General features: G+C 67.9%; 60 protein-coding genes, 1 tRNA gene and 1 riboswitch (2 of these 62 running past the window's edge). Of the genes, 21 read left to right on the forward strand and 40 right to left on the reverse strand.

All coding sequences use genetic code 11. From position 1 onward, the window contains the following. The 3 genes in view from G6032_RS04595 to G6032_RS04605 are tightly spaced (each overlapping or abutting the next) and all read left to right on the forward strand, a layout consistent with a single transcriptional unit that may run on beyond the window. Positions 1 to 175 carry the 3' portion of a PilW family protein gene (locus G6032_RS04595; protein WP_165280967.1) on the forward strand. It extends 671 nt beyond the left edge of the window, so only the last 175 of its 846 coding nucleotides appear in the window; its start codon lies beyond the left edge, outside the window; its stop codon occupies positions 173 to 175. Beyond that, complete coding sequence (locus G6032_RS04600) at positions 172 to 636, forward strand: hypothetical protein (protein WP_165280968.1); 465 nt, start codon at positions 172 to 174, stop codon at positions 634 to 636. The genes G6032_RS04595 and G6032_RS04600 overlap by 4 nt, the downstream gene beginning before the upstream one ends. Continuing rightward, positions 633 to 1,043 carry a type IV pilin protein gene (locus G6032_RS04605; protein WP_165281224.1) on the forward strand — a complete coding sequence of 137 codons (411 nt, stop codon included), beginning with the start codon at positions 633 to 635 and terminating at the stop codon, positions 1,041 to 1,043. Before G6032_RS04600 ends, G6032_RS04605 begins: the two co-directional genes overlap by 4 nt. 22 nt (positions 1,044 to 1,065) lie before the next feature. Here G6032_RS04605 and ispH read toward each other — a convergent pair whose 3' ends face one another. The 16 genes from ispH to G6032_RS04685 all read right to left on the reverse strand — a co-directional run bounded on the left by ispH (position 1,066) and on the right by G6032_RS04685 (position 19,436). After that, a complete protein-coding gene (ispH, locus tag G6032_RS04610; RefSeq protein WP_165280969.1) occupies positions 1,066 to 2,004 on the reverse strand; it encodes a 4-hydroxy-3-methylbut-2-enyl diphosphate reductase in 939 nt (312 codons plus the stop codon). Between the two features lie 10 nt (positions 2,005 to 2,014). Continuing rightward, complete coding sequence (gene rrtA / locus G6032_RS04615; protein ID WP_165280970.1) at positions 2,015 to 2,626, reverse strand: rhombosortase; 612 nt, start codon at positions 2,624 to 2,626, stop codon at positions 2,015 to 2,017. Positions 2,627 to 2,705: 79 nt separating this feature from the next. Beyond that, positions 2,706 to 5,954: a S41 family peptidase gene (locus G6032_RS04620; RefSeq protein ID WP_165280971.1), complete on the reverse strand. Its 3,249-nt coding sequence runs from the start codon at positions 5,952 to 5,954 to the stop codon at positions 2,706 to 2,708. A gap of 54 nt (positions 5,955 to 6,008) precedes the next feature. Then, positions 6,009 to 6,527, reverse strand: a complete 519-nt coding sequence (gene lspA, locus G6032_RS04625) for a signal peptidase II (protein WP_165280972.1) — start codon at positions 6,525 to 6,527, stop codon at positions 6,009 to 6,011. After that, the gene (ileS, locus tag G6032_RS04630) at positions 6,524 to 9,349 is read right to left on the reverse strand and encodes an isoleucine--tRNA ligase (RefSeq protein WP_165280973.1); all 2,826 of its coding nucleotides are present in this window, start codon (positions 9,347 to 9,349) and stop codon (positions 6,524 to 6,526) included. Before ileS ends, lspA begins: the two co-directional genes overlap by 4 nt. A 13-nt stretch (positions 9,350 to 9,362) precedes the next feature. Continuing rightward, a complete protein-coding gene (locus G6032_RS04635) occupies positions 9,363 to 10,298 on the reverse strand; it encodes a bifunctional riboflavin kinase/FAD synthetase (protein WP_165280974.1) in 936 nt (311 codons plus the stop codon). Between the two features lie 48 nt (positions 10,299 to 10,346). Beyond that, entirely contained in the window at positions 10,347 to 11,927 is a 1,581-nt protein-coding gene (gene murJ / locus G6032_RS04640) for a murein biosynthesis integral membrane protein MurJ (RefSeq protein ID WP_165280975.1), read from the reverse strand. An 86-nt stretch (positions 11,928 to 12,013) separates the two neighbouring features. Continuing rightward, a complete protein-coding gene (hisIE, locus tag G6032_RS04645; protein WP_165280976.1) occupies positions 12,014 to 12,619 on the reverse strand; it encodes a bifunctional phosphoribosyl-AMP cyclohydrolase/phosphoribosyl-ATP diphosphatase HisIE in 606 nt (201 codons plus the stop codon). Then, positions 12,616 to 13,350, reverse strand: a complete 735-nt coding sequence (gene hisF / locus G6032_RS04650; protein ID WP_346763759.1) for an imidazole glycerol phosphate synthase subunit HisF — start codon at positions 13,348 to 13,350, stop codon at positions 12,616 to 12,618. Before hisF ends, hisIE begins: the two co-directional genes overlap by 4 nt. A gap of 14 nt (positions 13,351 to 13,364) precedes the next feature. Beyond that, on the reverse strand, positions 13,365 to 14,111 hold the full coding sequence (gene hisA / locus G6032_RS04655; RefSeq protein ID WP_165280977.1) for a 1-(5-phosphoribosyl)-5-[(5-phosphoribosylamino)methylideneamino]imidazole-4-carboxamide isomerase: 747 nt from the start codon (positions 14,109 to 14,111) through the stop codon (positions 13,365 to 13,367). A gap of 22 nt (positions 14,112 to 14,133) precedes the next feature. Continuing rightward, positions 14,134 to 14,736 carry an imidazole glycerol phosphate synthase subunit HisH gene (hisH, locus tag G6032_RS04660; RefSeq protein ID WP_165280978.1) on the reverse strand — a complete coding sequence of 201 codons (603 nt, stop codon included), beginning with the start codon at positions 14,734 to 14,736 and terminating at the stop codon, positions 14,134 to 14,136. Next, on the reverse strand, positions 14,733 to 15,815 hold the full coding sequence (hisB, locus tag G6032_RS04665) for a bifunctional histidinol-phosphatase/imidazoleglycerol-phosphate dehydratase HisB (RefSeq protein WP_165280979.1): 1,083 nt from the start codon (positions 15,813 to 15,815) through the stop codon (positions 14,733 to 14,735). The genes hisH and hisB overlap by 4 nt, the downstream gene beginning before the upstream one ends. Beyond that, the gene (gene hisC, locus G6032_RS04670) at positions 15,808 to 16,899 is read right to left on the reverse strand and encodes a histidinol-phosphate transaminase (RefSeq protein WP_165280980.1); all 1,092 of its coding nucleotides are present in this window, start codon (positions 16,897 to 16,899) and stop codon (positions 15,808 to 15,810) included. Before hisC ends, hisB begins: the two co-directional genes overlap by 8 nt. Then, on the reverse strand, positions 16,896 to 18,254 hold the full coding sequence (gene hisD / locus G6032_RS04675; RefSeq protein WP_206211813.1) for a histidinol dehydrogenase: 1,359 nt from the start codon (positions 18,252 to 18,254) through the stop codon (positions 16,896 to 16,898). The genes hisC and hisD overlap by 4 nt, the downstream gene beginning before the upstream one ends. Beyond that, positions 18,247 to 19,125 carry an ATP phosphoribosyltransferase gene (gene hisG, locus G6032_RS04680; RefSeq protein ID WP_165280981.1) on the reverse strand — a complete coding sequence of 293 codons (879 nt, stop codon included), beginning with the start codon at positions 19,123 to 19,125 and terminating at the stop codon, positions 18,247 to 18,249. The genes hisD and hisG overlap by 8 nt, the downstream gene beginning before the upstream one ends. After that, positions 19,122 to 19,436, reverse strand: coding sequence for a YerC/YecD family TrpR-related protein (locus G6032_RS04685; protein ID WP_165280982.1), 315 nt, complete (start codon positions 19,434 to 19,436; stop codon positions 19,122 to 19,124). The genes hisG and G6032_RS04685 overlap by 4 nt, the downstream gene beginning before the upstream one ends. Positions 19,437 to 19,607: 171 nt before the next feature. On the opposite strand from G6032_RS04685, the gene G6032_RS04690 reads away from it, so the two are divergent. Beyond that, entirely contained in the window at positions 19,608 to 19,955 is a 348-nt protein-coding gene (locus tag G6032_RS04690) for a cytochrome c (RefSeq protein WP_165280983.1), read from the forward strand. 138 nt (positions 19,956 to 20,093) lie between these two features. Further along, positions 20,094 to 20,360 (forward strand): 30S ribosomal protein S20, encoded by a 267-nt coding sequence (gene rpsT, locus G6032_RS04695; RefSeq protein WP_165280984.1) that lies wholly within the window; start codon positions 20,094 to 20,096, stop codon positions 20,358 to 20,360. Between the two features lie 87 nt (positions 20,361 to 20,447). Here rpsT and cgtA read toward each other — a convergent pair whose 3' ends face one another. From cgtA to rplU, 3 genes are all read right to left on the reverse strand, one after another. After that, positions 20,448 to 21,521, reverse strand: a complete 1,074-nt coding sequence (gene cgtA / locus G6032_RS04700) for an Obg family GTPase CgtA (protein ID WP_165280985.1) — start codon at positions 21,519 to 21,521, stop codon at positions 20,448 to 20,450. A 118-nt stretch (positions 21,522 to 21,639) separates the two neighbouring features. Continuing rightward, positions 21,640 to 21,897, reverse strand: a complete 258-nt coding sequence (gene rpmA, locus G6032_RS04705; protein WP_165280986.1) for a 50S ribosomal protein L27 — start codon at positions 21,895 to 21,897, stop codon at positions 21,640 to 21,642. A 31-nt stretch (positions 21,898 to 21,928) separates the two neighbouring features. Then, positions 21,929 to 22,243, reverse strand: a complete 315-nt coding sequence (gene rplU, locus G6032_RS04710) for a 50S ribosomal protein L21 (protein ID WP_165280987.1) — start codon at positions 22,241 to 22,243, stop codon at positions 21,929 to 21,931. Positions 22,244 to 22,487: 244 nt separating this feature from the next. Between rplU and ispB the strand changes: the two genes are divergently transcribed. Both ispB and G6032_RS04720 read left to right on the forward strand, forming a co-directional pair. Continuing rightward, positions 22,488 to 23,456 carry an octaprenyl diphosphate synthase gene (gene ispB / locus G6032_RS04715; protein ID WP_165281227.1) on the forward strand — a complete coding sequence of 323 codons (969 nt, stop codon included), beginning with the start codon at positions 22,488 to 22,490 and terminating at the stop codon, positions 23,454 to 23,456. Positions 23,457 to 23,479: 23 nt separating this feature from the next. Then, positions 23,480 to 23,556, forward strand: a tRNA-Pro gene (locus G6032_RS04720). A 53-nt stretch (positions 23,557 to 23,609) separates the two neighbouring features. Here the strand turns inward: G6032_RS04720 and G6032_RS04725 are convergent. The 18 genes from G6032_RS04725 to G6032_RS04810 form a co-directional block, all read right to left on the reverse strand. After that, positions 23,610 to 24,446 carry a mechanosensitive ion channel domain-containing protein gene (locus G6032_RS04725; RefSeq protein ID WP_165280988.1) on the reverse strand — a complete coding sequence of 279 codons (837 nt, stop codon included), beginning with the start codon at positions 24,444 to 24,446 and terminating at the stop codon, positions 23,610 to 23,612. Positions 24,447 to 24,547: 101 nt separating this feature from the next. Continuing rightward, positions 24,548 to 25,207 carry a PDZ domain-containing protein gene (locus G6032_RS04730; RefSeq protein WP_165280989.1) on the reverse strand — a complete coding sequence of 220 codons (660 nt, stop codon included), beginning with the start codon at positions 25,205 to 25,207 and terminating at the stop codon, positions 24,548 to 24,550. Then, positions 25,207 to 26,154: an AgmX/PglI C-terminal domain-containing protein gene (locus G6032_RS04735; RefSeq protein ID WP_165280990.1), complete on the reverse strand. Its 948-nt coding sequence runs from the start codon at positions 26,152 to 26,154 to the stop codon at positions 25,207 to 25,209. The genes G6032_RS04730 and G6032_RS04735 overlap by 1 nt, the downstream gene beginning before the upstream one ends. Before the next feature lie 10 nt (positions 26,155 to 26,164). Then, on the reverse strand, positions 26,165 to 26,659 hold the full coding sequence (locus G6032_RS04740; protein WP_165280991.1) for a biopolymer transporter ExbD: 495 nt from the start codon (positions 26,657 to 26,659) through the stop codon (positions 26,165 to 26,167). Then, a complete protein-coding gene (locus G6032_RS04745; RefSeq protein WP_165280992.1) occupies positions 26,656 to 27,150 on the reverse strand; it encodes a biopolymer transporter ExbD in 495 nt (164 codons plus the stop codon). The genes G6032_RS04740 and G6032_RS04745 overlap by 4 nt, the downstream gene beginning before the upstream one ends. 7 nt (positions 27,151 to 27,157) lie before the next feature. Then, positions 27,158 to 27,817, reverse strand: a complete 660-nt coding sequence (locus G6032_RS04750) for a MotA/TolQ/ExbB proton channel family protein (RefSeq protein ID WP_165280993.1) — start codon at positions 27,815 to 27,817, stop codon at positions 27,158 to 27,160. A 3-nt stretch (positions 27,818 to 27,820) separates the two neighbouring features. Beyond that, positions 27,821 to 28,168, reverse strand: coding sequence for a hypothetical protein (locus G6032_RS04755; RefSeq protein ID WP_165280994.1), 348 nt, complete (start codon positions 28,166 to 28,168; stop codon positions 27,821 to 27,823). Continuing rightward, positions 28,165 to 28,791: a tetratricopeptide repeat protein gene (locus G6032_RS04760; protein WP_165280995.1), complete on the reverse strand. Its 627-nt coding sequence runs from the start codon at positions 28,789 to 28,791 to the stop codon at positions 28,165 to 28,167. The genes G6032_RS04755 and G6032_RS04760 overlap by 4 nt, the downstream gene beginning before the upstream one ends. Then, positions 28,769 to 31,618: an outer membrane protein assembly factor BamD gene (gene bamD, locus G6032_RS15895; protein ID WP_165280996.1), complete on the reverse strand. Its 2,850-nt coding sequence runs from the start codon at positions 31,616 to 31,618 to the stop codon at positions 28,769 to 28,771. The genes G6032_RS04760 and bamD overlap by 23 nt, the downstream gene beginning before the upstream one ends. Next, on the reverse strand, positions 31,615 to 33,480 hold the full coding sequence (locus tag G6032_RS04770) for a hypothetical protein (RefSeq protein WP_165280997.1): 1,866 nt from the start codon (positions 33,478 to 33,480) through the stop codon (positions 31,615 to 31,617). The genes bamD and G6032_RS04770 overlap by 4 nt, the downstream gene beginning before the upstream one ends. A 12-nt stretch (positions 33,481 to 33,492) precedes the next feature. Continuing rightward, entirely contained in the window at positions 33,493 to 34,053 is a 561-nt protein-coding gene (locus G6032_RS04775) for an AraC family transcriptional regulator (protein ID WP_206211814.1), read from the reverse strand. Beyond that, positions 34,019 to 35,134, reverse strand: coding sequence for a DUF3570 domain-containing protein (locus G6032_RS04780; protein WP_165280998.1), 1,116 nt, complete (start codon positions 35,132 to 35,134; stop codon positions 34,019 to 34,021). The genes G6032_RS04775 and G6032_RS04780 overlap by 35 nt, the downstream gene beginning before the upstream one ends. Then, positions 35,121 to 35,351 (reverse strand): DUF4266 domain-containing protein, encoded by a 231-nt coding sequence (locus G6032_RS04785; protein ID WP_165280999.1) that lies wholly within the window; start codon positions 35,349 to 35,351, stop codon positions 35,121 to 35,123. Before G6032_RS04785 ends, G6032_RS04780 begins: the two co-directional genes overlap by 14 nt. A 2-nt stretch (positions 35,352 to 35,353) precedes the next feature. Then, positions 35,354 to 35,824 carry a TlpA disulfide reductase family protein gene (locus G6032_RS04790; RefSeq protein WP_165281000.1) on the reverse strand — a complete coding sequence of 157 codons (471 nt, stop codon included), beginning with the start codon at positions 35,822 to 35,824 and terminating at the stop codon, positions 35,354 to 35,356. 17 nt (positions 35,825 to 35,841) lie between these two features. Then, a complete protein-coding gene (locus G6032_RS04795) occupies positions 35,842 to 36,501 on the reverse strand; it encodes an outer membrane beta-barrel domain-containing protein (RefSeq protein ID WP_165281001.1) in 660 nt (219 codons plus the stop codon). 9 nt (positions 36,502 to 36,510) lie between these two features. Continuing rightward, positions 36,511 to 37,293: an outer membrane beta-barrel protein gene (locus G6032_RS04800; protein WP_165281002.1), complete on the reverse strand. Its 783-nt coding sequence runs from the start codon at positions 37,291 to 37,293 to the stop codon at positions 36,511 to 36,513. Between the two features lie 3 nt (positions 37,294 to 37,296). After that, positions 37,297 to 37,818, reverse strand: a complete 522-nt coding sequence (locus G6032_RS04805) for a hypothetical protein (RefSeq protein WP_165281003.1) — start codon at positions 37,816 to 37,818, stop codon at positions 37,297 to 37,299. Between the two features lie 9 nt (positions 37,819 to 37,827). Beyond that, entirely contained in the window at positions 37,828 to 40,713 is a 2,886-nt protein-coding gene (locus G6032_RS04810) for a PD40 domain-containing protein (protein ID WP_165281004.1), read from the reverse strand. Positions 40,714 to 40,862: 149 nt separating this feature from the next. Then, positions 40,863 to 40,949, reverse strand: a riboswitch (cyclic di-GMP riboswitch). Between the two features lie 325 nt (positions 40,950 to 41,274). Here G6032_RS04810 and G6032_RS04815 point away from each other — a divergent pair. Together G6032_RS04815 and G6032_RS04820 are read left to right on the forward strand one after the other, a co-directional pair. Then, positions 41,275 to 41,859: a LemA family protein gene (locus tag G6032_RS04815; RefSeq protein WP_165281005.1), complete on the forward strand. Its 585-nt coding sequence runs from the start codon at positions 41,275 to 41,277 to the stop codon at positions 41,857 to 41,859. Positions 41,860 to 41,896: 37 nt separating this feature from the next. Then, positions 41,897 to 43,789 (forward strand): M48 family metallopeptidase, encoded by a 1,893-nt coding sequence (locus tag G6032_RS04820; RefSeq protein ID WP_165281006.1) that lies wholly within the window; start codon positions 41,897 to 41,899, stop codon positions 43,787 to 43,789. Here G6032_RS04820 and G6032_RS04825 read toward each other — a convergent pair. Together G6032_RS04825 and G6032_RS04830 are read right to left on the reverse strand one after the other, a co-directional pair. After that, complete coding sequence (locus G6032_RS04825; RefSeq protein WP_165281007.1) at positions 43,765 to 44,907, reverse strand: PQQ-dependent sugar dehydrogenase; 1,143 nt, start codon at positions 44,905 to 44,907, stop codon at positions 43,765 to 43,767. The two genes, G6032_RS04820 and G6032_RS04825, sit on opposite strands and share 25 nt — an antisense overlap. A gap of 38 nt (positions 44,908 to 44,945) precedes the next feature. Then, positions 44,946 to 45,926: a LysR substrate-binding domain-containing protein gene (locus tag G6032_RS04830; RefSeq protein ID WP_165281008.1), complete on the reverse strand. Its 981-nt coding sequence runs from the start codon at positions 45,924 to 45,926 to the stop codon at positions 44,946 to 44,948. 154 nt (positions 45,927 to 46,080) lie between these two features. Here G6032_RS04830 and cysK point away from each other — a divergent pair, with 154 nt between their 5' ends. The 5 genes from cysK to G6032_RS04855 all read left to right on the forward strand — a co-directional run bounded on the left by cysK (position 46,081) and on the right by G6032_RS04855 (position 49,149). Continuing rightward, complete coding sequence (gene cysK / locus G6032_RS04835; RefSeq protein ID WP_165281009.1) at positions 46,081 to 47,043, forward strand: cysteine synthase A; 963 nt, start codon at positions 46,081 to 46,083, stop codon at positions 47,041 to 47,043. 33 nt (positions 47,044 to 47,076) lie between these two features. Continuing rightward, entirely contained in the window at positions 47,077 to 47,667 is a 591-nt protein-coding gene (locus G6032_RS04840) for an NAD(P)H-dependent oxidoreductase (protein ID WP_165281010.1), read from the forward strand. Positions 47,668 to 47,762: 95 nt separating this feature from the next. After that, positions 47,763 to 48,290, forward strand: a complete 528-nt coding sequence (locus G6032_RS04845; RefSeq protein ID WP_165281011.1) for a protease inhibitor I42 family protein — start codon at positions 47,763 to 47,765, stop codon at positions 48,288 to 48,290. 42 nt (positions 48,291 to 48,332) lie between these two features. Then, positions 48,333 to 48,680 carry a hypothetical protein gene (locus G6032_RS04850; protein WP_165281012.1) on the forward strand — a complete coding sequence of 116 codons (348 nt, stop codon included), beginning with the start codon at positions 48,333 to 48,335 and terminating at the stop codon, positions 48,678 to 48,680. A gap of 40 nt (positions 48,681 to 48,720) precedes the next feature. After that, positions 48,721 to 49,149, forward strand: coding sequence for a YbaN family protein (locus G6032_RS04855; protein WP_165281013.1), 429 nt, complete (start codon positions 48,721 to 48,723; stop codon positions 49,147 to 49,149). Here G6032_RS04855 and G6032_RS04860 read toward each other — a convergent pair whose 3' ends face one another. Beyond that, positions 49,150 to 50,016 (reverse strand): MBL fold metallo-hydrolase, encoded by an 867-nt coding sequence (locus tag G6032_RS04860; protein WP_165281014.1) that lies wholly within the window; start codon positions 50,014 to 50,016, stop codon positions 49,150 to 49,152. A gap of 124 nt (positions 50,017 to 50,140) precedes the next feature. On the opposite strand from G6032_RS04860, the gene G6032_RS04865 reads away from it, so the two are divergent. The 7 genes from G6032_RS04865 to G6032_RS04895 all read left to right on the forward strand — a co-directional run. Next, complete coding sequence (locus G6032_RS04865; protein ID WP_240901994.1) at positions 50,141 to 50,497, forward strand: metalloregulator ArsR/SmtB family transcription factor; 357 nt, start codon at positions 50,141 to 50,143, stop codon at positions 50,495 to 50,497. Between the two features lie 268 nt (positions 50,498 to 50,765). Then, positions 50,766 to 51,335 (forward strand): chalcone isomerase family protein, encoded by a 570-nt coding sequence (locus tag G6032_RS04870; protein ID WP_165281015.1) that lies wholly within the window; start codon positions 50,766 to 50,768, stop codon positions 51,333 to 51,335. Next, the gene (locus G6032_RS04875; RefSeq protein ID WP_346763760.1) at positions 51,332 to 51,874 is read left to right on the forward strand and encodes a DUF3833 domain-containing protein; all 543 of its coding nucleotides are present in this window, start codon (positions 51,332 to 51,334) and stop codon (positions 51,872 to 51,874) included. Before G6032_RS04870 ends, G6032_RS04875 begins: the two co-directional genes overlap by 4 nt. Positions 51,875 to 51,881: 7 nt before the next feature. Next, a complete protein-coding gene (locus G6032_RS15465) occupies positions 51,882 to 52,826 on the forward strand; it encodes a MerR family transcriptional regulator (RefSeq protein ID WP_206211815.1) in 945 nt (314 codons plus the stop codon). Beyond that, positions 52,823 to 53,269, forward strand: a complete 447-nt coding sequence (locus G6032_RS04885; protein WP_206211816.1) for a nuclear transport factor 2 family protein — start codon at positions 52,823 to 52,825, stop codon at positions 53,267 to 53,269. Before G6032_RS15465 ends, G6032_RS04885 begins: the two co-directional genes overlap by 4 nt. A gap of 23 nt (positions 53,270 to 53,292) precedes the next feature. Then, positions 53,293 to 54,570 carry an FAD-dependent oxidoreductase gene (locus tag G6032_RS04890; protein WP_165281016.1) on the forward strand — a complete coding sequence of 426 codons (1,278 nt, stop codon included), beginning with the start codon at positions 53,293 to 53,295 and terminating at the stop codon, positions 54,568 to 54,570. After that, positions 54,539 to 54,723, forward strand: the 5' end (the start) of a protein-coding gene (locus tag G6032_RS04895; RefSeq protein ID WP_165281017.1) for a DUF1365 domain-containing protein. 604 nt of this gene lie beyond the right edge of the window; the window shows 185 of its 789 coding nt (coding positions 1-185); it begins with the start codon at positions 54,539 to 54,541; the stop codon falls past the right edge of the window. The genes G6032_RS04890 and G6032_RS04895 overlap by 32 nt, the downstream gene beginning before the upstream one ends.

Below are 54,723 nucleotides of genomic sequence, written 5' to 3' on the forward strand. Positions count from 1 at the left end.
CGGCGAGGACCTGGACCCGCCCGGGACGCCCGGGCACGGCCTGCCGAACCGTTTCGTCGCGCCGGAAGCCGCCAGCGGCGCGGTGGTCGCCGTGCGCATCCGCCTGGTGGCGGACGACGCCGCGCAGCTGGCGCTGACCCGCACGGTGCCGTTGCGCAACGGGCCGGCCCCGTGAGCGGCGTGCGGGCATCCGCCAGGTGCCCCGGACGGGCGCAGGGTGCGGCACTGGTCGTCGTGCTCGTGCTGACCGCCGCCGGCATGGCGCTGTCCTCGGCCGTCGCCAACACCGCGGCGCTGGAGTTCGTGATGGTCGATGGCAGCCTGGCCCGACTGCGTGCGATGGAGGCGGCGGAAGCCGGGCTCGCCGCCGCCTTGCGCGCACGCGCCTGGTCCGCCGGAACGGCCTGGAACGCGGACGGGACCCTGGCGAGCGGGAGCCGCTGGACCGTCCGGGTGCAACTCGTCGCCGCGCGCGTGGACCCGCCTCCGGCGCCCGTCACCTGGCGCTTCGACATCGAGAGCGCGGGGCATCATGGCGCGGCGCGCGTGGTCCTGATGCAGTCCTTCGACGTGGAGGGCGCCCTGCCCGGTCATCCGCTACCGATCGGCTGGCGCCAGGTGGATGACGCGCTATGAAGCGGGGGTTCACGCTCATCGAAGTACTGGTCTGCGTGGTCATCGTCGCCCTGCTCGCGACCATCGCGCTGCCCTCCTGGCGCGGGGTGGTGACCCGCAGCCAGCGGGGAGATGCGATCGCAGCGCTGTATGCCGTGGCCACCGCCCAGGAGCGTTACCGCATGGTGCATGGCGTTTACGCCGCCGCGGCCGCCCCGGCGCCGCCCGTCGGGCTGGGATTCGCGAGCAGTGAAAGAGGATGGTACGAACTGCGCATCGAGCACGCCGACGCCACCCGCTTCACCGCCACCGCCCGGCCACGCGACGGCGCGCCCACGACATCGGATACCGAATGCCGGCTGTTCACCATCGACCAGGCGGGGGCGCGGAACTCGGTGCCGGCAGGACCGGACACCTGCTGGCGCTAGTCGCCATGCGAGAGAAGATGGTTCAGGCCGAGCGCAGGACCTTGGGAAGGGAGAACACGACGTGTTCCTCGCGCCCGAGGACTTCCTCGGGCACCTCGCCGCCCCAGTCCTTGAGGCGCGACACGACCTGCTGGACGAGCACCTCCGGCGCGGAAGCGCCGGCGGTGACGCCGACCGTGCCGCACGCGTCGAACCACTCGCGACGCAGGTCGTCGGCGCCGTCCACCATGTAGCCCGGAATGCCGGCCTTGAGCGCGATCTCCGTCAGGCGGCTGGAGTTCGAACTCGTCGTGGAGCCGACCACCACGATGGCGTCGCACTCGGCGACCAGCGCCTTCACCGCGTCCTGGCGGTTCTGCGTCGCATAACAGATGTCTTCCTTGCGCGGGCTGGTCAACGCCGGGAAACGCGCCTTGAGGGCGTCGATGACTCGTGCCGTGTCATCCACCGACAGCGTCGTCTGCGTGACGAAAGCCAGCCGCTCGGGGTCGCGCACTTCGAGGCGCGCGACGTCCTCCGGATTTTCCACCAGGTAGATCTCCCCGCCCCGGCTGCGATCGTACTGGCCCATCGTGCCCTCGACCTCGGGATGGCCGGCGTGACCGATGAGAATCACCTCGCGTCCCTCCTGGCCGTACCGCGACACCTCCATGTGCACCTTGGTGACCAGCGGGCAGGTCGCATCGAACACCTCGAGCCCGCGGCGTTTCGCCTCGGACTGGACGGCTTTCGATACGCCATGCGCACTGAAAATCACGGTCGCCTCGTCGGGCACTTCATCGAGCTCATCGACGAACACCGCGCCGAGATTGCGCAGCCGCTCCACGACGTAGCGATTGTGGACGACCTCGTGGCGCACGTAGATTGGCGCACCGAAGAGTTGCAACGCCCGTTCGACGATCTCGATCGCGCGATCCACGCCGGCACAAAAACCGCGCGGGTTGGCAAGAAGAATTTTCATGCCCCGGATTCTAACCGAAACCCGTGGTTCCGGCGCCGTCGCTGCGCCGACGTTCGCGTACCAGCATCACCAGTCCGGCCAGCGCGCCGCCCAGCGCGCCGTATAAATGGGCATCGGTCACGACCGCACCGCCGATCAACAGCGAGACCGGGCTGCCGTCCATGGCGAACCGTTCGAACGCCAGCTTGCCCGCCAGGACCAGCAGCAGGAACCCCGACACCCAGGGAGTCGAGCGAAGGCCCGCGATCGCCCCGGCGGCGAGCAAACCGTGCAACACGCCGGAGAATCCCATGTACCACTGCACCCCGGACGACCACGTCGCGAGCCCGCCGCTGACGGCGACGACGCTGACGGCCGCTGACCAGAGCCATCCGCCCGGCGGCATCGCCCTGCCGATGGCGACGCCCAGCATGGCCGCGGCGAGCACGTTGAGCCCCAGGTGGGTCCAGCCGAGGTGGACCAGGTGCGAGGTCACGATCCGCCACGGCTCGGTGAGCAGCAGCCCGCGCTCCCACCGCAGGGCCCCGCCCGCATCCAGCGCCTGGAACAGCACGGCAACGGCGAGCAGCAGCAGCGACACGATCCATGCCGCCCTGCCGGCCGTGCGGCCTGAACTGGACATCTTTCGCAGCTCCTTGCGTCGATTTCACCAGGTGCGAGACGCTTCCTCCGGCCTCCTGCGGGACCCACCGCGCCGCCGATCAGTCGAAGCGGAAATCCTTCGGCGGCGGCGGCATGACGATATCGGTCGGGGGGTCCTTCTCGAGCGTTTCGAGCAGGACCTCCACCGCTTTTTCGATACTCGGATCGCGTCCGGCGGCGATCGCCTCCGGTCGGTCGATCACCTCGATGTCGGGCGCGACGCCTTCGTCCTCGACCGCCCAGTTGCCGTCCGTATCGAGGAAGCGGAACGTCGCCGGAATGATGCTCGAGCCGTCTGCGAGCGCGGGATTGCCGCTGATTCCGATAAGTCCACCCCAGGTGCGCGTCCCGATCAAGGGGCCGAGCCCGAGCTTGCGAAAATAATAAGGCAGCGCATCGCCGCCGGAACTCGCCAGCCCGTTGATCAGCATCGCCTTGGGGCCGTCGTGCGACAGCAACGGGCGCCGCTGTGGTTCGAAACCGCGCCAGACCCAGTAGTTGAGCGGCGTGCGAGCCAGCAGCTCGATCATGCGGTCGGGGATGAAGCCGCCGCCGTTGTAGCGGTCGTCGATGATCAGCGCGTCGCGCCGTGCCTCGGCGAGCATGCCCTTGAGCAGCTCGCGATTGCCTTCCACGGCGGTGTTGGGCACATGGATGTAGCCGATGCGGCCTCCCGACAACTCGTGGACCATGCGCCGGTTGCTGGTCACCCAGTCCAGGTAACGCAGGTTCACCTCGCTGGTGACCGTGCGGACGCGTTCCACCCGCGCGCCGCGCTCGCTCGCCCGGTCATTGAGCGTCAGCTCCACGACGCGGTCGCCCTTGTTCTCCAGCAGGCGGTAGAAGTTGTCCACGCCGCGCGTGCTCACTCCGTCGACTGCAAGGATGAAATCGCCTTCGGCGGCGGTCACGCCGGCCTCGGTGAGCGGCGAACGGTAATAATCGTGCCAGTTTTCCCCGGGGTAGATCCGCGCAATGCGGAAGTAGCCCGACTCGTGCGCCTCGACCAGGGCGCCGAGCATCCCTGCGGGGACGCGCTCGACCTTGGGCATGTCCGGACTGCTGTTGACGTAGATATGGCCCGCGTTCAATTCACCCGCGAGCTCGCCGAAAATGTAATCGAGGTCCGCACGATGGGCGACATGCTCGACCAGCGGGGCGTAACGTGCGCGAATCGCGTCCCAGTCCTGCCCGTGGTGACCCGGGTCCCAGAACCAGTCGCGCAGGATGCGCCAGCCGTCGACGTAGACCTGCTGCCATTCCACGCGCGGATCGACGCGCATCTCGAGCTTGTCGAGATCGAGCGCCGTCTTGTCCTTTTCGATGCCGGGCTTGGCGTCGGCGATACCGAACTTGTCCTGGTGCCGCCACAGCAGTTTCTTGCCGTCCGCCGACAGCACATAACCGGAGATGCCCTCCAGCACGGTCTCGGCCTCACGTTTCTCGAGGTCGTAATGCCTCAGCTGGGCGCCGTTGCTTCCGGTCGAGACGAAGAACACGCCGCCCTCGTTCGCCGCCAGGCCGACATGGTTGCCCGACGGAACGTCGAGCGCCACGACCCGGTCGTTGAACCCCTCGACGTCGAACTTGAGCGGCTTGCTGCGTTCCTTCTCGGCGTCGTCGTCTTTTTTCTCCTCGGCCGCCGCCCCCACTTCGTCGCTGCGCGGGCGGTTGAGCGCCGGACCGTCGGCCGCGAGGGTCGCGGCGAAGATGCGTGAGGCGTTGTTATAGAGATAGTTGAACTCGTAGGACGAGAACACGAGGTTCCAGTCGCGCGTGGAGGTGAAGTACAGGTAGCGTCCCTCTGGATCGAAAGCCGGGCTCTGCTCGTTGGTGGCGTCGGACGTCAGCTGTATCACCTCGCCGTCGCGCACGGAGTAGACCCATATCGAACTGTTGTAGCTCTCGTTCACTTTCGTGTACGCGATCCATAGGCTGTCCGGCGACCAGGCGTACTGGGTGAGGTCACGAAACGACGCGTTGGTGTGCCGCGTGGTATCGATCTGCCGGACACGACCCGAATCGACGTCGACCATGTTCAGGCGATTGGCGCTGTCCGCGAAGGCCAGCATCTTGCCGTCCGGCGACCACACCGGAGGGAAACGCCAGGTGTTGCCGTCCCGGGTGATGCGCTTTGCTTCACCGCTGCCATCCTGCGGCCGCAGGTAGATTTCGTATTCTCCAGTGGCGTCGGACAGGTAGGCGATGTGCTTGCCGTCCGGCGACCAGCTGACGCTGATCTCGCGTGCGGCCGGAGACCGGGAGATGTTGCGTATCTCACCGTGTTCCGCCGGCACCGTGAAGATCTCCCCGCGCGCGCCGAACACGGCCCGCTCGCCATGCGGTGCGATGTCGAAACTCTCGATCTGCGCGGTCACGTTCTTGAAGCCCGGCAAGGCATGCGGCCGGTCGCCGCGCACCTCGATGGGGACGCGCCGCGTCTCTCCGGTCGCCGGGTCGTGCAGCCAGACGTAACCGCCCTGCTCGAACACGATGCGCTGCCGGTCCGAGCTCGGCCACAACACGTCGAAATCCTCGAAGCTCGTCACCTTGCTCAAGTTGGAGCCGTCCAGGTCCATGACGAAGAGGTTGAGCGTGAAGTCGCGATCCGAGACGAAATAGATCCGGCCGTCCACCCACATGGGCTGGTGGTCCGTGCCGACGAAATCGGTCAGCTGGCGCGAGGTGTTATTCGCCAGGTCATAGGTCCAGACATCCTGGGCGCGCCCGCCGCGATGACGCTTCCAGGTACGGAATTCGCGGTCGATCGGCGTGTAGACGTAGAGCTGGCCGTCGGCCGAGAGCATGCCGCCCCCGGTTTCCGGCGGACCCAGTCGCTTCTCCATGCCCCCCTCGAAGGGGACGAGAAAGGGCACGCCGTCCCGCTCGCCGTAGGGCGTGCGATTGGCGCGCACGAGAATATGCTCACCGTCCGGCGTCCAGTCCAGGATCCGGTAATCGGTGCCGCCGCGCGGCGGCATCGGACCCACGTCGCCATAGAAGGTCAGCTGGCGCGGCGTGCCGCCCGCCGCCGGCATCACCCACACCTGGCGGGTCCCGGAGTACTCCGCCGAGAACGCGATCCAGCGGCCGTCCGGGGAGAACCGCGGGTAGAGCTCCAGGCCCTCATGGGAAGTCAGCCGCTGGGCGACGCCGCCCTGGGCCGGCACCGTGTAGATATCGCCGCCGTAGACGAAGGCGATCTGCTCGCCGTGAATGGCCGGGAGGCGCAGCAGGCGCGTATCGGCCTGGGCGACGACAGGACCGATTCCGATGAGGGTGATGAAAAGGACAAGCAAGGATCGCATGGCGAACTCCGTGACTTTTATAAAGACAATGTCGAGCGCATCGGCGCGCTCGTCTCAGATGATTTTTTCCTTCCGCCTGCCGTCGAAGAAACTTTCGACGAGAAGGATGACGGCGCCGACCGTGATGGCCATATCGGCCACGTTGAACGCCGGGAAGAACCAGCGCTCCCAGTGGAAACTGAGGAAATCGACCACGTGGCCGCGAAACAGCCGATCGAGCACGTTGCCGATGGCACCGCCGACGATGAGCGAGAGCGATGCCGCCAGCCAGCTCTCGCCGGTCCGCGGCATGCGTTTCAGCCAGACGCAGACGAGCACCGTCACGGCGATCGCGATGGCGACGAAGAACCACCGCTGCCAGCCGCCGGCCGAGGCCAGGAAACTGAACGCCGCACCCGTGTTGTGCAGCCGCGTGATGCCGAATATCGGCAGGACCTGCACCCGGTCGTAGAGTTCGAAGGTCGTGACGATGAGCGCCTTGGTCGCCTGGTCCGCGACCACGATGAACGCCGAGAGCCACAACCATGCGAGTGCGCCCCGCGGATCACGATCCGCCCCTGCCTGTTCGTTCATGCCCAGCGCCTCTGTTCGCCGTCGCCCGTGATGTTCCCGACACAGCGTCCGCAGATTTCCGGATGGGCGGGGTCGCTGCCCACATCGGGGCTGCGATGCCAGCAGCGCGCGCATTTCGGCGCATCCGTCGGCAACACCTGCGCATAGAGCTCGCCCTCGAAGCCTTCCAGGGCGATCGAATCGGGCGGGCGCTCGTCCAGGGCCGCGACACGCGCAGCGGAAGTCAGCATCAGGAAACGGAGTTCGTCACCGGTGCCCCGTAACTTGTCGCCGAGCTCGGCGCTCGCAAACAGGACCAGCGCGGCATCCAGCGAAGATCCGATCCGCCCGGCAGTCCGCAGGGCCTCGAGCTCGCGCAGCACGGCGTCTCGGACCGCGTGCACCAGCGTCCAGTCCGGATCGAACGCGTGCATGGTGACCTCGGGCAGCGGATGCCACGTGGAGAGCAGCACGGACTCGGCCCGTTCGCCCGGCAGTCGCGCCCAGATCTCCTCGGCGGTGAACGCCAGGATGGGCGCCAGCCAGCGCACCATCGCTTCAGCGATATGCGCCATGGCGCTCTGCGCCGAGCGCCGCGGGTGGCCGTCGGCCGGCGTGGTGTACAGCCGGTCCTTGATCACGTCCAGGTAGAACCCCCCCATGTCCAGCACACAGAAGTTGTGCACCTTCTGGTAGATCAGGTGGAACTCGTAATCGCGGTAGGCGCGGATGATTTCTTCCTGGAGCGCGGCGGTGCGCGCGACGGCCCAGCGATCCAGCGCAACCATCTCTTCCGGCGCCATCGCGTCGCGGTCCGGGTCGAAGCCGTCGAGATTGCCGAGCAGGAAACGCACGGTGTTGCGCATGCGCCGATAGGAATCCGACATGCGCTTCAGGATCTCGTCGGACACGTTCATCTCGCCGCGATAGTCGGTGGCCGCCACCCAGAGGCGGAGAATATCCGCGCCGAGCGAATTCAGGACCTTCTGCGGCGCGACCACGTTGCCGAGACTCTTCGACATCTTGCGCCCCTTCTCGTCCACGGTGAACCCGTGGGTGAGCACGGCGCGATACGGCGCGGTGCCATGCATGCCCACCGAGGTCAGCAGCGAACTCTGGAACCAGCCGCGGTGCTGGTCGGAGCCCTCGAGATAAAGGTCGGCCGGGAAACCCACCTCCTCCCGCGTCGCGCTCAGGCAATGATGCAGCAATCCGGAGTCCACCCACACGTCCATGATGTCGCGCACCTTCTCGTACCGACCGGCCTCCTCCCCCAGGAGTTCCGCGGGGTCGAGGTCCCACCAGGCGTCGATGCCGTCGCGCTCGACACGGTCCGCCACCTGTTCCAGCAGGCGCACGGAGTCCGGGTGCGGTTCGCCGGTCTCACGTTCCACGAACAGCGCGATCGGCACGCCCCAGGTGCGTTGCCGGGAAATGCACCAGTCCGGGCGGCCATCGACCATCGAGCGGATGCGGTTCTCGCCCCAGGCCGGCATCCACTTCACGTCCCGGATGGCGTCCAGCGCCTGGGCGCGCAGCGCTTTTTTGTCCATGCTGATGAACCACTGCGGTGTGGCGCGAAAAATCAGCGGGGTCTTGTGGCGCCAGCAATGCGGATAGCTGTGCTTGAGCGGCTCATGGTGCAGCAGCGCGCCGCGTTCCTCGAGCAATGCGACGATCACCGGGTTGGCGTCGAACACCTTCAGGCCGCCCACGCCCTCGGTTCCCTCGCGAAAGCGCCCGTCGTCCTGTACCGGATTCTCGACCGGCAGCTGGTATCGCTGGCCGACGATGAAATCATCCTGCCCGTGGCCGGGCGCCGTATGCACGGCCCCGGTCCCCGCCTCGACCGTCACGTGCTCGCCGAGGATCACCGGCACCTCGCGCGCCAGGAAAGGATGGCGCAGCACGAGTCGCTCGAGCGCCGCGCCGCGACAGACCGCGAGTTCCTCGAACTGCTCGATGCCGCAGCGGCGCGTCACCTGGGTCAGCAGGTCGCGGGCCACCACGATTCGTTCCGCGCCCGCCGGGCCCTCGAAGGCGACCAGGGCGTACTCCAGGTCCGGGTGCAGCGAGACGGCCTGGTTGGCGGGCAGCGTCCACGGCGTCGTCGTCCAGATGGGCACGGAGGCAGGGCCCGCCGTATTGCGATCCGCCCCGGACCCGAAGGCCTCGAGCAGCGCCGCCTCGTCCACCACGCGGAAGCGCACGTCGATGGCCGGCGACTTCTTGTCCGCGTATTCGACTTCGGCTTCCGCCAGCGCCGAACCGCAGTCGAGGCACCAGTGCACCGGCTTGAAACCCTTGTAGACGTGGCCGTTCTCGAAGATCTTGCCGAAGGCCCGCAACTGCTGCGCCTCGTAGGCGGGATCCATGGTGAGATAGGGTCGGTCCCAGTCGCCCAGCACGCCGAGACGGCGGAAATCGCGCCGCTGGGCATCGACCTGCTGGCGGGCGAACTGCCGGCAGGCTGCGCGGAACGCCTTGGCGTCGAGCCGCGTGCCGACGGCACCGTGCTCGCGCTCGACGACGAGCTCGATCGGGAGGCCATGACAGTCCCAGCCCGGAATGTAGGGCGCATCGTAGCCGTCCAGCGTACGGGAACGGATCACGATGTCCTTGAGCACCTTGTTGACGCAGTGGCCGAGATGGATATCGCCATTCGCGTAAGGGGGTCCGTCGGGCAGCAGGAATGCCGGCCGCTCTTTGCCCGCCGCGCGCAACTTGCCGTAGAAGTCCCGCGCTTCCCAGTCCGCCAGCATGTCGGGTTCGCGCTGGGCCAGCGCCGCGCGCATCGGGAAATCCGTGCGCGGCAGGTTCAGCGTGTCCTTGTATTCAGCCACCGATTGGTCCTCTTCAATAGCCTGCGTCGGCGAGGATTCGCCGCGCAAGTTCGGCATCGCGATGCATCTGCGCCGTGAGGCACTCTACATCGTCGAAGCGTTCTTCATCCCGCAGGCGCGCGACGAACTCGACGGTGAGACGCCGACCGTACAGGTCGCCCGAGTAATCGAACAGGTGCGCCTCGAGCAGCCTCTCGCGGCCGTCCACCGTGGGGCGCGTGCCGAGATTCGCGACCGCCGGGCGCGGCCGCGGTCCCAGGCCGCGCACCAGCACGGCGAACACGCCCGTCATGGGCACCACGCGGCGTCCGGGGCGGAGGTTGACCGTCGGGAATCCCAGCTTGCGGCCCAGGCGCTGGCCTTGCACGACCCGGCCCGTCATGCCGTAGTGTCGTCCGAGCAGGCGCGTGGCGAGTGCCACGTCTCCGGCCGCGAGGGCCGCGCGCACCGCCGTGCTGCTGACGCGAATCCCGTCGAGCAGGCACGTCGGCGTGTCCTCGACGTCGAAGCCCTGGCGCCGTCCCGCCGCGCGCAGCGTCGCGAAATCGCCCGCCCGATTCCGGCCGAAGCGAAAATCGTCCCCGATCGCGAGGTAGCGCGTGCCGAGTCCCTCCACCAGGTATTGATCGATGAAGGCCTGCGGTTCGAGTGCGGCCATTTCCCTATCGAAACGCGCGACTAACAGGCGGTCGATGCCGAGGGCCTGCAGGCCTGTGAACTTCTCGCGAAAGCTGGACAGGCGTGGCGGCGCCTCGGGGCCCATGAAATACTCGCGCGGCGTGGGTTCGAAACTCATCACCACCGACGGCACGCCCAGCGCCTTCGCTCGGTCGGCCAGGCGCGCGAGCACGGCGCGATGCCCGAGATGAAGGCCGTCGAAATTGCCGATCGTCACCGCGCAGCCCCTGTGGCCAGGACGCAGATTGTGCTTTCCCCGAATCAGTTCCAAGGTGAGGGTTCCAGGTCTCGTCGCGCGCGGGACGCCAAAGATCCCGGATTATACGGAATGGGAGGACGGTGGCGCGCCCGGCCGGCTGCGCAGGTGGCGGGGCCGCATGCCGAGCGCGAGCAAGGCGCCGACGTACACCAGCAGGCCCAGCCCGATGCACGCCGCCAGCCTGAGTCCGCGCGCATGCCAGGCAGCCGCCAGCCAGCCCTCCAGGGGACCCGCCACCAGCCAGAGTGCGGCCCCCATGGCCAGGTTCGCCAGCACCACGCGGACTGCCAGCGCCCGCCAGCCCTCTCCCGGGACGTAGATCCCCGTCCCGCGCAGCCCGGCGTACAAGGCACTGGCGTTATAGATCGCCGCCAGCCCGGTGGCGGCGGCCAACCCGGCATGCGCCCCCGGAATGCCGAGCATGATCATGGGCACGACGAAGACGAGGTTGAGGCCGATGTTGACGAACATGGCGCGGATGCTGACGCGCACGGGGGTGCGGATGTCCTGGCGACTGAAATAACCGGGCGAAAGCACCTTGACGAGAGTGAACCCGACCAGCGCCACCGAGTAGGCCATGAGGCTCAGGCGTGCCATCTGCGTATCCGTCGGGGTGAACTCGCCGTACTGGAACAGCGTCGCGATCATCGGGCCGGCCAGCATGAACAGGCCCACGGCGGCCGGCAGCGCGATCACGGCCACCAGCTTGAGCGCCCAGTCCAGCGTGGCCGAGAATGCCGCCATGGACTGCTCCGCATGGCGCCGCGACAAGCCGGGCAGGATCACCGTGGCGAGTGCGATGCCGAAGATGCCCAGCGGAAACTCCAGCAGGCGGTCCGAGTAGTAGAGCCAGCTGATGCTGCCCGTCACCAGGAAAGAGGCGATGATGCGATCGACGATGAGGTTGATCTGTGCCACGGACGAGCCGAGGATCGCCGGCAACATCAGTCGGCCGATCCGCCGCACCCCCGGGTGATTCCATCCCCAGCGGGGCCGCGGCAGCAGCCCCAGCGCGCGGAGAAACGGCAACTGGAAGCCGAGTTGCACGACGCCGGCGACGAACACGCCGATGGCCAGGCCGAAGATCGGGTCTTCGAAACGCGGTGAAATCCAGATCGCCGCGCCGATCAGAACCAGGTTGAGGAACACCGGGGTGAACGCCGGGACGCCGAACCTGCCGTAGGTGTTCAGGATGCCGCCGGCGAACGCGGTCAGGGAGATGAAAAACAGGTAAGGGAAGGTCAGGCGCAGCATATCGCTGGCGATTTCCAGCTTCTCCGGCTCGTCCGAGAACCCGGGCGCGAACAGCAGGATGAACAGCGGCGCCGCGACGACCCCGATGAGCGTCACGACGAACAACAGCGCTCCGAGGGTGCCGGCCACCCGGTCCGCCAGCGCCTTGACGTCCTCGTGTGATCCGCGCGACTGCGTTTCCGCGAGTACCGGCACGAAGGCCTGCGAGAATGCGCCTTCAGCGAACAGGCGCCGCAGGAAGTTCGGGATCTGGAAGGCCACCACGAACACGTCCATGCCTGCGCCCGCCCCGAACATCCTGGCGAACACGACATCCCGCGCGAACCCGAGCACGCGCGAGGCCAGCGTATTGCCGCCGACGACGGTGGTGGACTTCGCGAGGCTCATAAAGAATCCGACCCGGCTGCGATGGGCGGCATCATAGTGCAGTCACGCCGCCGGCGGCGACTCGCGTCCGGACTTCAGCGGCGCGCTCAGCGACGCCGGTCGGCCAGCTTGTCGAGCACGTCCTGCAGAGAGATCCCGCGGATACGCAGCAGGACCAGCAGGTGAAACACCAGGTCGGCCGCCTCCGACGCAAGGCCGTCCGCGTCGCGCGTCACCGCGGCGAGGGCCGTCTCGACGCCCTCCTCGCCGACTTTCTGCGCTGCGCGTGCGGCACCCGCGGCGGCGAGCCGGGCCACGTAGCTGTCCTCGGGCCGCTGCGCGAGCCGGTCCTCGATGACGCGTTCCAGCTCATCGAGCAACGTCGCCGCCACGGGCTCGCCGAAGCAGCTGCGCGTCCCCAGGTGGCAGGTCGGGCCGGCCGGCTCGGCGCGCAGCAGCAAGGTGTCGTGATCGCAGTCGCTGCGGATCTCCACCACGCGCAGCACGTTGCCCGAGGTCTCTCCCTTGCGCCAGAGCGCCCCGCGGCTGCGGCTGAAGAACACGGCCTCGCCGCAGGCCAGCGTCGCCTCGTAGGCCGCCCGGTTCATGTAGCCGAGCATCAACACGCCGCCCGTGACCGCATGCTGGACGATCGCCGGCACCAGGCCGTCGCTCTTCGCCCAGTCGAGGCTGTCGATGTCGGGGGCCTTCATTGCCGCACCTCCACGCCGTTGGCCGCGAGCAGGGCCTTGAGGTCCGGGATGGCGATCTGGCCGGAATGAAACACGGTCGCCGCGAGGGCGCCGTCCACCCGCGCCCGGTGAAACACTTCGATGAAATGGCGTGCCTCCCCGGCGCCGCCGGAGGCGATCAGCGGGACGGTGCAGGCTTCGCGCACCGCGGCCAGCTGCTCCAGGTCGTAACCGTCGCGCACGCCGTCGGAATCCATGCAGTTGAGCACGATTTCCCCCGCCCCCCGCTGCTGTACCTCGCGCACCCAGTCGAGGGTGGCGCGCCGGCCATAGCGGGTGCGCTCGGGATCGCCGGTGTGGCTCGCGACGCGCCATTCGCCCGATTCGCGGCGGCTGTCGATCCCGATCACGACGCACTGGCTGCCAAAACGGCGCGCCAGGGTGTCGACCAGCTCCGGCGTCTCGAGCGCGGGCGTGTTGATGCTGATCTTGTCCGCGCCGTCGGCGAGTACCGCCTCGGCGGCCGCGACATCGCGGATCCCGCCGGCGACGCAGAACGGGATGTCCAGCAACTCCGCGACCCGCGTCACCCAGCTGCGATCCACGCTGCGTCCGGCCGGGCTCGCGGCGATATCGTAGAAGACCAGCTCGTCGGCGCCCTCGTCACGGTAGCGTCCCGCGAGCTCGAGGATGCCGCCCATGTCCCGGTGGTCGCGGAACTTCACGCCCTTGACGACGCGCTCGCCGCGCACGTCCAGGCAGGGAATTATGCGTTTTGCAAGAATGAGCGGATCTCCTCGTCCGTGATGCGGCCGTCGAGCAGCGCCTTGCCGATGATCGCGCCGCTCGCCCCCGTGGCGCGCAGAGCCTCGACGTCGGCGAGATCGCGCACCCCACCCGAGGCCTGCAGGCGGATCTCGGGATAACGCTTGGTGCACTCCGTGTACAACGCGATGTTGGGTCCGGTCATCGCGCCGTCGCGAGCCACATCGGTACACAGCAGGTGTTGCAGCCCGGCCTCCTGGTAGGCCTCGATCGCATCCCACAGTGACAGGCCCGCGTCCTCGGTCCAGCCGCGCGTCCTGCACCAGGGGACGCCGTCGTCGTCGATCTGCACGTCGAAAGCCAGTACCAGCCGCGCCGCGCCGAAACGCGGGAACCAGCCCGCGACTTCGTCGGGACGCTCCGCCGCCGCGCTGCCGATCACCACCCGGCCCACGCCGGCTGCGAGCATCGCCTCCACGTCCCCGGCCGTGCGGATGCCACCCCCGACCTGGATGCGCCCCCGCGCCAGCCCGGCCATGCGCCCGATGACTTCGCGGTTGCCGCCCGCTCCGTCCCGCGCGCCGTCGAGATCCACCACGTGGACCCAGTCCACGCCCAGCGAAAGGTAACGCCCCGCCAGGTCTTCGGGGCACGCCTCGTACTCGGAGACCTGGTCGAAACGCCCCTGGTACAGGCGCACGCAACGGCCGTCCTTGAGGTCGATGGCGGGGATGGGTTTCAGTGACATGGCGGGACGGGTTTCCTGTGGATCAGAGCGCGAGGAAGTTCTGCAGGACTCGCGCGCCGGCGGGCCCCGAGCGTTCCGGGTGAAACTGGGTGCCGTGGAAATTGCCGTGCGAAACCACGGCGGTGAATTCGCCGCCGTAATCGGCCACGGCCACCGTGTCCGGACCCACCGGCGCGGCATAGCTGTGCACGAAATAAAAATGTGCGGCAGGGGGCAAATCGGCGAACAGGGGGCAATCCGGCGCGAGCTGCGTCAGGTTCCAGCCCATGTGCGGGACCGGCCGGTCCGGCGCGGCCAGCATGCGCACCACACGCCCCGGAACGAGACCCAGGCAATCGCGCCCGCCGTCCTCGGCCGAGGCCTCGAACAACAGCTGCATGCCGAGACAGATGCCGAGCACCGGTTGGGTGAGGCTGCGCACCACGTCGGCCAGCCCGTTGCGCTCCAGCCGGTTCATGGCGTCGTCCGCGGCGCCGACGCCCGGGAGAAACACGTGGCTCGCGTGGCGGATCAGGTCCGCATCGGCGCTCAACGGCGGCGTGCAGCCCAGCCGTCCGAGCGCGAAGCGCAGCGAACTGATATTGGCGCCGCCGGAATCGACGATCACCGGGCCGCCGGCGCTCATGCCAGCATTCCCTTGGTGGACGGGACGCCGCCCCCCTCATGGCGGAAGGCGTCGCGCAGCGCGCGCCCCAGCGCCTTGAATGACGCCTCCACCTGGTGGTGGTCATTTTCGCCCGCGAGGCGAACGTGTATGGAGGCCCGCAGGCTGTCCGACAACGAGCGATAGAAGTGCGGCACCAGCTCGGTCGGCAGTTCGCCGACCCGCTCGCGCTGGAACTCGCCCTCGAATACCAGGTACGGCCGCCCGCCCAGGTCCACGGACAACTCGGCCCGGGCCTCGTCCATCGGCAGCACGAAACCGTAGCGGCGTATCCCGCGCCGCGCCCCGAGCGCCTCGCGCAGCGCTTCGCCGAGGGCCAGCGCAACGTCCTCGACCGTGTGATGCTCGTCCACGTGCAGGTCGCCGCTGCACTCGATCTCCATGGAGAAGCCGCCGTGCTTGGCGACCTGTTCGAGCATGTGATCGTAGTAACCGATGCCGGTTTGCGCACGCACCGGACCATGCGGATCGTCCAGGTCGACCTCGACCCGGATACGGGTCTCCGCCGTGCCGCGCACCACGGTGGCGCGCCTCAGCCCGCCCAGCACGCGGCGGGCCACTTCCGGCCAGGTGAGGCTGTCGCCCGTCCCGTCGCCGACCTTCAGCCCGACAAGGCCGAGGTTCTCCGCAAAGGCGAGATCGGTCTCCCGATCGCCGATGACGAAACTGCGGTCGAGATCGGGCGGATGACGCGCGATGAAGCGCGTGATCAGTCCGGTGGCCGGCTTGCGGCACGCGCAGCCGTCGCCGGGAAAGTGCGGGCAGATGAATTCGGCCTCGAAACGGATGCCCTGGCTGGCGAACAGCGCGATGATGAAATCGTGCGTGCCCTGGAAAGCCTCCTCGGGGAAAGAGTCCGTGCCGCGCCCGTCCTGGTTGCTTACGAGCACCAGCCGGTAGCCTGCATCCACGAGGCGGAGCAGCGCGGGGATCACGCCCGGCAGCAACCGCACCTTGGACACGGCATCGACCTGCTCGTCCGCGGGTTCCTCGACGAGCGTGCCGTCGCGATCGATGAACAACAACAGCGCTCTATCCATTCGCTCGTCCCCTGGTCGCGCCGCCGAGGCGGCCGAGTGCCCTGAGCAGGCGGCGGTTCTCGGCCGCCGTCCCGACCGTGATGCGCAGGCAACCGCGCAGGCGCGGCTGGCTGCTGAAATCCCGCACGAGGATGCCGGCCGCCTCGCAGGCCGACATTGCACGGGATGCATCGGCGAAGCGTACCAGCAGGAAATTGCCCTCGCTCGGCCATACCCGCTTCACCTCGGGCAGGCTTCGCAGAGTAGCGGCGAGTTGCTCCCGCCGTCGCACGACACCCGCCGTGCGACGTCGTGCGCCGGCGAGTTCGGCCGGTTGCAGCCGGCGCAAGGCGGCCTCCACGGCCAGCGACGGCAGGGGATACGGCGGCGCGAGCCCGCGCAGCGCCGTGACCAGTTCCGGCGCCGCCAGGATCGCGCCGATGCGCGCACCCGCCAGGCCCCAGGCCTTGGACAGTGTGCGCAGCAATACGAGGTTCGGCAGCGCCGCAAGACGCGATGCAAGACCTTCGAATGCGGCGAACTCGATGTAGGCCTCGTCCACCACGACCACGCTGCGCCCCTGCAGCGTACGACACAGCCGCGCGACTGTGGCCGGCGCAATGGTGTTGCCCGTCGGATTGTTGGGCGAACAGAGGAACACCAGTTTCACATTCGACCGGCCGGTAGCCGCCGTCGCCACAGCCGGCGCATCCAGGGCGAAATCCCGCTTCAGGGGGACTTCCACTATGGCGGCACCCTGCAGGCGCGCCGCCACCGAGTACATCCCGAAGGTCGGCGGACAGACGAGCACCGCATCCTCACCGGCACGGCAGAAGGCGCGGACCAGCAGGTCGATCGCGTCGTCGCTGCCGCGGGTGGCGAGCACGGCTTCGGCCGGCACCGAGTAGAGCGCCGCGAGCGCCTCCAGCAAGGCCGCGGGACGCGGGTCGGGATACCGGTTCAGGCCGTCGTCCGTTTCATCCCACGCCGCTCGCCAGGACGACTCGTTGGCATGCAGGCGCAGCACGCCGCGACGCGGAGAGCCGGCCGCATACGCCACGAACTCCCGCAACTCCGGGCGCAGCAGCTCGATGCTCGAAGTCACTGGCGGGTTCCCGGCCCGGGCTCGTCCGCCGCGTGCAGTGCCAGCGCCTTGAGTCGCAGCTTTACCGCGAGAGCGTGGGCGTCGAGCCGTTCCATTTCCGCCAGCGTACGGGCGGTCGGCCCGATCAGGCGGAATCCGGCGGGGCTGGCCTGCTGCACCGAAATGGCCAGCTGGAAATCGGCCACCGACAAACCGCTCCAGGCACGGGCGTAGCCGTAAGTGGGCAACACGTGGTTCGTGCCGCTGCAATAATCTCCCAGGGATTCCGGAGTCCAGTCGCCGAGGAACACGGAACCCGCGGTCTCGATCTGAGGCAGCCATGACTCCGCCTCGGGCACCTGGACGATGAGGTGCTCCGGCGCATAGCGGTTGCTGATGGCGAATGCCTCCTCCAGGTCCGCGGCCAGCAGCGTGCGGCCGTGTTTCAACGCCTCGAGCACGACCGCATTGCGCGGCAGCAAGGCCAGCTGGTTCTCGATCGCCGCCTCCACGGCATCGGCCAGGGCGACGGAGGTCGTGACGAGCACCACCTGGGAATCCGGCCCGTGCTCGGCCTGGGAAAGCAGGTCGGCGGCCACGAAACCCGGGGCGGCCCGCTCATCCGCGATCACCAGCACCTCCGAGGGCCCGGCCGGCAGATCCAGCGCCGCCCCGTCGGGATCGCGGGACACCTGCATCTTGGCCTCGGTGACCCAGGCGTTGCCGGGGCCGAAAATCTTGTCCACGGACGGAATCGATTCCGTGCCGTAGGCCATCGCCGCCACCGCCTGGGCGCCGCCGGCCAGGTAGACCGCATCGATGCCGCAATAGCGTGCCGCAGTCAGCACGGCGGGATCGGCCCGCCCGTCCTCCTGGGGCGGGGTACACAGGACGCGCCGGGGACAGCCCGCGAGCGCCGCCGGGACCGCCAGCATGATCACGGTGGACGGCAACGGCGCCGAACCCGCCGGCACGTAGAGCCCCACGGCGCGAATCGGGCGGGTGATGCGACGGCAGACCACGCCCGGCATGGTCTCCACCTCGATGGGCGGCATGAGCTGTGCGGCGTGGAAGGCCCGCACATTGTCGATCGCGATGCGCAGCGCGCCGCGCTGAGTGTCGTCGAGCGACGCCTCGGCCGCATCGAAATCCGCCGGCGGCACGCGCAATGCGTCCAGTGCCACGCCGTCGAACCGGGCCGCGAACTTCAGCAGCGCCTTGTCGCCATCGCGGCGGGTCTCGGCGATGATCGCCGCGACCTCGTCGGCCAGCGCGTCACGCCGCGCCGCCTCGGGGCGCGCCAGGGCCGCAGCCCGGCCGGGCTCGTCGAGCTCAGCCCAGCGATAACGACGGAGGATTGGATCGTTTTCAGGCAAGCATCTTCTCCACGGGCAACACCAGCATCGAGCTTGCGCCCGCGGCCTTCAGCCCTTCCAGGGTTTCCCAGAACACGTTTTCGCGGCACACGGCGTGCACCGCCACCTTGTCGTCCCGTCCTTCGAGCGGCATGACCGTCGGCGATTCACTGCCGGGCAGCAGGCGGCGGATCTCGGCCAGGGCCGAGCGCGGTGCGTGCAGCATGATGTACTTGCTCTCCCGCACGCTCAGCACCCCGCGCATGCGGCTGACGAGCCGTGCCGGCCAGCCCTCCGCGGGCCCGCCGTTGCTGGAGATCAGCGCCGCCATGCTCTCGAACACCACCTCCGCTTCCACGAGATCGTTCGCCAGGAGCGTCGAGCCGGTGGACACGAGGTCGCAGATGACATCGGCCCGGCCCAGCCGCGGCGCGATCTCCACGGCGCCGGACAACATCACGATCTCGGCGTTCACCTGCTGCGTGTCCAGCCAGTCCTGCAGGATACGCGGATAGGTCGTCGCGATGCGCAGTCCCTCCAGGCTTTGCGGCGATCGGTAGTCGAAACCGCGAGGCACGCCGATGGACAGGCGACAGCGGCCGAAATCCAGTTCGAGTTCGGGCCGGACGTCCATGCCGTCGGCGACTTTTTCCCGGAACACGTTCATGCCCACGATGCCGAGATCGCAGATGCCCTCCGCCACCAGCTCCGGGATGTCGTCGTCGCGCACCAGCAGCACATCGACCGGCATGTTCTCGCCGAAGCAGATCAGCTGGTCGCGACCCCGGCTGTAGACGAGGCCGCAGGTCTCCATCAGGTGCAGTGAATTGTCGGTGAGCCGACCGGACTTCTGCACCGCGATCTTGATGCGTTGCTGTGGCGGGACCGTCATTTATTTTCTCCATCCAGTCGTGCGGCGACGGCGAGGTAACCCCCATGACCGTCAGCCAGGAAACGGGCGACACGCCCGATCGTCGTGACGCTGATCCCGGTCTGCTCGTTGATCTGCCGGTAACTCAGCCCCTGGCGCAGCAGGCCGACCACGCGCCAGCGATCGACCAGGGCCTGCAGTTCCGCGGGGGTGCACAGGTCGTGGAAATAGCTGCGCGCCTCCGCCTCGTCGCGCAGGGCGAGCACGGAGCGGTACAGGGCCTCCTCCGCACGCTGCTCATCGAGCTTGGATGGTGTGCTGCGATTCTTCATAATGGGAGCTAAGCTGGGTTATGTGCTCAAGGGCTTGGCGCTGTCACAGCGTATTAATACGCTAGTACATTGAAACTGGCAAGCCCGGAAAGCCGAAAGCAGCTACGTTCCCCGACCACTCGGCGTCCATGACCGAGGGTCCGACACCAGATTTCCCCAGGAGTTAAAGGCATGCGCAAGTTCTACCTCGCGGTCGGCATGGCCGCTCTCTGCCTGCTTTCAGCGCCGGCCGTTGCGGCCGACGTGGAAGCCGGCAAGGCCAAGTTCCAGCAGCTCTGCGCCACCTGTCACGGACCCACCGGGGCCGGAGACGGTCCCGCGTCCGCCGCGCTGAATCCGAAACCCCGCGCGCTCTCCGACGCGGAGTGGCAGGCCTCGGTCGATGACGCGTACCTTGGCAAGGTGATCAAGGAAGGTGGTCCGGCGGTGGGCCTCTCGCCGATGATGGTCGCGCAACGCGGCCTCAGCGACGAGGAGCTGGCCAACATCATCGCTTTCATCCGCAGCCTCGATAATTGACCCGTGCCGGCCCGGCTGCTGGTTGAAGGTGGGGCCGGGCCGGCTTGACAAAGCAATGCGCCTCGACGACGATATGCGGCTCCGCGCGGCGGACCTGCAGGTCTCGCGCACACTGACGATTCAACGGGAGTCGGTACTTTGGCGAACATCAAGTCGGCCCAGAAACGCGCTCGGCAGAACATCAAGAACAGGACCCATAACATGGCGATGCGCTCCAAGATGCGCACCTTCCTGAAGAAAGTCTCGACCGCGATCGAGTCGGGCGACCGGGCCGAGGCCGAGGCCAGCTACAAGGCCGCGGTGCCCGTGCTCGACTCCATGGTCAACAAGGGCATCGTGCACAAGAACAAGGCCGCACGGCACAAGAGCCGGCTGAACGCCCGCATCAAGGCCCTCTCGGCCTGAGCTGGCCGCCGCAGGGCGGCACCCTGGCACGAAAAAGCCGGCGCATGCGCCGGCTTTTTGTTTTCCCCGTCCAGGCCGCGGTATGTCCTAGAAGGGGCGCCCGTCACGCTTGCCCGGCGGCAATTGCGCCAGCGCCTCCGCCCTGGCCCTGGCCTGGGCCTCGAGAAATTCGCCGACGGCCTTCATGAGCGCCGCCGTACCCGTCCCGGACTGCGCCGAAATCGCGAACACCGGACCCTTGTGGTCGATCGCCACGGCGACGCGCCGCGCCAGTTCCCGCTCCTCGCCCTGCACCAGCTTGTCGATCTTGTTGATCACCAGCCAGCGTGGCCAGGCGGCGAGCTCGTCGCTGTAGGCCTTCAGTTCGTGGATGATGTCGCGGGCGCCCTGCTCCGGGGACTGCTCGCCCTCGTGGGAGGACGCATCGACGATATGCAGCAACAGTCGGGTCCGTTGCAGATGGCGCAAAAAGCGCGTGCCCAGCCCGTGCCCTTCGGCCGCACCCTCGATCAGTCCCGGGATATCCGCGATGACGAAGGTCTTGCCTTCCTCGAGTTCCACGACGCCGAGGTTGGGGTGCAGGGTGGTGAACGGGTAATCGCCCACCTTGGGCGTGGCCGCCGTCACGGCGCGCAACAACGTCGATTTGCCGGCATTCGGCAGACCGAGCAGTCCCACGTCGGCGAGAAGGCGCAACTCGAGACGCAGGTGGCGTAACTCGCCCGGCGTGCCCGGCGTGAACTTGCGGGGCGCCCGATTGATACTGCTCTTGAAGTGCGTATTGCCCTTGCCGCCGATGCCCCCCTGGGCGACCAGCAGCTTCTGCTCCGGCTCGACGAGGTCGCCGAGCACTTCGCCGGTGCTTTCCTCGTGGACGACCGTGCCCACGGGCACCGGAATCTCCACCGACTCGCCCCCACGGCCGGAGCAGTTGCTGCCCATGCCGGGCGCCCCGCTGGCGGCACGAAACCTGCGCTGGCGGCGGAAATCCGCCAGCGTGTTGAGGCCGGCATCCGCCACGAGCCACACGCTGCCGCCGTTGCCGCCATCGCCGCCATCCGGGCCGCCGAAGGGTATGTATTTTTCCCGCCGGAAACTGACGCAGCCGTTGCCGCCGGCGCCGGCCTGGACAGTGATGTTGGCTTCGTCTACGAATTTCATGTGCTGCCCCTTGCGCTCATCCCGTCCTGCGGGCCGCCGCCGCGATCGCGGTGCCTGTAAACGAGAAGACCCCGGACCAGAGGCCGGGGTCTTCACAGCTTACCAGCAACGGGCTGGCCTACTCCGTGACGATGCTCACGAACTTGCGGTTGCGCGGCCCTTTCGTCTCGAATGCCACTTTGCCATCCGCCTTGGCGAACAGCGTGTAGTCCCGTCCGCAGCCTACGTTGACGCCGGGATGAAAGCGCGTGCCCCGCTGGCGCACTATGATGTTGCCGGCCAGCACCTGCTCGCCGCCGAACTTCTTGACGCCAAGTCGCTTGGACTCGGAATCGCGGCCGTTACGAGTACTGCCGCCTGCTTTCTTATGTGCCATTTCGCATTACCTCCGCGGTAGCCGCCCCAGCTCAGCTGGCGGCGATCCCGGTGATCTTGATCTGGGTGAAGTTCTGCCGATGGCCCTTGGTCCGCCGGTAGTTCTGGCGACGATGGAACTTCACGATTTCCACCTTGCGCGCCTTGCCCTGCGCCATGACGGTGGCCTGCACCTTGCCACCTTCGAGGTAGGGCTTGCCGACGCTGACGTTGTCCCCGTCGCCGACCAGGAGGACCCGGTCGAACTCGACGCTGGCGCCTTCCTCGGCGTCCAGCTTCTCGACACGCAGGACAGCGCCCTGGCTGACCCGGTACTGTTTTCCGCCTGTGGCGATCACGGCGTACATGGATGCTCCCATAAACACGGGTCCAGGCCGGATTGGCCCGGAGAAAGCCGGCTATTCTATGGATTTAACCCCTGCGGGTCAAACCTTCCGGGCGCGAATCCAGCCGCCCGCGAACATCGAAGCTGCGAGTTGACGCGCAATCCGGGATAATGTTCCGTCCGGGCACACCACGCCCGCCCCAGCGCCAAGAGCGAGCATGTCTACACCACTTTCCGCGCCCGATCCCGAAAACCTCCCCGACCTGCTGTCGCTCGACCAGATCCGGGCGCTCGTGGCCGACGATCTGCGGGACCTGGATCGATGCATCGCCGGCAGCCTGGACAGCGACGTCATGCTGGTCAACCAGGTCGCACGTCACATCGTGAGCGGCGGCGGCAAGCGGCTCCGCCCCTTGCTCGTGCTGCTGGCGGCGCGCGCCTGCGGCTACGAGGCCGGCGCCCACGTGCAGGCCGCGGCCATCGTGGAGTTCATTCATACGGCGACGCTGCTGCACGACGACGTGGTGGACGGTTCGGATCTGCGCCGCGGCCGGGACACCGCCAACGCGGTGTTCGGCAACGAGGCCAGCGTGCTGGTCGGCGACTTCCTCTATTCCCGCGCCTTCCAGATGATGGTCCGGATCGGCGAGATGCGGCTCATGGAAGTGATGGCGCACGCCACCAACGTGATCGCGGAAGGCGAAGTCCTGCAGTTGATGAACTGCAACGACCCGGACACCGACGAAGAACGTTACTTCGCGGTCATCCGCAACAAGACCGCCAAGCTGTTCGAGGCGGGGGCGCGGGTCGCCGGCATCCTGGCCGGAGCCGACGCGACCGCCGAGGCCGCGCTGGCGGATTACGGCATGCGCCTCGGCGTCGCCTTCCAGCTCGTGGACGACGCGCTGGACTATGGCGGCGCCACGGCCGAAATGGGCAAGAACATGGGCGACGACCTTGCGGAAGGCAAGCCCACGCTGCCGCTGATCCACGCCATGCGCGAGGGCAGCGCCGTGCAGCGGGCGACGATCCGGCGCGCCATCGAGCAGGGCGGCCTCGAGGAACTCGACACGATTCGCGACGCTATTGAATCCACCGGATCGCTCCACTACACTGCCCGGCTTGCGCGCGAGCAGGCCGAGGCCGCGGTGAACTCACTGGCGGCGCTTCCCGAATCGCCGTTTCGCGATGCCCTGGCATCCCTGGCGCGCATTGCCGTCGAAAGAACGGCCTAGTACAGCGGTCCGATGACCGTCGACGGGGTGTAGCGCAGCCTGGTAGCGCGTCTGCTTCGGGAGCAGAAGGTCGGGAGTTCGAATCTCCCCACCCCGACCACTTGGCCCGACGGCCCTTCCTCAGGATGTCGACCGATTCCTGAAGGCGCCGCCTCAGGACGCCACCTGGTGAAGGTGCACGTCCCGTTGCGGGAACGGGATGCTGATGCCTTCCTTGTCGAAGCGCTTCTTCATGGCTTCCTGCAGGTCGAAATACACGCCCCAGTAGTCGCTGCTGCGCACCCAGGGACGCACGGCGAAGTTCACGCTGTTGTCGCCCAGGGTCAACAGGCCGATGGTCGGCGCGGGGTCCTCGAGCAGGCGCTCCTCGGCATCCAGCACTTCCTTGATCACGCGCCTCACATGGTCGAGATCGTCGCTGTAGCTGACGCCGAACTGGAGGTCCAGCCGACGCGTATCCAGCGCGGAATAGTTCGTGATCGGCTCGTTCGTCACCTGGGCGTTGGGAATGATGATGATCTTGTTGTCCGGCGTGCGCAGCTTCGTCGTGAACAGGTGCAACTCCTCGACTGAGCCGGCCACGCCCGCGACCTCGACATAATCGCCCGCCTTGAACGGGCGGAAGATGATCATCAACACGCCGGCCGCGAAATTGGCCAGCGAGCCCTGCAGGGCCAGGCCGATGGCGAGGCCGGCGGCACCGAGCACCGCGATGAACGAGGTGGTCTGCACGCCCAGCTGACTGACCGCGGCGATCACGACCATGGTCAACAGGCCGAAGTAAATGATATTGCGGAAGAAACTGATCAACGTCGGATCGGTGTCCGCGCGCTTCATGCCGGCCTCGAGCAGGCGGGTCACACGGCCCACCAGCCAGCGGCCGACCACGAATACGACAATTGCGGCGAGCAACTTCAGGCCGAAAGCGGAGACCGCCGCCACCAGCGCATCCATGTTGTCCTTGTTGAGCAGGCCCGTGATTTCTTCCATTTTCGATCTCCCTTGATGCGGAACTGCCCCCCATGACAGCGCGCATAGTCTGCCGCCAGACGGCGCCGGGTGCAAAAACCGGCCCCGGCCACACCATCGATTCAGGGTGCGACGGGCTCCGCCACGGACACCAGGAGAGAGGTGGGACGTCCCGCGCGAAGCAGTTCCAGGACGAAACTGTCCGCATCCGGCAGCGCCCTGAGTGCCGCCATGAAAGCCTCGGGCTGCCCGGCCGGCGCGCCATCGACGGCCACCACCAGGTCGTGAGGCTGCAGACCGGCCGCACTCACCGGGCTGCCGGGGTCGAGACGCGTCACGGCCCAGCCGATCACGTCTCCGGCCCGGCTCACCGGCACCAGGTCGATGCCCAGGGCGCTGGCCTGGGGGTTCTGCATGATCGCGCGCAGTCCGGCAGGCGGGAGCCGGACGCTGTGCATTGCGGGCCTGAGGTTTTCCGCCGCGTCCCCATGCGTGGGGCTGGCAGCACCGGCCGCGAGTCGCACCCGGCGTTCTGCCGCCCCGCACACGAGGCTGGCGCTGCTCGCATCGACCTGCAGGAGGCGGCAATCACCGACGAATTCGCCCGGCACGGTCCAGGCCTGGCCGGCTGCCGACTCCAGCAGCGCGGCCGCATGACCCGGCGTGACCAGGGTCGCTGCGAGCCGCGGCAGCGGCTCGGCGAGTGCCCCCCACGGCATGACCAGCCCGAGCGCCAGTCCCGCCAGCGCCGGGGCGCGCCGCTGGCGATCCCCCCTGGCCATCACGCCGGGAAGAACTCGATGGGCTTGGTGGTCGTCACGGTCGCCACGTCCTTGTCCTCGAAGCGGAACATTTTCACCCGCGCCACGAGCCTGCGTTCGAATTCCGGGTCGAGCAGTTCCGAGGACACCACGTTGCAGTCGGTCACCTGGCCATCGGGCGCGATGGTCAACTCGAGGACCAGCCGGCCCCGCAGCGTGGGATCGTTGCGCAACGCCCGGTTGTAGAGCGCGTAGATGGCCGCCTTGTTGCGATCGAAGACCAGTTCGATCTCCTCGCGACTGCGGGCATTCAGGCCGTCGCCGCCGCCGCTGCCGCCGCCTGCGGCCGTTCCATCGCCGCCGCCCGAAGGCGCGCTGACCTGCGTCACCGTCCGTCCGCCCAGGCCCGAGCCGCCCGTGTTGCGCGACAGCCCGGCCGTGTTGATACCGCCGCTGGCGCGCCCACCCTGCGCCGTGATGACGCTGCGCTCATTGTGCCGGGTCTCTCCGGCCCCGGCGGCCAGCCCGTCAGCGCTGGTGGCCGCAGCCACCGCATCGCTGGACCGCAGGTCGGCCAGTGTGTCGGCGAACGCCATGACGCCCTTGGTGGCCGCACGCTCGCGCGCACTGGGCACGGGCGGCGCGGGCGTCTCCGGTCTCGGATCCGGCACGGCGTCTGGCACCGCGGCCACTTTTTCCTCGACCACCGGTTGCGGCTCGGGCTCCGGTTCCGGCGCCGTCACGGGGGGCGGCGGTGGCGGCGTGCGTTCGATCAGCAGGCGCGCATAGCGCTCCGGCACTTCCGGCGGCAGCAGGGAGTCACGCTCCGGGATCGGCAGCCAGGGCACGAGCAGGCCCAGCAACAGGGCCACCAGGGCCGTGCGGCCGGTGATGCGCCGAAAGCGCTGCTCCACGACCGGGTCCACGCTCCAGGGCAGCTCGGTCCAACGTATGGCGGTCGTCGTCATAAAGCCTCCCTCAGACAGCGTCCGTGCTGCGTTGCACGACGGCCAGCGAGACGCGCCCGTAGTCCGCGCGGGTGCAGGTCACCATGACCTTGCGCAGGAGGCGGTAGGGCAGGTCGCGATCACCGAGAATGGTCACCTCGGGAGACAAGGCCTCATCGGCCCGCAGGCGGCGTGCACTCAGTTGCTCGAGCGCGGCAGCCAGCGCGGGAATGAACTCGGCCTCGGCCTCCATGACATCGGCCGTGATGGCGACCACTTCGCCCTGGACGAGAATCGCGTCGGTGCCGACGGTGACCACGACGGTTTCCCGCGGGGGCTGCTGTGCCATCGAATCGGGCATCTGCAACGATTTCGGCGTGGTGAGTTGCTGCACGTCGGAGGAGTTGACGAGCAGGAAGAACACCAGGATCGTGAAGATGTCCATCAACGAGACCAGGCTGAGCGGAGCCCCGCGCCGGCGCTTGTGGTGCGCCTCCATGCGGCGCGCGCGATGCGATGCTTTCATTTCCGACCTCCCGCCGGCAGCGGCGCGTCACCGATGGAGATATCCGGGAACAGCTCGGCTGAACCGTGCTCGACCCGGGCGACGCGGAGCGTATCCATGACGTCCACCAGGCGCTGGTAATCGATGTCCGGTTCGAGCAGGATCATCGCTTCCCGGGTATCCGGATGCCTGAGCTTCACCTGGGCCAGGAACTCGGACAGCGCCGCGTAATCGAAGCGGCCTTCGGCGTCGGCCTCGAAGCGCTGCAGCAGGCCGCTGCGCCGGTCGCCGACCTCGAGCGCCGTCTCGCGGACGACGACCTCGAGATTGAGCCCGGTTTCCTCGGCCGCCGTGGTCTCCGCGCTCGGCCCGGGCAGGCTCAGCTCATGGACGGCGATCCGCGAGAACACCGCCGTGATGAGCAGAAACGGGACCAGCACCACCATCAGGTTCATGAAGGCGGTGATGTCCAGTTCGCCCGGCTCGCGCTGTCGCCGGCGCCGCTTCAGCATGCGCATCTCAGGCGCCCGTCGCCTTCGGCTGCGCGCCACCGGGTTCGGTCACGGCATTCAGGAACTTCACCGCGGCCATCTCGAGGCTGTCGACGATTTCCGTGGTCTTGCTCATCAGCACGGTGTGCGCCAGCAGCAGCGGGATCGCGACCATCAGGCCGAACGCCGTGGTGTTCATCGCCACAGAAATACTCGCGGAAAGCATGTCGGCTTTCTCGGCCGGATTCGCCGCCGCGACGGCGGTGAAAGCGCGAATGAGCCCGATGATCGTACCGAGCAGGCCGAGCAGCGTGGCGATGTTCGCGAAGGTCGCCAGGTAATGGGTGCGCTTCTCGATCCTCGGCAAGGTCTCCAGCAGGCTCTCCTCCATGGCTTTCTCGACATCGTCGCGCCGCCGGGCCGTGCCGAGGCGCGCCAGCCCGTAGGACAGGATGTTGCCGATGGCCAGCTTGGAACGCCCGGCCACGGTCATCGCCTCCGTGTACTTGCCCGCCTTGACCATGGGCATCAGTTGCAGCCACAGCTTGCGGTTACTCGCTCCCGTCGCGGACAGGTAGACGTATCGCTCGATCGCGATCGCCGCCCCGAGCACGAGCACCACCACGATGGGGTACATGAACACCCCGCCCTGTTGAAAGAAACCGACTATCGTCGTGTAAACGTCCATCACTCACTCCTCCTCACTGACTTCCGGGCGACGTGTGCCGTCCGGGACTTGAAACTGTGCCTCGCGCGCTGCCTGCAGCGCCTGGCGCTGGCGAACCTCGCGGCGCATCACCAGCCGGTCGACAGGGGTCAGCGCCTCGTCCAGCAGGCTCCGCGCCGGGCGCCCAGGCAACTCGCCGGGCGGCGCCTTCTTCCACGGCACGATGGCCATGATCCGCGGCAGCTCGCGATTGCCCGTCACCTTCGCGGTCTCCAGCTCGAGCCGTTCCTCTTCGGCGGGCAGCGACGCGGGTGCACCCCCTGCGGCGATGAGCAGGATGGTCAAAGCGATACATGGCTTGTGCAGGTTCATCTCGTCGCCACCCGTGAATTGCTGCGCAGCTGCAGTTCGGCGACCCAGCGCGCGACCTGCTCGTCACCCTCGAGTCCGCCGACGAGATCGAGGTAGCGTTCGTAGCACTGCAGCGCCTCGGCGGGGCGACCCAGGTAGAGATCCAGCAGGACACCGCGATTCCGCCACGCCAGCGCGTAATCGGGTTGCAGCGCGAGCGCTTCGCGATAGGATGCATCCGCTTCCGCAAAGCGGCCCTGCCGGCGCAGCACGATGCCCAGTTCCGCATGCGCCACGGCATCGGCGGGCGCCATTTCCAGGACTTGCCTGAAGGCCGCCTCCGCGGCTTCGAGGCGGCCCGCGGCGGCGTGCAGGATGCCGAGGTTCAACAGCGGCCCGGACAGCTCCGGATAATCGGTCGCGAGGCCATCCAGCAATTGTTCGGCTTCGTCCGCAACCCCGGCTTGCAGGGCGTGTGTGGCGCGATCGAAACGCGGGTCTGCAGAGAGATCGTCGCCGCTTCCGGCGCCGGGCAAGGTGCCGCACCCGGCGAGCAGGAGCATCGCCATCAAGGCGGTTCCGGCCGGGGCCCGCCGGATCATCGGCAGTCCCCGCAGGTCGCTAGCGCAGCAGTTCGACAACATGCTCTCCGGTCTCCTTGCGGTTCCAGCGGGCCGGCACGAGTTCCGCCAGCGTCTCGAAACTGGCGATCACCCAGCGGTCGTAAAGGCCGTCACGGGCGCGCGCCGCATTCGCCTCGTGGATGGCGATGGCGTCTTCCTCGAAGGGGAACGCCTGCTCCTCCAGGAGCATCACGTACTGTTCGAGCGTGTCCTCGTCCAGGTCGGGCGGCGGCGGTGAATCGAGCAACGCGCTCGCCATCCCCCGATAGATCTCGGCCATCCTGAACGCGGCCTCGGTCGTCACCTCGGCCACCCCGTAGTCGGCCGCCGCACCCAGGCTGTCGACGGCGGCGCGCATCCGGGCCGCCTTCTCGGGCACGGTTTTTTCGAGAGGCAGGTCGAGCGCATAGCCCGTGAAGCGCTCGACGACCGGCATCGCCAGTTCCAGGGTCGCCGCGGCCGCCAGGGTCCGGCTGCGCGCCGTGGCCAGCTCGCCAGCCTGCTCGTGCGCGGTGACGATCGATTCCAGCCAACGCGTGCGCGCCGCGTGGTCCGCGCGCATGTCCGCACTCTCGGCGAGGCGGTGACGTGCTTCGAGGGCCGCATCCCAGGGTGTCGGAAAACGCTCGAGATAGTCGCGCAAGGCCTGGTCGGCGCGGGCGCTGTCGCCGGCCTCCGCGTACAGCTCGGCTGACTGCCACAAGGCGGCGCGGCGGACGTCTTCGCTTTCCCCGGCCAGGCGGGACACGGCGGCAAGCGCAGGGGCGGCGCGCTCCGCGTCACCCAGCTCGACCAGCGCCGCCGCCCGACTGACCTGCGCCGCCGCAGCCAGGGCGTGCTCCGGCCAGCCGCCGATGAAGCTTTCGTAGGCCGCGGCCGCGGCCGACCACTCCGCCGCACTGAACAGCAACGCAGCCGCATCGTACTGCCCGGTGGCGGCCACCGGGCTGGACGGCGCCGCCGCGGCGATTCTCTGGAAGTGCCCGACCGCGGCGGCGAGTTCGCCGCTTTCAGCAGCAGCCTGGCCCTGCCGGTAGATGCTCGCCGCCAGCCGTTCGCGCACCGTGGCGGCGAGTTGCGCCGCGGCGTCGTCGGGCCTGGCGCCAGGCTCGATCGCGACGGCCCGCTCGGCTTCCCAGGCCGCATAGTCTGCCTCCGCGAGCGCGAAAGCACCGAGGTCGAAGGCAGAGTGCGCACTGACCAGTAACGCGGCCGAGCGGATCGCAGCATCGACCGATTCCCGCGCCAGCACACGGGCGGAGGCTGAACGCGCCGCCTCGAGTTCGCCGAGCGTCATGAGGCGCTCGGCGGCCTCCAGTTCGACCTGCGGTGCGCGGGAGTCCGCGGCAAACGTGTCGGAAAACGCCAGCGCAGCCTCGACCACGGCGGCGGACGTGTCGGCGACGGACATGTCGACGGTGGCGGTTTCGGCGGCGACACCGCTATCTGCGGCAGCGGCCGAGGCGGCGATGTCACGCCGCGCGACCACCGCGGCATAACCGGCCTCCGCGGCGCCCGGATGCTCGCCGTAACCGTAGGCCACCGCCCAGTAGGCCTCCGCGGCCTCCGTGAGCGCCCCCGCGCCGTAGTGCAGCTCGGCCAGCAGGAAATGACGCTCCGGCGCCTCGACGGCTGCCGGGAACTCCTCGAGCCAGCGGCGATACCAGTCGGCCGCGACCGCCGCGCTGCCCTCCCCGGCCTGGAACGCGGCGTGGTGATGCGCGGCCAGGGTATCCAGGCTCAGCTTCAGGCGCTCCGCCACGCTCTCGTGAGCGGCAGGATCGCGGCCCTGCCACCACGCCCGGTGACGCGAGAAGCTCGCGGCAAACACCTCCATCGCGGCCAGCGCCTCGCCCATGAAGCCGCCGGCCGACAGCGCGTCGATGGCCTGGGCCTGCAACACCGGCGCCATATCGTCCAGCGGGGCACGCGCCGCCCACGCGCTGTACGCGGCGGCCGCATCCGTCCAGCGCTGCTGCTCGACATACATCGCGCCCAGCCGTTCATAGACACGCCAGGCCCAGTCAGGGTCGGGCGCATCCCGGCCATCGAGCCAGCGATCCACCGCGGCGGCACCATCGAGGGCCGAGAAGCCGATCGCCATGGCGCGAAAACTGTCATCCACGAGCTCCCGCCCGGCACGATCCAGCTCTTCGAGATCGGTCGTATCCAGGCGGTCACCGATGACGGCGGCGAACGGGGTGAAGCTCTGCTCGTGCAGCGATTGCTTGAACAGCGCCCAGCCGAGCTTGTAGCGCGACTGTTCTGCGAAAGGGCCCGCCGGCTCGAGCGCGAGGGTCTCGAGATAGGCCTGCTCCGCGGCCATCCAGTCACGCGCCATGAAGCGCATCTCGCCGATCCGGAACCAGGCCTCGGGGGCCAGCGACGACGCGGGGCGCGCGGCCACCAGCGACTCGAGCACCGCCTCAGCTTCCGCGTCGCGCCCTGCCATCGCCTCAGCGCGGGCCAGCTGGTAGCGCCAGTGATCCCGCCACCCGGCATCCGCGCCGCCGAGCGCGGAATCTCCCAGCAACTCGCGATACAGGCGGATCGCCTCCGCCAGGTCGGCGTCGGGGGATGCGCCCTCCATCAGCGCGGCCTCGGCAGACTCGAGGCGCAGGTCGGCAAGCCGACGCAATGCCGTCAGGCGCATCCCGGGATCCGCTGCGGCGGGGGAATCCAGGAACGCGGCATAGGCGTCGGCTGCGGCCGCCGGATCGGCCGGGGGCGGGGCCGCATTCGGTGCCGTGAGCGTGGCGCCGATGTCCGCGACCGTGGCGGCGGCCGGCTCGGGGGCGCGCGCGAAGGGCCACAGGCCGGCCATGACGACGAGCGCCGCGACGCTCACGGCGCAGTCTCCGTGGCCGGTCCCGGCAAGGCTTCACGGGCCGCGCGGGGCTGGGTCGCCTGGTCGTAGGCCGCGGCGAGCGCGAACCTGGCCTGGCCCAGGTAGGCGGCGACGCGCTGCTCGCGTGCCTGCAGTTCTTGCAGCGCGAGCGCACGCAACGCTTCGGTGCGGCGTCCCTGGTCCTGCTCCACGCGCAGCAGCAGGTCCTCGACACGGGCCGCCGCGGCATCGATACGTGCGTCGAAGCCTTCGAACCCCGCGGGTCCCGCGGCGAGTGCGGCTGTGAGACTCGCGCGCGCAGCCGCGCCCGCCTCCAGTTCGCGCCGCGCGTTCGCGAGACCGCGCTCCGCTGCGTAAATGCGCTTCGGCCAGGCGTGATTGAGTTGCCAGTGCAGGGCCCCCTCGAGACGTGCATGGCGCGCGTGCAGGTCCTCGCGGTCTGCTCCGTCCGGCAGGGCCAGGACCCGCATCTCCAGTACTTCGAGGCGCGACAGCAACTCCTGCTCGGCCGGCGTGGCGAGCCTGGCCTGCGCGCCGCTCGCCCGGAGCGTCGCGAGATGCGCCTCGGCGGCCCTGTACCGCGAACGCAGCGGACCGAGACGATCCTGTTCGAGACGGAACTCGGCACGCGGTGCCACTTGCTCGAAGCGGGCGCGACGCGTCTCGACCATGTCTCGCAACGCTGCCAGGCTGTGCCGCCAGGTCAGCAGGTTTTCACGCAGCTGTGCGAGGTCGCGAAGATCCGAGGCCACGGCGCGGAAAGGATGGTCCGCGGCCAGGGCATGGAGATAGGGCGCCAGGGGACCATCGACCGGCGGCAGGTCGTTGTCGGCCAGGGCGATGGACAGCAGCGCCTCGCCGCGCGCAAGCGACTGCGCCGCGCCGAGGCGCAGCAGCTCGGCATCGCAGGCTGCCGCCGCGCGCTCATAGCCCGCCACGCTCTCGCCGGTCTCGTCGAGCTGGTGCCACGCCCAGGGAATCGCAAGCATGGCCTCCAGCGCCGCGCCGTCGAAGTCGGCCGCCGCGGTCAGCGCAGTCCAGGGACCGAGCGCCCCCCGGTAGTTCTCCCGTTGCGCCTCTGCCCAGCCGGCTGCCAGCAGCGCCCGCGCCGCATAAGGCCCGTCCAGCCTGACGCGATCGAGGGCGGCCCGGGCACCGGCCGGATCGTTCGCATCGAGCCGCGCCAGGCCGAGCGCCAGGTTGGCGCGGTCGCGCAAGACGGCGCTCTCGGGGCCGCCGGCCGCCTCGCCCCCCAGTTCCTCCAGGATCGGCAACGCGGCTTCCAGGTGATCCGAGCGGGCCAGCGCGACGGCCCGGTTGAACTCGGCGAAGCCACGCCAGGCCCCCGGCTGGGCACTGCCGGCGAACAACTCCGCAGCGTCGGCATTGCGCCCCAGCGCGATCAGCACCCGGCCCTCGAGGTCGACGCGGTCGGCCTGCATGGCAGCCGGCAACGGCGCACCGATCCTGCCGAGGGCCGCGGCAGCCTTGGCGTGCTCGCCGCGCTCGTGATGAATGCGCGCCAGCCAGTACCACGCTGCATCCCGCTGCGCGGGGCGCGCCGTGCCGGCCAGCAGCGCCGTAAAGATCTCCGCCGCTTCATCGCGCAGGCCCCAGGCGAGATAGAGCCCACCCTTGAGCAGTTCGGCTTCCGCACCGTGGTGCGCCAGTTCGCCACGCACCTGGCCGACCGACAACCGCACCAGGGCCTCCATCCGTCGCCCCTGGTAATGCTCGAACAGGACTTCACCCCACGCCAGGTCCCGCACCGTCGGCGGCGCCTCGGTGGCGCGCACGCCGGCCGCCGCGGCGAGCAGCACGGCAGAGAGCAGGATCCCGGCGAGCATGAATCGATATCGCATGGCGCGGCCCGGCTACTCCCAGGCGCGGACGACGAAGTCGGGTTGCTGGAGCGCTTCGCTGTCGCTGAGCACCAACTCGAGTTGCTGCGGGCCGAGACCCTTCTCGAAATCCAGGCTGGTGGCGCGGCGATATTCCCGGCCCTGCGGTCCGCGTCCCGTGAGCACGGCAACGAGCTCGTGCGACCCGCTCTTGATGTTCCCGACATAAAGGCGATGCACGCCGCCGCGCCGCAAAGCGTCGAGCTCGCGCTCCGTGTAGAGATACTTCGCGACCTGTCGATCGTCGATCGAGAGCTCCACCGCATCGAGCGCGAAGTACTTGCCGACGTCGAGCGACAGGTACACCGCAACCTGCGTGCTGGCCGGGAACAACAGCTCCTCTTCCAGCAGGAACAGCTCGCGATTGAGCGCCACGAGTTCCTGCTTGAGGGCCCGCAGCTCGGCGTCCGCCGCGGTCTCCTCGGCGTGCGCCGGAGGCAGCGCCGCCACGCAGGCGAAGCATGCCGCAAGCAGCACGATGCAGCCGCGCGCGCGCCGGCTAGAACCAGCCGCCGAACCAGACCTGGAATACATGGCTGTCGAATCCATAGAGTTCACCATTACGGATGTCCGTGAAATCGTCGTAATCGAAACGGATGAGGTCATAGCCCAGGCTCACCGAGCTGCGGCCCAGGGGTCCGAGGCGCGGGCCGAAGTCCCAGGTGAGCCGCGCGCCCACGGTCTGGCTGTCGAAGGTGGACAGTTCCTTGTCCCGCGCCATGAACTCGAACTCCGCATCGAAGTCATCGGCATAGAAGGACGCCGCGTCCTGGGTCGTGTAGCGATAGGCGAGCTCGGCGGTGAGCCGCGGCGTGATCCGACGGGCGACGGCGGTCTCCAGCGTGTGCGCCTGGACCTGCCAGGTGTCCCGGTACCAGCGATAGCCGAGTTCCAGCGACGTGGCCTCCGCCACCATGCCGATACCCCGCAGGGCGACGGTATGACTGTTGCGGGCTCGGGGGTAACGCTCCGGGATCTGCGCCCCGAGGATGCGCGCCGAACGATAGGGGTTGTTGAGGAACCCGGTTTCGAGGATCGCCTCGTAATCCAGGCTGGCCACGATCCTGGAGGTCAGGACCTGCGACCAGCTGAACTGGTAGTTGTTACGTTCCACCTCGTCTTCGAAGTCCGTATCGACCCGCGAGACCACGTCGTCGCCGCGCACGTAGCCCAGCGTGAGCGTGCTCATGCCGCCGAAGAAATCCTGCGCCACGCTGAGGGCCCACGTGTCGGACTCGTAGTCGTTCTCCTCGCTGCGGATGTAGCCGACGCTCATCAGCGAATCGCCCTGCACCCAGTCGAGGCCGAGCCCGAGCTCCTCGCGCCGCTCCGTGTAGGGACTGGCACTCGTGACCACGTCGATCGATGCCGAGCTGATGCTGTCGACATAGTGGCTGGCCGAGGCGGAAAAATCGCCGGCGAAGGACTTGCGCAGGCTCAGCGCCGGTCCGGTGACCTGGACGCCGCCGCCGTCGTAGCTGTGGTACATGAGCTCGGCGAGATCCTCGGGCAGGGTGGCGGCGAAACCCACCACGCACGCCAGCAGCAGGACCGCTGCGAAGCCGCCGCGGACGCCGGCCCGCAAAGGCACAGGCACGGGCTCAGTTGCAGCCACAGCCGCCTCCCCCGCCGTCCGTGGCGCCGCGCCCGCCCTCGCGGACGTCGAACACGTGCTGCCGGTGCTTGTCCATCAATGCATTGCGCGAGAAGGACATCAGCGGGTCGGCGAGCGCCTCGCGTTCGAACGGCGCCACCCAGGGACTCGGGGCCGCGCATCCGCTCGCCGCGATGCAGATCGACACCAGGAACAGCTGTGCGGCACGGCGTCTCATCTTCAATCCTCCCGCAGCAGCGCGCGGACTTCCTCGAGATAGAGCCGCTCCATGCCGGGCCGGTAGCCGTAATGGACGCTGCGCACGGTCCCGCTCCGATCGACCATGACCGTCATCGGCATCGCCTGGACGTCATAGAGCCGGCTCACGTCCTGGGTGTCGTCGAACAGCAGCGGGAAACTGACGCCGAGTTCCTCGGCGAGGCGCAGGGCCCGGGCGGAATCCTCGTCGATGTTCACCCCGAGCAGGGTGAAACCGGCCGGCTCATAGCGGGCAAAGATCTCTTCCAGCTGGGGCATCTCCTGCCGGCATGGACCGCACCACGTCGCCCAGAAGTTGATCATCACGACCTGGCCACGATGCTCCGACAGGCGCAGGTTCGGACCCGCAGCGCTGCGCAGGGCGAAGTCCGGCGCCTCGGCGCCGACGTTCACCGCGGGAGCGCTCGCGACGACGCCGGCGAGCCCGCCCATGGCCAGCAGGCTCGAGATCAGAAATAAACGCCGAGGCCAAGATTGATTTCGAAGTTGTGTTTCCACTCGTTTTCCCCGAGCAAGTCAGATTCGAAGAGGGTGTCCCGGGCTTCCAGCCGCAGGCTCAGCCAGTCGGTCGGCAACACCTTGAGACCGAAACCGAAGGCGTAACTGGTGCTGTCTCGATCGGCGAACTCCAGTCGCCCGGCGCCGAATTTCAGGTAGACGCCGCTGGTCCGTGCCCACCGTGTCCCGAGGAACACTTCCCCCGGCAACACCATCACGCCAACCGCGAGGTCGTAGGCCACCAGGTCCTCCTCCTCCGCATCGAAAAGCGGCGCGCCGATGCGACGAAAACTGGTGTCGCGCACGGACGAGCTGGCATAGCGACCCTCGAGAAAGACATCCTCGGTAGCGTGGTAGGCGACGCGCAGGCCATAGACAGTCTCGGCGCCGAAGTCCTCGACCGAGTTGATGCCGGCGAACAGACCGATCTCCCAGTCCTCGGTGTCCACGGCCGGACGGATGATCTCCCGCCGGTCGAGGAGCGGATCGATGACGGCCGGCACCGGCCCCTCGACGGGTTCGTCTGCCGGAGGCGCGTCCCGCCATACGCTGCAACCGCCGGCGGTGCAGGCGGTGATCGCGAGAAGAAACAGGCGCAGTGCGGCTTGCATGGCTCGTCCTCAGAAGAACACCGAGAATCCCAGCGTGATCTCGGTGAAGTCGTCGTTGTTGTTGATGTCCCGCGTGAGGACGTACTGGCGCACGTCGCCGCGCAGGATGAAGCGCCGTGTCAGCCAGGCCCGCACGCCGACACCGGCATTGCCAGCCCATTCATCGACCTTGACCGCGTCCACCAGCGTGCTCTTCGGCTCGTTGCTGATGCGCCCCGCGCCGATGCTGAAAAATGGCGTCACGCGGCCGTCGAGGAAGGGCAGCACCTGGATATTCGTGTGATAGGCGCTGGTGCTGGAGAAGCTTCCCGCGGCCTGCAGCAACTGGCCTTCCACGACGAAGTGCGGCCCGACCCGATAGCCGGCACGGAAACTGAACATGGGATCGCCGGAAAAATCTCCCGCGGCGAAACCGATCTCGAAGCGCCGGTCGCGCCATTGTTCCCGCCCGGCGCGCCCGAACTGCACGCGCTCGCCGCCCGGCCCCTGGCTGCCTTCGACGGTGTTCCGGTGCATCCAGCCGCGCTTGCCGTCCGCAGTCTCCACCTGGAGCCAGTCGGCCCGCTGGCGCAGCAGGGTGAACGCCTCCCCGCGGCTCACGATGTTGAACACCGGGTAGCCCCGTCCGGGGCCGGTGTGCATCTCGGCGTACGGCCGCGTGACCGTCAACCAGAGCCGGTCGTCCTCGCCGGCGGCTGCCGGGTCGGCGCACGCGAGGACCAGGAACAACAAGGCCAGGGGCAGTGCGATGCACTGGAGGGGGTGGCTGGCGTGCCGGGCGCATGCGTGCATGGCTCAGTACCCGCACTCGGCCAGGGGCGGGGGGGTGCAGAAGCCGCAGCTGGCCGCCTCCTCGTCCTCGACGCGTACCGCGATCCAGTTGCGGATCGCGAGGTAGCACGGGTCCTCGACGTCGGGGAAGATGTCCCCTCCGGTGTGGGTGCCCGAGATCGAGAAGACGCCCTGCAGCGGCTCCAGCAACAGCTTGCTCTGGGCCGGGTTGTCGAGATTGGCGAAGGCCTTCGCCGAGAAGAAGTTGGCCATCATCTCCACCGAGCCGGGTTCGGCCTGCGGGAAGATCTTGAAGGCCCCGCCGGAACCGGCGCCGACGTCATGACAGCCGCTCGCCGCACAGGTCGTCTGCCCGGTGCGGCCGTTGATCACGGCATCCATGACGGGGTTTACACAGTTGCTGTAATCCGCGACGCACAGGGTGCCGCCCGTGGCGGACACCGGGGTATTGTCGACCTCGCCGCCGCACCCGCCCAGCAGGACGGCGGCGATCATCGCGAGCGAATAACACCCTGTGCTACGCATAGGCCATTCCTAGGTCCCGCACTCGCCCGCGGCGATCCAGTCGAAGATCGCCTGCCACTCCGGCTGGTCCGGCGAAAGCACGGGCGTACCCGATGCGGGATCAGCAGGGTCCACGCCGATGCGCGGATGCGGCGGATCGTCGGCCTCGGTCGAAGTCGGACGGCGCAGCAGGGCATTGGCCTCCGGGTCGCAGACATCCGCCACCATCGTCACCGAGACGTTGAAATCACCCTCGATGTTGCCGGTCAGCACATAGCGCGAAGAGCTGAAGCTGGCGTTCAACGGCTCGTCCGGCAGGGATGCCGTCCCCGTATTGCCGAAGGGCTGGTGACAGGACGCGCACTGCTCCATCAGCACGGGATGGACGGTGGCCGCGAAAACGCTCTCGGAGAGTCCCTGCAGGCCGCCGCGCACTTCGGAAAGCGCCCGGAAGCCGTCGTTGTCGGCGTCGTCGAAGGGGTCGTTGTAGTACTGCCCGCCGAGATCGATCCACTCGGCGACCAGGCGCAGCTCGCTCGCGTTCAGCATGGCGCTGTGATCGACCGTGGGCGGCTCGACGCGCTCGCCGCCGGCGCGCAGCGGCGCTTCGAAGAGCTTCGCCATCAACGCGCTGGCCCGGGCGCCGTCCCGCGAGCCGCCGCTGCTGACCAGCGGCGCCTCGCGCGCCAGTTCCAGCTCGCCATCGGGCCGCACGTTGATGGTCGGCAGGCCGGTGTCCGGATCGAGGATGGGGTCCCCGACCATGATCTCCTCGTAGGACTTCAGTCGCCCGGACCCCGAGGTCGTGCCACGCAGGTCGAGGCCCGCGGCGAGCGGATCCTCCGGGTCATCGCTCAAGTGGCAGCCGATACAGGTATCGGCGCCGCGGTCGGCCTCCCAGATCGGCTGCACATGGTCGGGATAGTTGATGATCCCGTCCACCGGCGCGGGCACGCCCGGCGGCAGATCGGCATAGCTGATCAGCAAGGGCGGATCCGCGGGGCGGCCGGCCTGGACGGGATCCGTCCACACGTCCTCGTACACGATATCGGCATCCAGCTCGAGCGCGGTCGGATCGAGCCGGGTCCGGGTCTCGGCCATGGATTCGCCGAGTTCGCCGGTCCAGTTCGCGTTCGGATGAAAGCCGGCGATCGGCGCCGAGTTCAACGCGCTGCCGCGCCGCGGCGAATGACAACCGTTGCATGTCCGGGTCTCGCCGGGGCGCACCTGCAGCCAGTTCGTGTGTACCTGGATCGCACGGCCGTGCGCATCCACCGCGACGACGCCGAGCGGCGTATCCGCCGGCACCTTGACCCGGAAGGAGCCATCCGGCTCGATCTCGGCGTAGCCGACGATCTGCTGCATCTCGAGGTTGGTCTCGCCGATCGCCTCGCGGGACACCCCGGGCGGCGTCGGCACGGCCTCGGTGACGCGTACGAAGCGTGCCGGTCGCTGGGCCGCGGTCGTCAGCGCGGGGTCCTTCAGCGTCATGAGATCGGCCACGGCACTGCGCGTGTCGTCCGGCGGCGGGGTGGTCATCGGAATGCTCTCGTCGCCGACGAGCATGCGCGCACCCATCAGGCCGAGGCCGTCGGTGTCATAGACGCTCTTCACGTTGAGTACGCCCATGCCCTCGGCCGCCAGTGCGGCGTCGAGCGGCTTGTCCGTAACGGTGTTCGGCGCCGGGCGCGCCTGGATCGCGATCGGGTCCGTGTAGGCCCAGCCTTCCTCCGGCAACGCGATCGGACGGAGGCTCTTGTTGGCGATATCGAACATGTAGACGCCATAGAGCGGCGGGCCCTCGACTTCTTCTTCGAGGCCGGTGACCGGGTCGAGCTCCATCTCGGGACGAAATGGCGACCAGCTGACCAGGGCCCGGTTCGTGCCGTCCCACAGCGGATAGGGGGTCGTGTAGCGGCCGAACTCGGAAACGCCGCGACCCGTTTCCACCGGGAACAATGTCAACTGCTCCTGCCCCACCGCATCGGCCGCGGCGCCCGGCACGGGTTCTCGGGATTCGGCAAAATTGCGAATATCCACCGCCATCAAGGCGCCACCCTCGCGGGTACCGGATAGCGGCATCAGCGAGGTCATGACGCGTCCGTCGGGCATTTCGCGCGGATGCAGAAAGCTGTTGCCCGGACTGAAGGCACCGTACTGGACGAAGATATTGGTGCCATCCGGGTTGGTGATGAACAGCGGGAAATGGTTGCGGTTGCCGACATGGTCCCAGCGCGCAAACAGGATTTCCCCAGTCGCGAGCACGGTGGGATTACGGTCATGGCTCTGGTTGAAGGAAATCTGCCGGATGTCCTCGCCGTCGGCGCCCATGACATGCAAGGCAGCCACGCGCTCGCGCTCGTATTCGTCGCGGTAGGCATAAGGCTGGATGTTGCGCTCGGCCAGCAGCTCGCGGGATTTCTGCTGCCGGTTGGAACTGAACACGATGCGGCCGTCCGGCAGGTAGGCGGGGTCGATGTCGTCGCCCGCATTCGCGACCGCATCGTCGGCGATCAGGCGCCGCAGGCTGCGGCTCGGCAGGTCCAGTTCGAAGATGTTCCAGCTGGGGTTGCCGGGCCCCCGCATCGAGAACAGCACGCGCTCGCCGTCGTAAGACACCTCCGGATCCGAGACGTCACCCTCGCCCTGCGTGAAGGGGGCGGTGAGGTTCTCCAGCGGCGCGCTGGGCGAAGACAGGTCCTTGAGCATCAGGTCGCCGCCGGCGGCGAAATTGGCCGCATCGGTGGGATTGCCCAGCGCGGAGACCTGGCGCTTGGCGAACACGATCGGGAAATCCCCTTCCACCACGATCGCGGACGAGACGCTTTCCTCTTCGCCGCCGCAGCCCCCCAGGGCCAGCAGCGAAAACGAAAGCAATGCAGAGACGGTCAGCTTGTATCCGTTGGCCCCAGCCATATCGATCCCCCCTCTCGGAGTATCGTCGGCGGGAAGGGACGCAAAGCTGGAAGCCGGTGGATGGCACCATCCATCGACCGGCGGGTCGGACAACCGGGAAAACGCGACTCGTGCGCCCGGGCAAGCTAAGCCCGTTATCGTTTTCCATGGCCGGCAACCCCGCTGTCGTGGATCTCGGATCCCTTAGACCGGTGGCTTTGCGTCCCCGCCTTTCGACGGGTTTGCCTTTGTCAGCGACGCCACGGATGCCAGAGAGCCCGCAAGCTGTCAAGCAACTGGTCGAGATGTTGCGTCATCGGATCGTGCGGCGGGCGGGACTTTCGACACCTGGACTCGGTCCAAGCTGCGGATTTTACTTACGATTCCTCACGCAGGGCCCGACCGGGGCGCGGCGCCGCCCGGAGTCCGGTGCCGCCCGGGCCACGCTGCCTGGCGCCAGGTGACGCTGCGCGTCACTTTCCGTCCGACACACCGCCCGGGGGTGTAGCGGCAAATCAGTAGTTGGAGGCCGTTGGCGGGTCGAGTATTCTCAGGCACGCAAAACGCGCCGAGGAGATCGCCATGGAGTTCTGGATTCTGATTGCAGTGCTTGCCGCCGTCGTGCTCTGGGCGATCGCGACCTATAACAAGCTCGTCAACCTGCGAAACGCGGTGAAGAACGCCTTCGCGCAGATCGATGTCCAGCTGACGCGGCGCTACGACCTGATCCCCAACCTCGTGGAAGCGGTCAAGGGCTACATGAAGCACGAGCGCGAGACGCTCGAAGCGGTCATCGCCGCCCGCACGCGAGCCGTCTCCGGCCTGCAGGCCGCGGCCGCTCATCCCGAGAGCGCGGCCGCGATCGCGGAGCTGTCGGGTGCGGACTCCGCTCTCTCGTCGGCACTGGGCCGCCTGTTCGCCCTGTCCGAGTCCTATCCGGACCTGAAGGCCGATCGCAACATGATGCAGCTGCAGGAAGAACTCACGAGCACGGAGAACCGCGTGGCGTTCGCGCGCCAGGCGTTCAACGACAGCGTCATGCAGTACAACAACACCCGGGAGAATTTCCCGAACAACCTCGTCGCGAACTCCTTCAACTTCGACCCCGCTGCATTCCTGGAGATCGAGTCCGAAGAGAAACGGCAGGTGCCGCAGGTCACCTTTTGATTAGCGACCGCTAGCCGGCTCGCGGGCCCGGCCAGGCATGGACTTCTTCGGCAGGCAAGCGGCGGCACGCGGGCGTTCGCGCTGGCTGCTGGGGGCGTTCACCATCGCGGCCGGTGCCGTGGCGCTGTCGGTCGCGGCGGTGCTGACACTCCTGTTCGGTGCTGCCAACACGCCCCCGGGGCAACTGCCGCGCACCGCGCTCGATCCCGCGGTGTTCGTCGTCGCGGCCATGGCCACGGCCGCATTCATCGGCATCGCTTCCCTCTGGCGTCTGCGCAGCCTGCGCAGCGGCGGGGGCGCCGTGGCCGTCTCGCTGGGCGGGGAACGCGTCACCGGCCTCGAGCAGGATCCGCTCAAGCGCCGCCTGCACAACGTGGTCGAGGAAATGGCGATCGCCGCCGGACTGCCGGTTCCCGAGGTCTACGTGCTGGAAAACGAGCCCGGCATCAATGCCTTCGCGGCCGGGCTGCACCCTTCCAACGCGGCAGTGGCCGTCACCCGGGGCGCACTCGAACGGCTGGCGCGTGATGAATTGCAAGGCGTGATCGGGCATGAGTTCAGTCACATATTGAATGGTGACATGCGGCTCAATGCCCGTCTCATGGGCTACGTGTTCGGCCTGGTCGCCGTCAGCATGACCGGCCGGCTGCTGTTGCGCGGGGCGGCGCTGGGCGGGGGCCGGCGACGGGGCCCGGGCGGCCGGGGCGGGGCTTCAGGCGCGGGCGCCGCCCTGCTTGCCGCAGGGCTCGCCATCGTGGTGCTCGGCTCGATCGGCGTGCTCGCGGGACGCATCCTCCAGGCCGCCGTGTCACGCCAGCGCGAGGTGCTCGCCGACGCCTCCGCAGTGCAGTTCACCCGCAATCCCGAGGGCCTCGCCAATGCCCTGAAAAGAATCGCGGCATCGCCGTTGTCCTCCGCCGTGCGTGCGGTGCGCCGCGAAGAAATCGGCCACATGCTGTTCGCCACCGGCCGGCGGAGCCTCGCGGGGCTGCTGGCCACCCATCCGCCGGTCGCCGCACGCATCCGCGCCCTGGATCCGCACTGGCGCCCGGGCGACCCGCCACCGCCGGCGCCTCCGCCGCCCGTCACGTCTCCTGCGCCCACCGCCCCGAGCCCTGTCGCGCCGGAGCTTGCGACGGCATCGATCGGCCAGGTCGACCTGGCGATGGGGCAACACCTGCTCGCGCTCATGCCGGATGCACTCCACGCGGCGGTGCTTGAACCGGAGGGCGCAGCCGTCACCGCGCTCGCCCTGCTCCTGGATGCCGACGCCGGTCTGCGAGCCCGACAACTCGCACTGCTCGACACCCGGTTGGGCGCGGTCGTCGCAGCCCGGGTCGGGGACACATGGGACGCGATCGAAGAGATCACGCCGACGCTGCGTCTCGCGCTGCTGGACCTGTCATCGCCCGCGCTGCAGCACCTGCCCGAAGCGCGGCGGGACGATCTCGTCCACCTGGCGCAACGACTCGTCGAACTCGACGGTGTCGTTAGCCCTTACGAGGCCACGCTGGCCGCGGCGCTCGAGTCGCGCCTCTCGAGAGCTTCCACGGCACATGCGGATGCCGATGGCGCACTGGCCATGCTGGCGCTCCTCGCAAGTGCGGGACACGAGGACCAGGCAGCGGCGGCCGCCGCCTGGCGGCATGGGGTGACGAAGCTCGCCGCCGGCGGGTTTACTCTGCCGTCGCCCGAGCCGTCTTTTGCCGCCGTGCTGCCCGGCGCGGGGGCAAAGACCGCCGCGCATGCGCGGCGCCTCGCAGCCATGGATCCGGCGCTGCGCCGCCTGCTGGTGGCGGCACTCGCCGAAGTGGCGGCCCACGACGGCCGCATCCATCCCCGCGAACTGCAGTTGCTGCGCAATGCAGCGACGGCGCTCGATTGCCCCATGCCGCCCCTTGCGGATCAGCGCGCGGACTCGACCCGGTAGAGACCTCCGTCGTCCTCGTCGGTCAGCACGTAGATGCTGCCGTCCGCGCCCTCGCGGACATCGCGGATCCGCCCGACGCGTCCGAGCAGCAGTTCTTCTTCGTGGACCACCACGTCGTCTTCCAGCACGACGCGGCGGATTCGTTCGGCGGCGAGACCGCCGGCGAGCAGGTTGCCGCGCCAGCGCGGGAACTGGTCACGCGTCACCAGCGCGAGGCCGGAGGGCGCCAGCGTGGGCAGGAACTCGTAGACGGGATCGACGTAACCGGGGCGGCTGCGCGCCTCGCCGTATTGTTCCTCGGTACGGTAGTCGCGCGCCTTGCTGACCACCGGCCAGCCGTAGTTCTGGCCGGGCTCGATACGATTGAGTTCATCGCCGCCGCGCGGGCCGTGTTCCGTGACCCAGACGACATCGCCCTCCGCCACGACGATGCCCTGGATGTTGCGGTGGCCATAGGACCAGATCTCGGGCAAGGCGCCGTCGCGCCCGACGAAGGGATTGTCCTCGGGCACGGTGCCATCGTCATTGAGCCGGATCACCTTGCCGGCATGATCACCGAGATCCTGGGCCCGGGAGGGCTCCGAGCCACGATCGCCGATGGTCATCAGCAGCGTGCCGTCCGACAGCCAGGCGATCCGCGAGCCGTAGTGCCGGCCCGGTTCCGAGCGGCGGTCCTGGACGAAGATCTGCTCGAAATCGACCAGTTGCGTGCCCTCGAGCCGCCCCCGGCCGAGTGCGGTGGCCGTACCGTCCTCGTCGCCGGACGAATAAGTCAGGTAGACCCAGCCGTTGGACGCATGCTCCGGGTGCAGCACGACGTCCAGCAAGCCACCCTGGCGAAAGGCATGCACCTCGGGCGTGCCGGAAATCCGGCGGATCTCGCCGTCGATGACGAGGTTCAGTCGCCCGGGGCGCTCGGTCACGAGATAGCCCTCGGGCAGGAGCGCCACGCCCCAGGGATGTTCCAGCCCTTCGGCCACGCGCAGGACCCGAAGGGGTTCGTATTGCGTGCGGATCTCGTCCGCGAGCACTTTGGTGTCTGCGCTCGCGGGGCCGGTCGCCAACAGGATGGCGGCCAGGGCCAGGCCCGTCATGCGCACACCGATCTGCTTCAGCATCTTCCTCGCTCCTTGTTTATTCATGTTCGCGTTCGCCGTCACGCGCGCAGCGGCAGCGGCGTATCTCCCAGCAACCCGTCGATCTCCTCCTGCGTCGGGCAGGCCAGCGCCTCCCTGACCGTATGTTCGTCCAGATGCGCGGCAAAGAGTTCGAAAAAATGGAACATGTACTTGCGCAATGCGATATCCCGACGAAAGCCGATCCACGTGGTGCAGCGCGGAAACAGCCCCGTGGTTTCCAAGGCCACCAGTCCGCCCTGGGATCGTACCGTCTGGGCCATGCGCGCCACGATGCCGATCCCCAGTCCCATGCCGACATAGGTCTTGATGACATCCGCATCGCGCGCCGTAAACGCCACCTGGGGGTCTAGCCCGCGCGCCGCGAACGCCTGCTTCAGGCTGGATTCTCCTTCGAAATTGAAAACATAGGTCACCAGCGGATGCGCAGCCAGCTCCTCCAGCGAGGGGGGTCGATCCAGGGTGGCGAGCGGGTGGTTTTCCGGCACGAGGACGATCCGGTCCCAGAGAAAGCACGGCAGGACGACGAGATCCGGAAAACGTTGCCGCGACTCCGACGCAATGACGAAATCCACCTGCCGCTTGTCCGCCATTTCCGCCAGTTGCTCCGACGTGCCCTGGTGCAGGTCAAGGGTGACGTCCGGATAGCGCTTCCTGAACCGGGCGATCACATCCGGCAATACATAGCGGGCCTGCGTGTGGGTCGTGCCGATCGACAGCCGCCCGGCGGATTCCGAATAGAGATGCGGAGAAATACCTCGAATGGCTTCCACTTCGTGCAGGATGCGCGCCGCGTGGTGCGCCACCTGTTCGCCCTCGCCGGTCAGGCGCACGAGGCTCCGCCCTTTGCGCACGAACAGGCTCAACCCGAGTTCCTGCTCCAGCAATTTGAGTTGTTTGCTGACCCCGGGTTGCGATGTTGCGAGCCGCTCGGCGGCCACGGTCATGTTCAGGCCGTTGTCGATGACCGCCTGGAAATAGCGTAATTGCTGCAGTTTCATAGACTTGGCTCAAGCCGGCCAGGGTGATGCACCTGGCTTCGAATCTTGGTGATCATTGTTATAACCAAAGCGCATACGAATCGGAACAAAGATTATTTCCAACCGCCGGCGCATAGCTTATATGCTTTTGGATATAAGCAAATCGGATCCCCCCATGATTCACGACAGCATTCTTTCCACGATCGGCCGTACGCCGGTGGTCCGTCTCAACAAGATCGGCCCCGGGCACACGACGATCTACGTGAAGATCGAGTCTTTCAATCCCATGGCCTCGGTGAAGGACCGGCTCGCCTTCGCCATCATCGACGACGCGGAGAAACGCGGCGTTCTCAAGCCGGGACAGACGGTGGTGGAGGCCACCTCCGGCAATACGGGCATCGCTTTGGCCATGGTCTGCGCCGCCCGCGGTTATCCTTTCGTCGCCACCATGGTCGAGACCTTCTCGGTCGAGCGGCGCCGGGTGATGAAGGCGCTCGGCGCGAAGGTCATCCTCACGCCGGCCGCCGAGCGCGGCACAGGCATGGTGCGGCGCGCCGAGGAACTCGCGAAGAAGCATGGCTGGTTCCTGGCGCGACAATTCGAGAACGAAGCGAATCCGGCCTTTCACCGCAACACCACCGGACCCGAGATCCTCAGCGATTTCGCCGGCCGGCGACTGGACTACTGGGTGAGCGGCTGGGGTACGGGCGGCACGCTCACGGGTGCCGGCGAGATGCTCAAGCTCGCGCGGCCCGACCTGAAGATCGTGGCCACCGAGCCGGAGGGCGCCTCTCTCCTGGCGGGCAAGGAATGGAAACCGCACAAGATCCAGGGCTGGACGCCCGATTTCATTCCGCCGGTCCTGAACCGGCAGGTGTTCGACGAACTGGTCACGGTGACGGACGAGGAATCACGGGACTGCGCTCGCGCGCTTGCCACCCAAGAAGGCATCCTGGTGGGACTGTCCGCAGGCGGCACCCTGGCCGCCGCATTGAAGGTCGCGGAACAGGCCGAGCCCGGTGCGGTGCTGCTGGCCATGCTGCCCGATACCGGCGAACGTTACCTCAGCACCTACCTCTTCGAGGGGATCGACGAAAGCTCCGATGATGCGTGGCTGGAGGGTCTAGACTCGGATTGAGCGGTTTGCTCGAGGCCACGAGGAGCACACCCGATGGGGAAGCGCATCGTCATCGTCCAGGGCCACCCCGACCCGGGCGGCGGCCATTACGGCCATGCACTCGCACAAGCCTATCTCGAGGGCGCCGACGCGGCCGGCCACGAGGTCGAGATCCTGCCCGTCTCCGAGCTGGATTTCCCCTTGCTCAGGTCCAAGCTGGACTTCGAGAGCAACGAACCGCCGCCGGACATCGTGCGCTGCCAGGCGTCCATCGCGCGGGCCGACCACGTGGTCATCATTCACCCCCTGTGGCTGGGCTCGATGCCGGCACTCCTGAAGGGATTCCTCGAACAGGTTTTCCGGCCCGGCTTCGCTTTCGCCAAGCCGGACACGCCCGGCCGGCCGGGCGCCAAGCTCCTCAAGGGCAAGAGCGCCCGTGTGATCGTCACCATGGGCATGCCGGGCTTCGCCTACAAGTGGTTCTACCGTGCGCACGCAGTCAAGAGCCTGGAGCGCAATATTCTCGCCTTCACCGGCTTCGGGCCGATTCATCGCACTCTCATCGGCATGGTGGAAGCCAACGGCGACCGGGGCCGCAAGAAACGGCTGGCGGAGGTGCGCAAGCTGGGAAGCGAAGGCGCCTGACGCCCCGGACTTTGGTCCGGCGACATTTTCCCTGACAATGGGGGCCCGCGGTGCGACCCTTTCCGGTCGCCGTGCATACCAATCGGGAGCCTGATGTGAGTTTGGAAACGCTGATGCGTCGTGTTCGTCTTCCTGCCGTGCTGAGCGCGGTCCTGCTGGCCGGTTGCGGCCAGCGCGCGGAACCGCCCGCAACGATTCCCCCGCCGATCGAGCCGCCCGCCGCCGCGGAGCAGAACGCGCCGGACGCGGACGAAAAAGACACGCCGCCCGCGGCCGGGCAGCCCGCGGCAGCAGCCGACGCATCGCCGATCACCGTCACCGATGAGGACGACGGCCGGAGCCTGCGCCTGCAGACAGGCGAGGCGGTGATCGTGAAACTCCCTGCGGATCGCGCCGGCGGCATGACATGGATTCCGGCCGGCAACGCCCTCCCGGTGGTGGCCACCGACGGCCTGCCGGGCTTCGAGCCCGACACGGGCGCCGGCGGCGCGGGACCGGGCCTCGAGACCTGGCGTTTCATCGCCGCGGAGCCGGGGCAGGCCGAACTCGCGTTCGAGTACCGCGACCTGCAGGGAGGCGGCCCGCCGCTGAAAACCGTGGTGTATCGCTTCGAAGTGGAGTGATCCCGCCGCGCCGGGGCGCGTGCAAAAAACTGGGAGAAGATCATGTGGCGACTGGTTGCGCCGGCGCTGGCCTTGCTGCTCTTGGGCGCAAGTTTTTTTCGCGCCGGCAACGACATCATGGTGGGGGTGGTGGCAGGGCTGCTGGTGCTGCTCGCCGTGCCGCAGCCCTGGGCCGCGCGTGTCGTTCAAGGCGCGCTGGCACTGGGGGCGCTGCGCTGGCTGTGGCTGGCGTGGGCCATGGCCAGCGTGCGCATGGCGGCCGACGTGCCGTATCTGCGCATGGTGCTGATTCTGGGCGCCGTGGCGGTACTCACGCTGCTGGCCATGGCCGTGTTCCGCAGCCGGCGGCTGCGGCGCTATTACCGCCTCGACACCGGCCCTGCGCCATGAGTGACTTCCCCGCGGCCTCCCGGCCAGCTCCCGGCCAGCGATGACGGAACCACCGCGCCGGCGCCACCGGCTTCATACGCCCGAGACCTACCTGGATCATGCGGCACGCTGGATGCTGATCACCGCAGGCATGATCTGTGTCGGGCTGGGTGCGCTCGGCATCCTCTTGCCGGGACTGCCGACGACACCGTTCCTGCTGCTTGCCGCCTATTGTTTCGGGCGCAGTTCGGAACACTTCCACGGCTGGCTGCTGAATCACCGGTGGTTCGGCAGCTACGTGCGGAATTTCGAGGAGGGGCGCGGCATGACACGCCGCGGCAAGGCCACGACGCTGCTGGTCATGTGGCTGTCCTTCGGGGTGACGATCATCTTCTTCGTCCCGGTCGTGGTCGGACAGGTGGCCATGTTCCTGCTCGCGCTGGCCGTATCCGTGTACCTGCTGCGCCTGCCGACGCCGCCGACCCCCTGACTAGAGGGTGTCGAGCGGGATACGCAGATAACGGGTGCCGTTGTCCTCGGGGTCCGGCAGCCGTCCGGCACGGATATTGACCTGTACCGCCGGCAGGATCAGCGCGGGCATCCCCAGGGTCTCGTCCCGCGCCTGGCGCATCGCCACGAACGCCTCTTCCGTGGTGTTCGCGGTGATGTGAACGTTCTCCTGGCGCTGCTCGGCTACGCTCCATTCGCAGCGTGGATCCCGGTCCGCCGGTGGGTAGTCGTGGCACAGGAACAAGCGGGTCTCCGGCGACAAGCGGTAGAGTTTCTGCACGGAACGAAACAGCTGTGCCGCGTCGCCGCCGGGGAAATCGCAACGCGCCGTGCCGTAATCCGGCGCGAACAGCGTATCGCCGACGAAAGCCGCATCGCCGAACAGGTAGGTGATGCTGTCGCTGGTATGACCCGGCGTGGCGAGAATCTCCAGGGGAATGTTTCCCACCATGAGTCGGTCGCCTTCGCCGAACAAGCGCTCGAACTGCCGGCCATCAACCGGGAAATCCTCGCCCAAGCCGTATATTTCGCTGAAAGCAGCCTGCACCGAGGCGATGCCCCGGCCGATGCCCACCGGCGCCCCGGTCCAGCGATGCAGGACGTGCGCGGCCGAAAGATGATCGGCATGGGCATGCGTCTCTAGAATCCAGGCCACCTGCAGGGCCTCGGCCGCCACGATCGCCATCAATGCCGCGGCGCTTGCAGTATCCGTCCGCGCGGCCGCGCCCTCGTAGTCGAGCACCGGGTCCACGATCACCGCCTGCCTGCTTTCGGGGTCCCAGGCGACGTAGGAAAAGGTGGATGTCGGCGGGTGATAAAAGCCGCGGACTTGCGGTGATCGAGCCATGCAGCACTCCATGTCGCTTCTGCAAGCCGCCGACCGGGCGGGGTCTGTAAGCGGCTTTATTATTTCCGATTTTACTAATTTAGGGAACTTCTCTTTTTTTTTACGATCGACTAGCATAGCGCTTATGAGTACACGACCACATGATCTGCAGCCGAACAGCGGCAAGCTGTTGTCCTTCGATCCGGAGGAGATGCGTGCCCATGCGGACGAAGCGACGCGGCTGTTGAAAGCCCTGTCCAACAGTTCCCGGCTCATGGTCCTCTGCAGCCTCGCCAAGGGCGAACTCACCGTGGGACAGATCAACGAACGCGTACCCCTGTCGCAATCCGCGCTGTCGCAGCACCTGGCGGTCCTGCGCCGCGATGGTCTCGTCCATACGCGCCGTTCGGCGCAGACCATCTACTACAGCATTGCCGACGGCCCCGCCGGGCGGCTGATCGAGACCCTGCACGACATCTTCTGCGGCAACAACGCAGACTGACCGTCCCCCGCCCTCCGGCGCATCACCCGATCGCGCCCGTCACAAGACACCTGCCTGAATCCGGTTGCGCCGTCACCGGCGAACTGCGCCTGGTGGCGGCCGTCATTCTGTAGAACCCGCGTACACGTTGCCCGCCTGTCGTGGCGAAGAGGCCGGGAATGGCCGCTCGCCAGCAGCGGCGAGGCCTGCATCGGAGTAACGATCATTGAATCCGAATCGTGCCGGCCGACGATGTATAGCTTGTGGGTAACTTTTGCGGATGAAAATCATGGCGCTGAAAACACCGTTCCCGATGCTGCTGGCCGTCTTCGGCGTGCTCCTGGCCGGCAGTGCCCCCGCGGCGATATCCGAGCCGGCCCCGGCAGGCGGCACCCCGGCGCTCGAAGGGCTGGTCGAGATCGGCAGCGGCGAAATGACATGGTTCGGCCTGGAGGTTTACGACGCGAGACTGCTCGATCCCGACGGCCAGTACGACGGTTCCGGCCAACAGGGGGCGCTTGCGCTCGAAATCACCTATCGACGGAACATCCCCCGGTCACGCCTGCTGGACACGACGGAGCGGGAGTGGAACCGCCTGGAGCGGGAACTCAACATCAGCGGACGATCGATGGTGCAGGACTGGCTCGGCCAGCTTGAGCAGATCTGGCCCGACGTGGCGCCGGGCGACCGCATCATCGCGGTCTACGAACCGGACGGCGCCACTCGCTTCTACGGCAACGACGGCCTCCTCGGTGTAGTAGAGGATCCGCGCTTCGGGCCGGCTTTCCTCGGCATCTGGCTGCATCCCGACACGCGAGCGGGCGACCTGCGCACCGCGCTGATCGGGGAACAGCAGTGATCGCGCGCCGCTACGCACTGTTGCTGCTGGTGTTGCTGGCCGCCGGCTGCACCACAGCGGTGGAGGACTACGCCGGCCGCGAGCCGAATCTTCAGCTGGACGAGTATTTCGATGGTCCGCTGGTGGCCTGGGGCATCCTCCAGGACCGCTCCGGCGAGGTCACGCGCAGCTTCCGCGTAGACATGGTCGGCCGCTGGGACGGCGATTCCGGGGTGCTGGAAGAGGACTTCGTCTGGAGCGACGGCGAAACGGAGCGCCGCGTATGGCGCTTTCGCAAGCTCGACGAGCACAACTACATCGGCACGGCGGGCGACGTCGTCGGCGAGGCCGAGGGTCGCGCCTTCGGCAACGCCCTGCGATGGCGTTACACCCTCTCCCTGCCGTGGCGGGACGGCACGATCGACGTGCGTCTCGATGACTGGATGTGGCTGATCCAGGACGAGATCCTGGTGAATCGCTCGGAGATCCGCAAGTTCGGGTTCCGGGTCGCCGAACTGACGATTTTTTTCCAGAAGCTGGAGCCCGACAATGCGCCTTGATTCATCCATGGACACAGCCACTTCTTCTTCCCCCGACGCGCCGGTACGGGCCGGGCGCGACCACGGTGGTCATGACCGTATCGGCCGTCGCCCGATCAGCAACGCACAGGTCGTGACAGCTGCCGTGGGCGCGGGCGCAGGCGTGGCCGCGCTGTTTCCGATCCGCGTCGTTTCCCGCCTCACCGGCATCAACCCGGTCACGATCCGCGCGTGGGAGCGACGCTACGGCCTGGTCATGCCCGAACGTACGCCCGGTGGCCACCGACTCTACAGCCGCGCCGACGTCGAGGTGCTGCGCGCCGCCTCCCGCCTGGTCGAACAGGGGGTCTCCATCAGCCGGGCCAGCCGCCTGCTGGATGATCCCGTGCATCCTCGCGAGCATCGCGAAGACCGCTTGCTCGAACGGTTCCAGGAACGGCTCCATGCGCTCGACGAGGATGGCATGAGCGCGGTCCTCGAAGCATCGCTCAGCGCCGACGCGGAGGGTACCGACGAGCAATTGCTGGATCGGCTGCCGGGCCTCGTTCCGACCCTGCCACGCCTCGAGCAAAGGTTTCTCGATGGCTGGCTCGAGGGCCTGCTGGCCTTCCGCATCTACCAGCGTGTCGCCCAGCCGGGAGAGCGCCGCGTGCTCGTTTGCAGCCCCACAGATCCCGCCCATCGCACCTGGGCGCTGGTATTCGCGCTCGGACTGGTGGGTTCGGGCCTGCGTCCGGCGATGCTGTATGCCCCGCGACTCGACGACCTGGCCGAAGCCGTCCAGCGCATCGACGCGGTGGCGGTCGTACTGGGCGGCGGGGCACGCGCCTGGGCCGGCCTGGCGCCGGGAATGCTTGCCGCCCCCGCCTTTGTCGAAGACGCGGGCGAAGGTTTCCTCCCGCTCGGGCAGGAGATGGGCGATGCCAGGGCCCGGGTGATCAGCTTCCTCAGCACGGATGCAGACCCGTCGTGACGCCGTCGCTCCGCTCTGCCGGGCCGGCGCCTGATGTCGTTGGTCGCCTCCAGGCGTTGTTCCAGGAACTGCGTGCAGACAATCTCGCCTTGCTGGACGGCGTGTACGCGACAGGCGTCACCTTCGAGGACCCGCTGCACCGCGTGGAAGGCCTCGCGGAACTGAAGGCCTATTTCGGCCGGCTCTATGCGGCAGTCGAATCCATACGCTTCGACTTCGACACCGTCATCGCCGGCCCCGGGGAGGCAATGCTCACCTGGACCATGCGCATGAGACACGGCCGCCTGCGCAGCGGCGAGGAACTGGCGCTTCCCGGCGCCACCCACATTCGCTTCGCGGAGCGAGTGCACTACCACCGAGACTATTTCGATGCCGGGGCATTGCTCTACGAGCGGCTCCCCGTGCTCGGGACAGTCATCCGGGCCATCCGCCGTCGCGTCTGACGCGGAGAAGGAAAACAAGCATCATGAAACTCGCCATCATCGGCAGCGGGATCTCCGGCCTGACGGCCGCCCACAAGCTCTGCCGGCAGCACGACATCACGGTCTTCGAGGCCAACGACTACATCGGTGGCCATACGAACACCGTGGACGTGGCGCTCGAGGGCCGCGACTGGGCGGTGGACACGGGGTTCATCGTCTTCAATGACTGGACCTATCCGAACTTCATTGCGCTGATGGATGAGATCGGGGTCGAGTCTCAACCGAGCAACATGGGCTTCAGCGTGCAGTGCGAGCGCAGCGGACTCGAATACTGCGGCAGTTCGACCGCCCAACTGTTCGCGCAGCGGCGCAACCTGGTCAACCCGGGCTTCTGGATGATGATCCGCAGCATCCTGCGCTTCAATCGAGAATCCCGAAAGCTGCTCTCCGAGGCCGACGATACCCTGGAGCTCGGAGCTTATCTCGTCCGCGAAGGCTACTCGCGCCGCTTTGTCGAGCACTACATCGTGCCGATGGGCGCCGCGATCTGGTCCACGGACCCGCAGACGATGCTCAGTTTCCCGGCGCGGTATTTCGTCGAGTTTTTCGCCAACCACGGCCTGCTGTCGGTGAACGACCGGCCGCAGTGGCGCGTCATCCGTGGCGGCAGCCGCAGCTATGTCGGCCCCCTCACGGCGCCCTTTGCGGAGCGCATCCGCTTGAACGCGCCAGTCGCGCGGGTGCATCGCGACGAGTTCTCCGTGGAACTGGTGTTGCGTGACGGCGAGCGCGAGACCTTCGATGCCGTGATTTTCGCCTGCCACAGTGACCAGGCCCTGGCGATGCTGGCGACGCCGACGGCGGCGGAGCGCGACGTGCTCGGCGCCATCCCGTACCAGCCCAACCTGGCCGTTCTCCATACGGACGAGCGCCTGTTGCCGCAACGCAGAAACGCGTGGGCCGCCTGGAATTACCGGATTCCAGCCTCGCCAAGGGACGCGGTATCCGTGACCTACAACATGAATATCCTGCAGGGCCTCGACGCACGCGCACAGTTGCTGGTCACGCTGAATCCGACGGTGGCGATCGATCCCGCGAAGATCATCCGAAAATTCGTCTACCAGCACCCCGTCTATACTCCGGAAGGGGTCGCGGCACAGCGCCGGCGGGATGAACTGATGGGGCAGGAGCGGAGTTTCTACTGCGGCGCATGGCTGGGCTACGGCTTTCACGAGGACGGCGTCAAGAGCGGACTTGCCGCCGCCGAAGCGGTACAGGAATGGAGCCGGAATGCAGAGCTGCCTCTACTTCGGGCGGGTTAGCCATCGCCGCCATGGCGGCGGGCGGGACCCGGTGTCCAATGCCTTCGAGTACGGCATGTTCATGTTGTGGCTGGACCTCGACGAACTGGACACGGTGTTCCGCGGCCGCTGGTTCTGGTCCACGCGCCGCAGGGCGCTGGCCTGGCTGAAGCG

The organism is Wenzhouxiangella sp. XN24, assembly GCF_011064545.1.
Taxonomy (GTDB): Bacteria; Pseudomonadota; Gammaproteobacteria; order Steroidobacterales; family XN24; genus XN24.

Bases quoted from the DNA above. Each gene is read 5' to 3' on its own strand.
- G6032_RS04870 (WP_165281015.1), top strand. From the start codon at position 50,766: ATGGCGCTGAAAACACCGTTCCCGATGCTGCTGGCCGTCTTCGGCGTG.
- G6032_RS04820 (WP_165281006.1), top strand. From the start codon at position 41,897: ATGGACTTCTTCGGCAGGCAAGCGGCGGCACGCGGGCGTTCGCGCTGG.
- hisA (WP_165280977.1), bottom strand. From the start codon at position 14,111: ATGTCACTGAAACCCATCCCCGCCATCGACCTCAAGGACGGCCGTTGC.
- G6032_RS04815 (WP_165281005.1), top strand. From the start codon at position 41,275: ATGGAGTTCTGGATTCTGATTGCAGTGCTTGCCGCCGTCGTGCTCTGG.
- G6032_RS04750 (WP_165280993.1), bottom strand. From the start codon at position 27,817: ATGGACGTTTACACGACGATAGTCGGTTTCTTTCAACAGGGCGGGGTG.
- rrtA (WP_165280970.1), bottom strand. From the start codon at position 2,626: ATGTCCAGTTCAGGCCGCACGGCCGGCAGGGCGGCATGGATCGTGTCG.
- G6032_RS04825 (WP_165281007.1), bottom strand. From the start codon at position 44,907: ATGCTGAAGCAGATCGGTGTGCGCATGACGGGCCTGGCCCTGGCCGCC.
- ispH (WP_165280969.1), bottom strand. From the start codon at position 2,004: ATGAAAATTCTTCTTGCCAACCCGCGCGGTTTTTGTGCCGGCGTGGAT.
- G6032_RS04840 (WP_165281010.1), top strand. From the start codon at position 47,077: ATGGGGAAGCGCATCGTCATCGTCCAGGGCCACCCCGACCCGGGCGGC.
- cysK (WP_165281009.1), top strand. From the start codon at position 46,081: ATGATTCACGACAGCATTCTTTCCACGATCGGCCGTACGCCGGTGGTC.
- G6032_RS15465 (WP_206211815.1), top strand. From the start codon at position 51,882: ATGGACACAGCCACTTCTTCTTCCCCCGACGCGCCGGTACGGGCCGGG.
- rplU (WP_165280987.1), bottom strand. From the start codon at position 22,243: ATGTACGCCGTGATCGCCACAGGCGGAAAACAGTACCGGGTCAGCCAG.
- G6032_RS04805 (WP_165281003.1), bottom strand. From the start codon at position 37,818: ATGCGTAGCACAGGGTGTTATTCGCTCGCGATGATCGCCGCCGTCCTG.
- G6032_RS04860 (WP_165281014.1), bottom strand. From the start codon at position 50,016: ATGGCTCGATCACCGCAAGTCCGCGGCTTTTATCACCCGCCGACATCC.
- hisH (WP_165280978.1), bottom strand. From the start codon at position 14,736: ATGAGCGCCGGCGGCCCGGTGATCGTCGATTCCGGCGGCGCCAATATC.
- hisIE (WP_165280976.1), bottom strand. From the start codon at position 12,619: ATGAAGGCCCCCGACATCGACAGCCTCGACTGGGCGAAGAGCGACGGC.
- hisB (WP_165280979.1), bottom strand. From the start codon at position 15,815: ATGGATAGAGCGCTGTTGTTGTTCATCGATCGCGACGGCACGCTCGTC.
- G6032_RS04800 (WP_165281002.1), bottom strand. From the start codon at position 37,293: ATGCACGCATGCGCCCGGCACGCCAGCCACCCCCTCCAGTGCATCGCA.
- G6032_RS04855 (WP_165281013.1), top strand. From the start codon at position 48,721: ATGACGGAACCACCGCGCCGGCGCCACCGGCTTCATACGCCCGAGACC.
- G6032_RS04760 (WP_165280995.1), bottom strand. From the start codon at position 28,791: ATGTTGTCGAACTGCTGCGCTAGCGACCTGCGGGGACTGCCGATGATC.
- G6032_RS04745 (WP_165280992.1), bottom strand. From the start codon at position 27,150: ATGCTGAAGCGGCGCCGGCGACAGCGCGAGCCGGGCGAACTGGACATC.
- G6032_RS04810 (WP_165281004.1), bottom strand. From the start codon at position 40,713: ATGGCTGGGGCCAACGGATACAAGCTGACCGTCTCTGCATTGCTTTCG.
- murJ (WP_165280975.1), bottom strand. From the start codon at position 11,927: ATGAGCCTCGCGAAGTCCACCACCGTCGTCGGCGGCAATACGCTGGCC.
- G6032_RS04755 (WP_165280994.1), bottom strand. From the start codon at position 28,168: ATGAACCTGCACAAGCCATGTATCGCTTTGACCATCCTGCTCATCGCC.
- G6032_RS04730 (WP_165280989.1), bottom strand. From the start codon at position 25,207: ATGGCCAGGGGGGATCGCCAGCGGCGCGCCCCGGCGCTGGCGGGACTG.
- lspA (WP_165280972.1), bottom strand. From the start codon at position 6,527: ATGAACGAACAGGCAGGGGCGGATCGTGATCCGCGGGGCGCACTCGCA.
- G6032_RS04865 (WP_240901994.1), top strand. From the start codon at position 50,141: ATGAGTACACGACCACATGATCTGCAGCCGAACAGCGGCAAGCTGTTG.
- G6032_RS04790 (WP_165281000.1), bottom strand. From the start codon at position 35,824: ATGGGCGGGCTCGCCGGCGTCGTCGCGAGCGCTCCCGCGGTGAACGTC.
- G6032_RS04795 (WP_165281001.1), bottom strand. From the start codon at position 36,501: ATGCAAGCCGCACTGCGCCTGTTTCTTCTCGCGATCACCGCCTGCACC.
- G6032_RS04890 (WP_165281016.1), top strand. From the start codon at position 53,293: ATGAAACTCGCCATCATCGGCAGCGGGATCTCCGGCCTGACGGCCGCC.
- G6032_RS04830 (WP_165281008.1), bottom strand. From the start codon at position 45,926: ATGAAACTGCAGCAATTACGCTATTTCCAGGCGGTCATCGACAACGGC.
- cgtA (WP_165280985.1), bottom strand. From the start codon at position 21,521: ATGAAATTCGTAGACGAAGCCAACATCACTGTCCAGGCCGGCGCCGGC.
- G6032_RS04620 (WP_165280971.1), bottom strand. From the start codon at position 5,954: ATGCGATCCTTGCTTGTCCTTTTCATCACCCTCATCGGAATCGGTCCT.
- G6032_RS04735 (WP_165280990.1), bottom strand. From the start codon at position 26,154: ATGACGACGACCGCCATACGTTGGACCGAGCTGCCCTGGAGCGTGGAC.
- G6032_RS04740 (WP_165280991.1), bottom strand. From the start codon at position 26,659: ATGAAAGCATCGCATCGCGCGCGCCGCATGGAGGCGCACCACAAGCGC.
- G6032_RS04770 (WP_165280997.1), bottom strand. From the start codon at position 33,480: ATGCGATATCGATTCATGCTCGCCGGGATCCTGCTCTCTGCCGTGCTG.
- G6032_RS04605 (WP_165281224.1), top strand. From the start codon at position 633: ATGAAGCGGGGGTTCACGCTCATCGAAGTACTGGTCTGCGTGGTCATC.
- G6032_RS04725 (WP_165280988.1), bottom strand. From the start codon at position 24,446: ATGGAAGAAATCACGGGCCTGCTCAACAAGGACAACATGGATGCGCTG.
- G6032_RS04785 (WP_165280999.1), bottom strand. From the start codon at position 35,351: ATGAGACGCCGTGCCGCACAGCTGTTCCTGGTGTCGATCTGCATCGCG.
- G6032_RS04685 (WP_165280982.1), bottom strand. From the start codon at position 19,436: ATGAAGAATCGCAGCACACCATCCAAGCTCGATGAGCAGCGTGCGGAG.
- G6032_RS04775 (WP_206211814.1), bottom strand. From the start codon at position 34,053: ATGTATTCCAGGTCTGGTTCGGCGGCTGGTTCTAGCCGGCGCGCGCGC.
- G6032_RS04850 (WP_165281012.1), top strand. From the start codon at position 48,333: ATGTGGCGACTGGTTGCGCCGGCGCTGGCCTTGCTGCTCTTGGGCGCA.
- G6032_RS04690 (WP_165280983.1), top strand. From the start codon at position 19,608: ATGCGCAAGTTCTACCTCGCGGTCGGCATGGCCGCTCTCTGCCTGCTT.
- rpmA (WP_165280986.1), bottom strand. From the start codon at position 21,897: ATGGCACATAAGAAAGCAGGCGGCAGTACTCGTAACGGCCGCGATTCC.
- hisG (WP_165280981.1), bottom strand. From the start codon at position 19,125: ATGACGGTCCCGCCACAGCAACGCATCAAGATCGCGGTGCAGAAGTCC.